General features: G+C 72.4%; 52 protein-coding genes (2 of these 52 running past the window's edge). 11 read left to right on the forward strand and 41 right to left on the reverse strand.

Annotation, left to right across the window (positions count from 1 at the left end; translation table 11 throughout):
* The 3 genes in view from ureC to AB5G72_RS14310 are tightly spaced (at most 57 nt apart) and all read right to left on the reverse strand, a layout consistent with a single transcriptional unit that may run on beyond the window.
* On the reverse strand, window positions 1-1,052 hold the start of the coding sequence (gene ureC, locus AB5G72_RS14300; protein ID WP_440220184.1) for an urease subunit alpha. It extends 1,177 nt beyond the left edge of the window; the window shows 1,052 of its 2,229 coding nt (coding positions 1-1,052); the start codon lies at window positions 1,050-1,052; its stop codon lies beyond the left edge, outside the window.
* 57 nt (window positions 1,053-1,109) lie between these two features.
* Window positions 1,110-1,949, reverse strand: coding sequence for a hypothetical protein (locus tag AB5G72_RS14305; protein ID WP_440220185.1), 840 nt, complete (start codon window positions 1,947-1,949; stop codon window positions 1,110-1,112).
* The gene (locus AB5G72_RS14310) at window positions 1,946-2,266 is read right to left on the reverse strand and encodes an urease subunit gamma (RefSeq protein WP_404850541.1); all 321 of its coding nucleotides are present in this window, start codon (window positions 2,264-2,266) and stop codon (window positions 1,946-1,948) included. Before AB5G72_RS14310 ends, AB5G72_RS14305 begins: the two co-directional genes overlap by 4 nt.
* A 335-nt stretch (window positions 2,267-2,601) precedes the next feature.
* Here AB5G72_RS14310 and AB5G72_RS14315 point away from each other — a divergent pair, with 335 nt between their 5' ends.
* Entirely contained in the window at window positions 2,602-3,129 is a 528-nt protein-coding gene (locus AB5G72_RS14315) for a 2-oxo-4-hydroxy-4-carboxy-5-ureidoimidazoline decarboxylase (RefSeq protein ID WP_440220186.1), read from the forward strand.
* The gene (uraH, locus tag AB5G72_RS14320) at window positions 3,129-3,452 is read left to right on the forward strand and encodes a hydroxyisourate hydrolase (protein WP_440220187.1); all 324 of its coding nucleotides are present in this window, start codon (window positions 3,129-3,131) and stop codon (window positions 3,450-3,452) included. Before AB5G72_RS14315 ends, uraH begins: the two co-directional genes overlap by 1 nt.
* A gap of 74 nt (window positions 3,453-3,526) precedes the next feature.
* Here uraH and AB5G72_RS14325 read toward each other — a convergent pair whose 3' ends face one another.
* The 12 genes from AB5G72_RS14325 to AB5G72_RS14380 form a co-directional block, all read right to left on the reverse strand.
* Complete coding sequence (locus tag AB5G72_RS14325; protein ID WP_440220188.1) at window positions 3,527-4,873, reverse strand: amidohydrolase family protein; 1,347 nt, start codon at window positions 4,871-4,873, stop codon at window positions 3,527-3,529.
* The gene (locus AB5G72_RS14330) at window positions 4,870-7,512 is read right to left on the reverse strand and encodes a molybdopterin-dependent oxidoreductase (protein WP_440220189.1); all 2,643 of its coding nucleotides are present in this window, start codon (window positions 7,510-7,512) and stop codon (window positions 4,870-4,872) included. Before AB5G72_RS14330 ends, AB5G72_RS14325 begins: the two co-directional genes overlap by 4 nt.
* Entirely contained in the window at window positions 7,506-8,375 is an 870-nt protein-coding gene (locus AB5G72_RS14335) for an FAD binding domain-containing protein (protein WP_067713669.1), read from the reverse strand. Before AB5G72_RS14335 ends, AB5G72_RS14330 begins: the two co-directional genes overlap by 7 nt.
* 5 nt (window positions 8,376-8,380) lie before the next feature.
* Window positions 8,381-9,769, reverse strand: a complete 1,389-nt coding sequence (locus AB5G72_RS14340) for an 8-oxoguanine deaminase (protein ID WP_440220190.1) — start codon at window positions 9,767-9,769, stop codon at window positions 8,381-8,383.
* Window positions 9,766-11,163, reverse strand: a complete 1,398-nt coding sequence (locus AB5G72_RS14345; RefSeq protein WP_440220191.1) for an amidohydrolase family protein — start codon at window positions 11,161-11,163, stop codon at window positions 9,766-9,768. The genes AB5G72_RS14340 and AB5G72_RS14345 overlap by 4 nt, the downstream gene beginning before the upstream one ends.
* Window positions 11,164-11,186: 23 nt before the next feature.
* A complete protein-coding gene (locus AB5G72_RS14350; protein WP_440220192.1) occupies window positions 11,187-11,792 on the reverse strand; it encodes a pyridoxamine 5'-phosphate oxidase family protein in 606 nt (201 codons plus the stop codon).
* A complete protein-coding gene (locus tag AB5G72_RS14355) occupies window positions 11,789-12,619 on the reverse strand; it encodes a creatininase family protein (RefSeq protein WP_440220193.1) in 831 nt (276 codons plus the stop codon). The genes AB5G72_RS14350 and AB5G72_RS14355 overlap by 4 nt, the downstream gene beginning before the upstream one ends.
* Window positions 12,607-13,950 carry an FAD-binding oxidoreductase gene (locus AB5G72_RS14360; protein ID WP_440220194.1) on the reverse strand — a complete coding sequence of 448 codons (1,344 nt, stop codon included), beginning with the start codon at window positions 13,948-13,950 and terminating at the stop codon, window positions 12,607-12,609. Before AB5G72_RS14360 ends, AB5G72_RS14355 begins: the two co-directional genes overlap by 13 nt.
* A gap of 65 nt (window positions 13,951-14,015) precedes the next feature.
* Window positions 14,016-15,191 carry an ABC transporter substrate-binding protein gene (locus AB5G72_RS14365; RefSeq protein WP_440220195.1) on the reverse strand — a complete coding sequence of 392 codons (1,176 nt, stop codon included), beginning with the start codon at window positions 15,189-15,191 and terminating at the stop codon, window positions 14,016-14,018.
* Between the two features lie 149 nt (window positions 15,192-15,340).
* Window positions 15,341-16,270, reverse strand: a complete 930-nt coding sequence (locus AB5G72_RS14370) for an ABC transporter permease (protein ID WP_182635548.1) — start codon at window positions 16,268-16,270, stop codon at window positions 15,341-15,343.
* Between the two features lie 14 nt (window positions 16,271-16,284).
* Complete coding sequence (locus AB5G72_RS14375; protein ID WP_317176616.1) at window positions 16,285-17,061, reverse strand: ABC transporter ATP-binding protein; 777 nt, start codon at window positions 17,059-17,061, stop codon at window positions 16,285-16,287.
* Entirely contained in the window at window positions 17,058-18,413 is a 1,356-nt protein-coding gene (locus tag AB5G72_RS14380) for an amidohydrolase family protein (RefSeq protein ID WP_440220196.1), read from the reverse strand. Before AB5G72_RS14380 ends, AB5G72_RS14375 begins: the two co-directional genes overlap by 4 nt.
* A 325-nt stretch (window positions 18,414-18,738) precedes the next feature.
* Here AB5G72_RS14380 and AB5G72_RS14385 point away from each other — a divergent pair, with 325 nt between their 5' ends.
* Together AB5G72_RS14385 and AB5G72_RS14390 are read left to right on the forward strand one after the other, a co-directional pair.
* A complete protein-coding gene (locus tag AB5G72_RS14385) occupies window positions 18,739-19,353 on the forward strand; it encodes a helix-turn-helix domain-containing protein (protein ID WP_440220197.1) in 615 nt (204 codons plus the stop codon).
* A 426-nt stretch (window positions 19,354-19,779) separates the two neighbouring features.
* Complete coding sequence (locus AB5G72_RS14390; RefSeq protein WP_440220198.1) at window positions 19,780-21,414, forward strand: DUF222 domain-containing protein; 1,635 nt, start codon at window positions 19,780-19,782, stop codon at window positions 21,412-21,414.
* Window positions 21,415-21,425: 11 nt separating this feature from the next.
* On the opposite strand, the gene AB5G72_RS14395 is transcribed toward AB5G72_RS14390, so the two are convergent.
* The 8 genes from AB5G72_RS14395 to AB5G72_RS14430 all read right to left on the reverse strand — a co-directional run bounded on the left by AB5G72_RS14395 (window position 21,426) and on the right by AB5G72_RS14430 (window position 30,576).
* Entirely contained in the window at window positions 21,426-22,955 is a 1,530-nt protein-coding gene (locus AB5G72_RS14395) for a SidA/IucD/PvdA family monooxygenase (protein ID WP_440220199.1), read from the reverse strand.
* A gap of 173 nt (window positions 22,956-23,128) precedes the next feature.
* Window positions 23,129-23,905 carry an alpha/beta fold hydrolase gene (locus AB5G72_RS14400; RefSeq protein WP_440221507.1) on the reverse strand — a complete coding sequence of 259 codons (777 nt, stop codon included), beginning with the start codon at window positions 23,903-23,905 and terminating at the stop codon, window positions 23,129-23,131.
* A gap of 17 nt (window positions 23,906-23,922) precedes the next feature.
* Window positions 23,923-24,987, reverse strand: a complete 1,065-nt coding sequence (locus AB5G72_RS14405) for an isopenicillin N synthase family dioxygenase (protein WP_440220200.1) — start codon at window positions 24,985-24,987, stop codon at window positions 23,923-23,925.
* Between the two features lie 154 nt (window positions 24,988-25,141).
* The gene (gene alc / locus AB5G72_RS14410; RefSeq protein ID WP_061228883.1) at window positions 25,142-26,197 is read right to left on the reverse strand and encodes an allantoicase; all 1,056 of its coding nucleotides are present in this window, start codon (window positions 26,195-26,197) and stop codon (window positions 25,142-25,144) included.
* Window positions 26,194-27,579, reverse strand: coding sequence for an allantoinase AllB (gene allB / locus AB5G72_RS14415; protein ID WP_440220201.1), 1,386 nt, complete (start codon window positions 27,577-27,579; stop codon window positions 26,194-26,196). The genes alc and allB overlap by 4 nt, the downstream gene beginning before the upstream one ends.
* The gene (locus tag AB5G72_RS14420) at window positions 27,576-28,967 is read right to left on the reverse strand and encodes a DUF6986 family protein (protein ID WP_440220202.1); all 1,392 of its coding nucleotides are present in this window, start codon (window positions 28,965-28,967) and stop codon (window positions 27,576-27,578) included. The genes allB and AB5G72_RS14420 overlap by 4 nt, the downstream gene beginning before the upstream one ends.
* A 128-nt stretch (window positions 28,968-29,095) precedes the next feature.
* Entirely contained in the window at window positions 29,096-30,241 is a 1,146-nt protein-coding gene (locus AB5G72_RS14425) for an XdhC family protein (protein ID WP_440220203.1), read from the reverse strand.
* Window positions 30,242-30,288: 47 nt separating this feature from the next.
* Window positions 30,289-30,576 carry an ArsR/SmtB family transcription factor gene (locus AB5G72_RS14430; RefSeq protein WP_061228888.1) on the reverse strand — a complete coding sequence of 96 codons (288 nt, stop codon included), beginning with the start codon at window positions 30,574-30,576 and terminating at the stop codon, window positions 30,289-30,291.
* Window positions 30,577-30,686: 110 nt separating this feature from the next.
* Here AB5G72_RS14430 and AB5G72_RS14435 point away from each other — a divergent pair, with 110 nt between their 5' ends.
* The 4 genes from AB5G72_RS14435 to AB5G72_RS14450 are packed head-to-tail and all read left to right on the forward strand — an operon-like array spanning window position 30,687 to window position 35,620.
* Complete coding sequence (locus AB5G72_RS14435; protein ID WP_440220204.1) at window positions 30,687-32,354, forward strand: ABC transporter substrate-binding protein; 1,668 nt, start codon at window positions 30,687-30,689, stop codon at window positions 32,352-32,354.
* Window positions 32,351-33,361 (forward strand): ABC transporter permease, encoded by a 1,011-nt coding sequence (locus tag AB5G72_RS14440; protein WP_440220205.1) that lies wholly within the window; start codon window positions 32,351-32,353, stop codon window positions 33,359-33,361. The genes AB5G72_RS14435 and AB5G72_RS14440 overlap by 4 nt, the downstream gene beginning before the upstream one ends.
* Entirely contained in the window at window positions 33,354-34,952 is a 1,599-nt protein-coding gene (locus AB5G72_RS14445) for an ATP-binding cassette domain-containing protein (RefSeq protein WP_440220206.1), read from the forward strand. The genes AB5G72_RS14440 and AB5G72_RS14445 overlap by 8 nt, the downstream gene beginning before the upstream one ends.
* Window positions 34,949-35,620, forward strand: a complete 672-nt coding sequence (locus AB5G72_RS14450; protein ID WP_440220207.1) for an ATP-binding cassette domain-containing protein — start codon at window positions 34,949-34,951, stop codon at window positions 35,618-35,620. The genes AB5G72_RS14445 and AB5G72_RS14450 overlap by 4 nt, the downstream gene beginning before the upstream one ends.
* Here AB5G72_RS14450 and ccsB read toward each other — a convergent pair.
* The 6 genes from ccsB to AB5G72_RS14480 all read right to left on the reverse strand — a co-directional run bounded on the left by ccsB (window position 35,617) and on the right by AB5G72_RS14480 (window position 42,626).
* Window positions 35,617-36,615: a c-type cytochrome biogenesis protein CcsB gene (gene ccsB, locus AB5G72_RS14455; RefSeq protein ID WP_159148586.1), complete on the reverse strand. Its 999-nt coding sequence runs from the start codon at window positions 36,613-36,615 to the stop codon at window positions 35,617-35,619. The two genes, AB5G72_RS14450 and ccsB, sit on opposite strands and share 4 nt — an antisense overlap.
* Complete coding sequence (resB, locus tag AB5G72_RS14460; protein WP_440220208.1) at window positions 36,612-38,273, reverse strand: cytochrome c biogenesis protein ResB; 1,662 nt, start codon at window positions 38,271-38,273, stop codon at window positions 36,612-36,614. The genes ccsB and resB overlap by 4 nt, the downstream gene beginning before the upstream one ends.
* A gap of 210 nt (window positions 38,274-38,483) precedes the next feature.
* Window positions 38,484-38,933 carry a cyanase gene (gene cynS / locus AB5G72_RS14465; RefSeq protein ID WP_440220209.1) on the reverse strand — a complete coding sequence of 150 codons (450 nt, stop codon included), beginning with the start codon at window positions 38,931-38,933 and terminating at the stop codon, window positions 38,484-38,486.
* A gap of 75 nt (window positions 38,934-39,008) precedes the next feature.
* Window positions 39,009-39,956, reverse strand: a complete 948-nt coding sequence (locus AB5G72_RS14470) for a formate/nitrite transporter family protein (RefSeq protein ID WP_440220210.1) — start codon at window positions 39,954-39,956, stop codon at window positions 39,009-39,011.
* A 220-nt stretch (window positions 39,957-40,176) separates the two neighbouring features.
* Complete coding sequence (locus AB5G72_RS14475) at window positions 40,177-41,841, reverse strand: hypothetical protein (RefSeq protein WP_440220211.1); 1,665 nt, start codon at window positions 41,839-41,841, stop codon at window positions 40,177-40,179.
* A 218-nt stretch (window positions 41,842-42,059) separates the two neighbouring features.
* Complete coding sequence (locus tag AB5G72_RS14480; protein WP_440220212.1) at window positions 42,060-42,626, reverse strand: DUF3558 family protein; 567 nt, start codon at window positions 42,624-42,626, stop codon at window positions 42,060-42,062.
* 287 nt (window positions 42,627-42,913) lie between these two features.
* Here AB5G72_RS14480 and AB5G72_RS14485 point away from each other — a divergent pair, with 287 nt between their 5' ends.
* Window positions 42,914-43,879 (forward strand): WXG100 family type VII secretion target, encoded by a 966-nt coding sequence (locus AB5G72_RS14485; protein WP_440220213.1) that lies wholly within the window; start codon window positions 42,914-42,916, stop codon window positions 43,877-43,879.
* 14 nt (window positions 43,880-43,893) lie between these two features.
* Window positions 43,894-44,079, forward strand: a complete 186-nt coding sequence (locus AB5G72_RS14490; RefSeq protein ID WP_069388623.1) for a hypothetical protein — start codon at window positions 43,894-43,896, stop codon at window positions 44,077-44,079.
* Here AB5G72_RS14490 and AB5G72_RS14495 read toward each other — a convergent pair.
* Complete coding sequence (locus AB5G72_RS14495; RefSeq protein WP_440220214.1) at window positions 44,054-44,788, reverse strand: hypothetical protein; 735 nt, start codon at window positions 44,786-44,788, stop codon at window positions 44,054-44,056. The genes AB5G72_RS14490 and AB5G72_RS14495 overlap by 26 nt on opposite strands.
* A gap of 204 nt (window positions 44,789-44,992) precedes the next feature.
* Here AB5G72_RS14495 and AB5G72_RS14500 point away from each other — a divergent pair, with 204 nt between their 5' ends.
* Complete coding sequence (locus AB5G72_RS14500; protein WP_440220215.1) at window positions 44,993-46,357, forward strand: DUF222 domain-containing protein; 1,365 nt, start codon at window positions 44,993-44,995, stop codon at window positions 46,355-46,357.
* Window positions 46,358-46,377: 20 nt separating this feature from the next.
* On the opposite strand, the gene AB5G72_RS14505 is transcribed toward AB5G72_RS14500, so the two are convergent.
* From AB5G72_RS14505 to hemC, 11 genes are all read right to left on the reverse strand, one after another.
* Complete coding sequence (locus tag AB5G72_RS14505) at window positions 46,378-47,238, reverse strand: cytochrome c biogenesis CcdA family protein (protein WP_440220216.1); 861 nt, start codon at window positions 47,236-47,238, stop codon at window positions 46,378-46,380.
* Complete coding sequence (locus AB5G72_RS14510; RefSeq protein WP_120286037.1) at window positions 47,235-47,843, reverse strand: TlpA disulfide reductase family protein; 609 nt, start codon at window positions 47,841-47,843, stop codon at window positions 47,235-47,237. The genes AB5G72_RS14505 and AB5G72_RS14510 overlap by 4 nt, the downstream gene beginning before the upstream one ends.
* Window positions 47,844-47,846: 3 nt before the next feature.
* Window positions 47,847-48,755: a histidine phosphatase family protein gene (locus AB5G72_RS14515; protein WP_259821741.1), complete on the reverse strand. Its 909-nt coding sequence runs from the start codon at window positions 48,753-48,755 to the stop codon at window positions 47,847-47,849.
* A complete protein-coding gene (gene hemL, locus AB5G72_RS14520; protein WP_440221508.1) occupies window positions 48,752-50,062 on the reverse strand; it encodes a glutamate-1-semialdehyde 2,1-aminomutase in 1,311 nt (436 codons plus the stop codon). The genes AB5G72_RS14515 and hemL overlap by 4 nt, the downstream gene beginning before the upstream one ends.
* 84 nt (window positions 50,063-50,146) lie before the next feature.
* Window positions 50,147-52,069 (reverse strand): alpha/beta fold hydrolase, encoded by a 1,923-nt coding sequence (locus tag AB5G72_RS14525; RefSeq protein WP_440220217.1) that lies wholly within the window; start codon window positions 52,067-52,069, stop codon window positions 50,147-50,149.
* Window positions 52,070-52,321: 252 nt separating this feature from the next.
* Window positions 52,322-52,564 carry a hypothetical protein gene (locus AB5G72_RS14530; RefSeq protein ID WP_440220218.1) on the reverse strand — a complete coding sequence of 81 codons (243 nt, stop codon included), beginning with the start codon at window positions 52,562-52,564 and terminating at the stop codon, window positions 52,322-52,324.
* A complete protein-coding gene (locus AB5G72_RS14535) occupies window positions 52,561-53,082 on the reverse strand; it encodes a hypothetical protein (RefSeq protein ID WP_120286040.1) in 522 nt (173 codons plus the stop codon). The genes AB5G72_RS14530 and AB5G72_RS14535 overlap by 4 nt, the downstream gene beginning before the upstream one ends.
* A complete protein-coding gene (locus tag AB5G72_RS14540) occupies window positions 53,069-53,725 on the reverse strand; it encodes a hypothetical protein (protein WP_244294215.1) in 657 nt (218 codons plus the stop codon). The genes AB5G72_RS14535 and AB5G72_RS14540 overlap by 14 nt, the downstream gene beginning before the upstream one ends.
* On the reverse strand, window positions 53,722-54,762 hold the full coding sequence (gene hemB / locus AB5G72_RS14545; protein WP_206472722.1) for a porphobilinogen synthase: 1,041 nt from the start codon (window positions 54,760-54,762) through the stop codon (window positions 53,722-53,724). The genes AB5G72_RS14540 and hemB overlap by 4 nt, the downstream gene beginning before the upstream one ends.
* A 159-nt stretch (window positions 54,763-54,921) precedes the next feature.
* Window positions 54,922-56,565 carry a uroporphyrinogen-III synthase gene (locus AB5G72_RS14550; protein ID WP_120286041.1) on the reverse strand — a complete coding sequence of 548 codons (1,644 nt, stop codon included), beginning with the start codon at window positions 56,563-56,565 and terminating at the stop codon, window positions 54,922-54,924.
* 62 nt (window positions 56,566-56,627) lie between these two features.
* On the reverse strand, window positions 56,628-57,401 hold the 3' portion of the coding sequence (gene hemC, locus AB5G72_RS14555) for a hydroxymethylbilane synthase (RefSeq protein ID WP_317469063.1). 243 nt of this gene lie beyond the right edge of the window; 774 of the gene's 1,017 nt are visible here — the last part of the coding sequence; its start codon lies beyond the right edge, outside the window; the stop codon is at window positions 56,628-56,630.

Here is a 57,401-nt window from a genome sequence, read left to right on the forward strand (position 1 = left end):
TCGGCGGCCTGCAGCATCCGCCCGATGTTCCACGCGCCGGGCGTGCAGGTGGTGCCCTTGGTGCCCTCGGCCGGGCCGGTGCCGCCGCCGAAGAGCGTGGTCACGCCATTGCTCAGCGCCTCGGCGACCTGCTGCGGCGCGATGTAGTGGATGTGGGTGTCCACGCCGCCGGCGGTGACGATCTTGTGCTCACCCGCCACCACCTCGGTGCCGGGCCCGATCACCAGCTCCGGATGCACCCCGTCCTGCAGGTGCGGGTTGCCTGCCTTGCCCACGGCCACGATCCGCCCGTCGCGCACACCGATGTCGCCCTTGACCACACCGAGCACCGCGTCGACGATGATCGCGCCCGTGATCACCATGTCCAGCGCGCCCGAGGCGCGGGTGCCCGCCGGGTCCTGGGCCATGCCGTCGCGGATCGCCTTGCCGCCGCCGTAGACGGCCTCGTCGCCGTAGCCGCTGCTGCCGTCGGTGGTCACCGCGTTGTGATCGGTGGCGATCTCGATCACCAGGTCGGTGTCGGCCAACTGAAGTCGGTCGCCGACCGTGGGTCCGTAGATATCGGTATAAGTGGCGCGCGGGAGCACGGTCGGCGGGCCCTCGGCTGCGGGCACAGCGTCCGGGGCGGGCGCGACCTCGTCGTTGTCGTCGTCGTTGTTGTCGGGGCTGTCGTCGTCACCGCCGCTGTGCAGGAACCCCCCGGCGACCATCCGCTCCAGCGCTTGTTCGCGCACGGCCGGGTCGTCGAGCGGGCCGTCGACCAGCCCGGAGAACCCGTGGCACACGCGCTCGCCGGCGAAGTCGACCAGCCGCACCGTCCGCGTCTGGCCGGGCTCGAAGCGCACCGCCAGTCCCGCGCCGATCGCCAGGTGCCGCCCGTACGCCGCGAGCCGGTTGAACCGCAGCTCCCGGTTGGCCTCGAAGAAGTGATAGTGCGAACCCACCTGGACGGCGCGGTCGCCGGTGTTGGTCACGCGCACCTCGATGGTCGCGCGACCGGCGCCCAGCTCGATGTCCCCGTCGCCGTAGAGGTAGTGCACCGAACCGGACATGTGTGGCTCCTGGGGTCGTCGGGGTGGGGTGAGGTCGGGGTGTAGTGGCTGGGGTGGCTAGTGGGAGTGGGTGTAGACGGTGCCGTCGGCGGCGACGTGCGAGTGGGCGTAGCCGTGGCCGTCCTCGGCGTCGAGGGCGGCGTCGATGCCGTCGTCGCCGTGGTCGAGCCGGTGCACGGCCTCGCGGACGCGGGTGTCGATCACGCTGCGCAGCACGGCCGGGCCGAACAGGTACTCGCCCTCGCCGGGCAGGTCGAGACCGGTGACCGGCGCGGGGGCGAGGGTCGCCGAGACCACCACCGGCCGTCGGCCACCGAGGGCGCGGACGCGCTCGAGCCCCTCGGGGAGATCGGGGTCGGGTTCGTCGCCACCGTGGAACGCCACCTCGACCAGCCCGGGCTGCCCGTACTGCCGCGCGAGCCGGGCGAGGCGGTACAGCTCGGCGTCGGCGAACGGGTCGATCGCGCGGCTCACCACGAGCGCCGAGCACACCGCCCCGTGCCGCCGGATCACCGCGCGCAACCGGGTGATGAGCATCGTCGCGTCGCCGAGCGGTGCGGCCAACGCCACGCTGCCCGGGGCGAGCCGCACGCGGTCGGTGCTGCCCCGGACGTCGCGTAACGTCCGGGAGCAGTCGGCGACCATCGCGGGCGCGCGGCCGAACGTCATGGGGACGACGACGACACCGGCACCCTCCCCCGCCGCATCCGGTCCCCCGGGCCTTCGCGCCTGCGCTTCCACCAGGTCGGCGAGATCGCGGCCCGGCCGAGCAGCGGGGATGCCCAGGTCCGGCATCTGCTCGGACTCCGGGCCCAACGCGAGGACGACCCGGGCGGTCGCCGGGTCGGTGTGCCCGTGGCCGTGCGCGTGAGCGTGCCCGTTCGCGTGGCCGCTCACGCGCTCTGCTCCACCGGCCCGATGGGGTCGTGCACGGTGACGAGCTTGGTCCCGTCGGGGAACGTGGCCTCGACCTGGATCATCGCCAGCCGCTCGACCACCCCGTCCATCACCTCGCCGGCGTCGAGCACCTGCCGGCCCAGGTGCATGCACTCGGCGACGGTGCGGCCGTCGCGGGCGTGCTCGACGATCTCCCACGAGATGAGCGCGGTGGCCTCGGGGACGTTGAGCAGCACCCCGCGCTCGAGCCTGCGGCGCGCGACCTCGGCCGCGGTGAACAGGGTGAGCTTGTCCAACTCGCGGGGGGTGAGCTTCATCCTGGGGTCCTCTCGTGCTCGGGCGGCGGCGCTACGTGCGCGTCGACGTTTCTGAACGCTAGCGACGTTGTGTGTCGGCAGTGTTACTTACCTCCGGTCCGGACCTTCCTCTCGCCACGCCCTCTCTGCGCGAGGCCCTGACCTGCGGTGCCCTGCGGGCGGCGTGCAGGGCACCGCAGGTCAGGGGGCCGGGGCCGATTGTTACGCCGTGTTACGACTGCCGCGTCGGCGGTGTTCCGGGCCCCTGCCGCTGCGATGATGAGCGCGTGCCCGAGACCACCACACCCCCCGTTTCCTCTGGTTCCTCTGGTTCCTCCGAGACCGTCGATCCCGCCGTGGGCGGATTCGATGCCGCGCGCGCAGAGGAACTGATGCCGGTCCTGACCGAACTCTCCGGGTCGCAGGCCTGGGCCCGCGCGGTGCTGGAGGGGCGGCCGTACCGTTCCCGCGACGCGCTGCACGCACGGGCCCGGCGAGTGCTCGCCGAGCAGAGCGACGCCGAGGTACTGGCCGCGGTCGACGCGCACCCGCCGATCGGCGCGGGCTCGGGCGGCGCGGGCGGCGGCGCAGACACGGGCGCGCCCCGGGAGGTCGGTCAGGCCTCGGCGCGGGAGCAGAGCGCAGCCGCCACCGCGGACGCCGAGCTCGCGCGCCGACTCGCCGAGGGGCAACGTCGGCACGCCGAGCACTTCGGCCACGCGTTCCTCGTGTGCGCGACCGGGTTGACCGCCCAGGACATCGTGGCCGAACTCGACCGGCGGATCGACCTCACCGCCGCGGAGGAACTCGCGACCACCCGCGAGAACCTGGCCGGCATCAACGCCCTGCGGCTGGAGCGACTGCTCGAGACCGGAACCCTCTGATGTCGCTGAGCACCCACGCCCTGGACACCGCCACCGGCACCCCGGCGGTCGGCCTGGGCTACCGGCTCACCGACTCCGCCGGCGCGGAACTGGCGTCCGGGGTCACCGACGCCGACGGCCGGGGCCCCGATCTGGCTCGGGTCGAGGTCGTGGCCGGGGTGTACCGACTGGCCTTCGACACCGGCGGCTACCACCGGGCCGCCGGAGTGCCCGGCTTCTACCCGGAGGCGGTGGTGTGCTTCGAGGTGACGGACCCGGCCGCGCACCACCACGTGCCGCTGATCCTGTCGCCGTTCGGGTACAGCACCTACCGCGGATCCTGAACCGCGGGCCTTCCCGACGCTCTGACCTGGGGTGCCCTGCACCGGCCCAGCAGGGCACCCCAGGTCAGCGCCGGTCAGCGTCCGATGCCCCGCCGGGCGCACTGCTCGCGCAACTCCGCGGCCAGGGTCTGCTCGTCGGCGGTGACGAGTTCGAAGTCCCGCACCACCACGCGGCCGCCCACCACCACGTGGCGGGGCCGGCGCCCGGGTGCGGCCCACAACAGTCCTCGGATCGGATCCGCGACGCCGGCGTCCGCGACCCCGCTGACGTCCCACACCACCAGATCCGCCCCCGACCCCGGCGTGAGCCGACCCAGTTCGGGGCGGCCCAGCCCGTCGGCGCCGCCGGCGGTGATCATCTCCAGCACCTCGAGCGCGTCCAGTGGCCGCCCGGCGAGCGGGGCGACCTGCATCGCCAGTCGCGCGTCGGCCAGGAGGTGTCCGGCGTCGTTGCTGCCACCGCCCGAGGTCCCGAGTCCCACTGTCACCCCGGCGTCGCGTAGTCGGGCCACCGGCGCCACGCCCCACCCCATCGGAAGATCGCAGGCCGGGGCATGGGTCGCGGTGACCCCGCTCCCGGCGATCGACGCGATCTCGGGGTCGGTGATGTCGCAGAGGTGGGCGAGGGTGACGTCGGGGGCGAGCCAACCCCACTCCTCCAGCAGGTCCAGGGGGCGACGTCCGTACAGTTCGGCGGCCCGGGCCACGTCGACCTGCTCATTGGCCTGGGTGCGCCGCCGCAGACCGAGCCGGCGCGCGACCTCCCCCATGGCGGCGAAGGTGGCGGGCCCGTCCGCGTGCACTCCCGACGGCCCCACGGCCAACTGGCGCATACCGTCGCCGGTGACCCCGCCGGTCGCGCCGGGCAGGTGCGCAGCGTGGATCGCCTCGACCGACGCCACTGCGGCATCCGGGTCGTCCCCGGCGGTGCCGCGAACGAAGGCCAGTCGCGATCCCAGCGCCTGCGCACCGGCGTACGCAGCACCGGCGATCTGCACGGGATCCGGGCCCGCCGGCCAGGTGAGGTGGTGATCGGCCACGGTCGTGACGCCGGACAGCAGTGACTCGGCCAGCGCCACGCGGGCGGACAGTTCGACCAGCTCATCGTCGACCCGCGCGGCGACGTAGGCCTCGCGCATCCGGGCCAGCCACACGGCCATCTCCACCCCGCGGGTCCCGGGCAGGGTGCGGAACGCGCTCTGCAGCAGGTGATGGTGGGCGTTGACCAGGCCCGGGGTGACGACGCCGCCGTCGGCGTCGAGGGTCTCGACCACGGCAGCGCCGTCGGGCGCGGCGGCAGCATCGTCCGGCGCGGCGGCGATCCGCCCGTCCACGCACTCCACCGTGGAGACGTCCGCCGACTCGAGCCCCGGCGACCAGACCGCCGAGGCACCGGTCACCCGCAACACCCGCGCGCTCACGCCCGGCCCGTCGCCGCGGGAGACCCGCCGTCGCGCGGCGCGAACGACCTCATCCACACCAGGTCCGGGGTCAGAGGGATGAGGTCCTGCCGGACTCCGGTGGCCCGCCGGACCGCGATCCCCACGGCCGCGGCGACCGGGCAGTACGGGGCCTCGGACATGGACTTGGCGCCCAGGACGCCCTCTGGCTCGACGGTGTCGGCGAAGAACACCTCGGTGCGCGGGACGTCGCCCATGCGGGGTGGGTGGTAGTGCCGCAGGGTCGCGTTGGTGACCGCGCCGGTCTCGTCGAGCATCACCTGCTCGTACAGCGCCGCCCCGAGGGCCTGGGCGACGCCGCCCTCCACCTGTCCCCGCAGTTGCTGCGGGTTGAGGACCCGCCCGGCGTCGACGGCGTGGACGCTGTGCAGGACCTTCACCGTCCCGGTGTCGGGGCACACGGCCACCCGCACGCCCTGCACGGTGAACGCGGCCTGCCGACCCAGCCCGTCGGCGCACCCCTCGGCGGACGCCGGCAGGTGGGCTCCGGCGCGGAGCAGCTCGGCGACCCGGGTCGCCGCGCGGTGCAGGGCGCGCCCACCGACCACGGTGCCGGCGGAGCCGAACGCACCCGTGTCGTGGGTGAGCAGGGCGGTGTCGGACGCGTGCAGGACCACCGAGTCGGACGGCACGCCCAGCGCCTCGGCGACGATCTGGGTGTGCACGGTCGCTGTGCCGTTGCCGAATTCGGCCGTGCCCACGTAGGCGTGCACGGTGCCGTCGGCGGTGATCTCGACGCGGGCCGAACCGTGGTGCCCCCCGGGCGGATTGGTGGCGATCATGCACAGCGCGATCCCGGTCCCCTCCGCCCACCCGGGCGGCGCGGTCTCCCCGCGACCGGAGGCCAGGGCACCTGCCACCAGGTCCAGGCAGTGGTCGAGTCCGTAGGAGGACAGGGCCAGCTCGTCGTCGTCGCCCGCGGAGCTCACCAACGCGTCACCCGGGCGCACCACGTTGCGCCGCCGCAGCTCCACGGGGTCCAGCCCGGCGGCGTCGGCGAGTTCGTCCAGCGCGCTCTCCAGGGCGAACCCCACCTCCCCCAGCCCGTACCCGCGGAAGGCCCCCGACGGCACGGTGGTCGTGTAGACGGCCTCGGCGGTCACCCGCTTGGCCGGGCAGCGGTACAGCTCCACGGACTCGGTGATGGAGTGGAACATCACGCCCGCGGAGTGGCCCCCGTAGGCGCCGGCGTCGGACAGCACGTCCAGCTCGAGAGCGGTGAGCCGGCCGTCGTCGTCGCAGGCCACGGTGACGGTGGTGCGGTACGGGTGGCGCACGGTGGCGGAGGTGAACTGCTCCGCGCGCGAGTACTCCCACACCACGTCGCGGCCGGTGCGCAGGGCCGCGAGCACGGCCAGGTCCTCGACGATCATCTCCTGCTTGGCGCCGAACCCGCCGCCCACCCGCGCGGCGTGGACGCGCAGCTCATCGCGGTCGAGGCCGAAGATCCACGCCAACTCGTCGCGCACGAGAAACGGCACCTGGGTGGAGGAGCGGATGTCGAGCGACCCGCCGACCCGGGGCCCGCCGTCGACGTGCCGCACGATCACCGCGTGGGTCTCCAGGTGCGTGTGCTGGACCCGCGAGGTGCTCCACGTGCCGGTCACCGTGTGCGCCGCGCGGGCGATCCCGGCGTCGACGTCGCCCACCTCGCCGAACCAGTCGGCCACCACGTTGCGCGCGGGGTCGGCGATCCGGGACTCCGGACCCTTGTCGCCGTGGATCGCTGGCGCTCCGGGGGCACGCGCGGCCTCGGGATCGAGGACCGACGGCAACACCTCGTAGCGCACCTCGATCAGCTGGCAGGCCCGCCGGGCGAGTGCCTCCGACTCGGCCACCACCGCCGCCACGCGCTGACCGTGGTAGCGCACGATCGGGTCGAGCACGCGGGTGTCGTCGGGATCGTCGGTACGCCGCTGGTGGCGGGCGGTGGAGAACAGGACGTCGGGGTCGTCGTGGTGGGTGAGCACGGCGACCACGCCGTCCATCGCGAGGGCGCGGGAGGCGTCGATCGACACGATGCGGGCGTGCGCGTGCGGGGAGCGGAGCACCGCGAGATGCGCGCAGCCCGTCAGGTCGGTGTCCAGGGTGAAGGGTTCGGCGCCGCGCACCACGCGCTCGGTGGCCGGGGCGGCGACCGGGCTCCCGATCCCCCCGGCGGCGCACGCATTCCGGGCGCCGTCGAGGGCGTCCTCGACCGCCCGGTAGCCCGTGCAACGGCACAGGTTGCCCTTCATGGCGGCGATCCTCGGCGCCGGCCCGCCGTCCCGGGCGCACGGCGCGTGCCCCAGCCCGGTGACCGTGGTGACCATCCCCGCCGTGCAGAACCCGCACTGGAACCCGGCGGCGCGGGCGAACGCGGCCGGCACCTCGTCGGGCACCCCGGCGGCGGTGCGGACGTCGGCGCCCTCGGCGCGGTGCGCGGGCAGCACACAGGAATGGGTGGGCACGCCGTCGACCAGCACGGAACACGCACCGCAGTCGCCGGTGTCGCAGCCCTTCTTCACCGCGTGCACCCCCGACTCGCGCAGCAGCGTCCGCAGGCACTGCCCGGGGCGCGGGTCGGTCTCCAGCGCGCGTCCGTCGACGGTGATCAGCATGGTGCCTCCCGGTAGATGGGGTGGGTGAGTTCGGCGACGACGGCGAGGGCCGCGATTCCCGCCACGTGACGCCGCCAGCCCGGGTCGCCCTGGGGGTCGTCGTGCCAGCGGGGCAGGTCGCGCACGGCGGCCTCGGCCTCGTCGGGCGTGGGGGGCCGGTCCCAGGTGAGCACCTCCGGGGCGGGCACGGCGGCGGTCACGACGAGCGTGCAACGGCCGCCGGGGTCCAGTCGCCCGGTGACCAGCGAGCCGGAGCGGCCGCTGGGCACCAGCGAGTGCCGCCGGACCGCGTAGCGCGCCCGGCTCGCCGCCGCGGGGATGACGAGCGCGCGCAGGATCTCGCCCGGGGCCAGGCAGGTGCGACCCGGACCCACCACCACCTCGGCGGCGGGGACGGTGCGGGTGCCGCCGTCGGGGGTCCAGATCTCGGTGGTCGCGTCGAGCGTGCAGGCCGCGGCCGTCCCGGCGCCGGCCGGCAGGGCTGCGCAGAGGTTGCCTCCCCAGGTGCCGCGGCCCCAGATCTTCCACGAGGCGAGCAGGCAGGAGAACGCGTCGTGGAGGAACGGGCGCAGGGGCGCGGTGAGCGGGTGGTCGAGCACGGTCCGCAGCGTGGCGGTAGCGGCGACCCGCAGTCCGCCGTCGGGCAGCGGTTCGACGTCGGGCCAGCGCAGGTCGAGCAGGTCCACGAGCGCGGTGAGCGGGGTGGTCTCCCCCGGCGGGGCCGCGGCGCCGGCCGGGTGCAGGTGCGCCTCCCCGTGCAGGGCGGTCCCGCCGGCCAGGGCCGTGGCGCCGGCGAGCAGGGCCGCGTGCGCCTCGCCCCGGCTGCGCGGTCGGTGGAGTGCGGTGACGCTGACCAGGTCCACCGCCCTCACCCCGCCCGGGCCAGCAGCCGCCGGCGGGCGGCCACCACGTCGCGGGCCACGGCGTCGGTGTCGACGGTGAGCACGCGCCCGTTTGCCACCACCCGGCGGCCCTGCACCCACACCCCGGCCATCGGCGGGCGGGACCCCAGGACGAGCGCGGCCACCGGGTCGTCGATCCCCGCGTGGGCCGGGGTGTCCAGGCGCCACAGTGCGACATCGGCCTGGTATCCGACGGCCAGCCGCCCGATCTCACCCTCCCGCCCGAGCGCGCGGGCACCGTCCACGGTGGCCATCCGCAGCGCCGTCCGCACGTCCATCGCCCGGGGCCCGCGGGTGGCGCGGGCGAGCAGGAGCGCGGTGTGCATCTCTTCCCACAGCACGCCCGACTCGTTGCTCGCCGAGCCGTCCACGCCCAGCCCCACCGGGATCCCCGCGGCGAGCATGTCCGGGACGCGGGCGATGCCGGCGCCCAGGCGGCCGTTGGAGACGGGGCAGTGCGCGGCCGCCATCCCGCCGGCGGCCATCGCGGCGATCGCCGGGTCGTCGAGGTGCACGGTGTGGGCGAACCATACGTCCGGGCCCACCCAGCCCACCGACTCCATGTACTCCATCGGCGTGCTGCCGAAGCGTTCGCGGCAGAATTCCTCTTCGTCGTCGGTCTCGGCCAGATGGGTGTGCAGGCGCACGCCCCGCTCGCGGGCGAGCTCGGCGCTGGTGCGCAGCAGGTCGCCGGTCACGGAGAACGGTGAGCACGGTGCCACGGCGATGCGGCACATCGAGTCGGGGCCCGCGTCGTGGAAGCGGTCGATCACGTCGGCGGTGCCGGCGAGGATCGCGTCGATGCCCTCGACCACCGAGTCCGGCGGCAGCCCGCCCGAGCTGCGGCCCAGATCCATCGACCCGCGGCTGGGGTGGAAGCGCAGCCCCACCGTCGCGGCCGCGTCGATCTCGGCGGCGAACACGTCCCCGGCGTCGGCGGGCACCACGTAGTGGTGGTCCGTGGTGGTGGTGCAGCCGCCGAGGGCCAGGTGCGCGAGCCCACCGAGGGCGGCGGTGCGGACGTCGTCGGCGTCGATGCCCGCCCACACCGGGTACGAGGCGGTGAGCCACTCGAAGAGCGTCGCGTCGGCCGCGAGCCCCCGGGTGAGCCACTGGTACAGGTGGTGATGGGTGTTGATCAGGCCCGGGGTGGCCAGACAACCCGTGCCGTCGACACGTTCCGCGCCGTCCGGAACGAGCGCCGGATCGCACGGCCCCTCCCCCACCGCGGTGATCCGGCCGCCTTCGAGCAGCACGTGGCCGGCGGTGTACTCGGCGCCGTTCCCGGCCCCGGCCCCGCCCATGGTCGCGACCGCGCAGTTCTCGATGAGCACCGCCGCGGCTCCGGAGGTCATGCCCGCACCAGGCCCGGCGTGAACGCCGGGGTGAACCCCCGCGCCCGGGCCGAGCGGATCATGCGCTCGGTGAGCTGGGCGTCGGCCTCGTCGGCGAGCGGGTGCAGGCTGCGCGCGCCCTCCGCGACAAGGCGTCCGCCCACGTAGACGTGGGTGAGATTGCGCAGCGAGCACGCCAGGACGTACGTGGCGACGGGGTCCCAGATCGGTCCGGTCGCAGGCCTGGTGGGGTCGACGACGACGAGGTCCGCGTGCTTTCCCACCTCCACGCTGCCCACCCGGTCGGACAGGCCGAGGGCTTCCGCGGCCCCCAGGGTGTGCATGTGCAGGACCTCGCGGGCGGCCAGCACCGCGGCGTCGGAGTGGACGGCGCGCTGGGTGTACAGGCCGATCCGCATGTTCTGGAACGGGTCGGACACGTCGGTGCAGGACTGGTCGTCCAGGCCCATCCCCACGCGGATGCCCGCGTCCCGGTACCGGGTGATGTCGGCGATGCCCGAGCCCAGCCGGCCGTTGGAGGTGGCCTGCCAGATCACGGCGGAGTCGGTCTCCGCGACCCGGCGGACCATGTGGTCGGTGGGGTGGACGAAGTGGCCGAACGCGAAGTCGGGGCCCAGGACCCCGGCGCGGTCGTACCAGTCGAACTTGGCCCGCTGTACCTCGAGGTGCTCGGCGGTCTCCACGAAGTGGGCCTGGTTGCCCACGCCGTGGGTGTGCATGGCGTGGCGCTCGCGCTCGGCCGTGGCCGGCGAGGACGACCACTGCACGGATCCGAACACCGACCCGCCCAGGTCCAGCTCGCGGGGAACGGTGCGCAGTCGGTGCTCGGTGACGTGGGCGAACGCGTCGAAGCACTCGGCCTCGGGGAGCTGCTCGTCGTCGAGGCGGGTGGAGGTGACGCAGCGGAGCCCGGAGTCGGCCTGGGCGTCGATCTGCCGGGTGAGGAAGTCGATGTCGTGGACCCGCTCGGCGACCAGGGTCGAGGAGGCGTGGTCGAACACCGCCACGACCCGGCTCTGGGTGAAGTTGTAGGCGCTGGTCACACCGTTGCGCAGGAAGTCCAGGCAGCCGGCGAGGGTGAACCAGTACAGATCCTCGGCCTCCGCCCCGACTATCATCTCGCCCAGCGTCGACACCCAGCCGTAGAGCGTGTCGTCGGGGGCGGTGCCGCGCATCCCGGCGGTGAACAGGTGGCTGTGCGCGGAGACGAACCCGGGGGCGAGGATGGCGCCGCCGAGGTCGTGGACTTCGCCCGGCAGGCCGAGCGGCGGGTCGCCGGGCCCGAGTCCGGCGATGATGCCGGCCTCGTCCACGTGGACCCAGCCGTGGAACCAGGCGGGCGCGGCCGGGTCCGCGGACACTGGCAGGACCAGCGCGTCGGTGAAGGTGATCATGGGTTCTCTCGTTCTCTCGTGTGTCAGCCCGGAAGTTCCTCGGCCCGCCACCGCTGCCCGTCCGTCACGAAGCGGCGCCGATGGGAGGGCTCGTCGCGTCCGGCGGCCCAGAAGGTCACGGACCCGGGCCGCAGTCGCATGCCCAGCCACGTCTCGGGCGGCTGCGCCGGCGACGGGCCGAACCGCTCCACCGCCGCGGCCCACACCCGGCGTCTGCCCGGCGGGGCGAGTTCCGCCGTCGCTTGGTCGTTGGTCCAGGCCAGGAGCTTGAGGTACTCGCTGCGGGAGTGATAGCTCGTCAGGTGCTCGTCCCGATCGGTCGGCTCGGCCACCCCGGTGACCGTGAGTTGCCGCGTCCGGTCGGCGGACACCACGACCAGCGTCGCGCGCGGGTCGGTGGCCAGGTCCAGGGCCTTCTGGGACCGCGAATCCGTGTGGAACGTGGGCCCGTCGGTGGTGGCCCCGGAGACCAGCAGGTGCCGACAGTGCGGGGTCCCGTCCGGGCCGACCGTCGCCAGGACCCCCAGCGGCGGATCCGCCGGGTCGATCGCCAACCACGCGACCATCGCCTCCAGTGGATCGTCGGTGGAGCCGGGCATGGTGACCACGGGCATCTCGACGGCGGTCACAGTGCACCTCCCGTCACGGTGGCCGCGGCGGTGACGGTGGCCGCGGCGGACACCCCGCGCGCCGGGTCGAACTCGGCGATCTCGGCCAGCGCCCCGGCCACGGCGTCCGCGTGATCGGCCACCAACCGCCGCCCGGTCTCGGGGTCGGCCCCGGTGGGGTCTCCGATCACCCCGGTGTCGGACAGGTCGTCGGCCAGCCAGCCGAACCTCACGGGGCCGGTGAACCCGATGTGCTGACACTCCGCGATCCCGGCCGGGACCCTCGCCTCGGCCGCCGACATGTCGACGAGCTCGGGGTGCAGGTGCAGCATCATTGACGTCTCCGCCCACCCGGCGTGGATTCCCATGCCCAGCTCGGTGGGACCCGGGACCGCACGCCCGGCGTAGAGGAAAGTGCGCAGCCCGAAGCGGCGGCGCAGTTCGCGCAGCGCCACCTCGAGCAGCGCCGAGTTGCCGCCGTGGCAGTTGACGAACAGCACCCGGGTGAACCCGCTGGCCCGCAGTGCCGAGCCGAGCTCGACCACCTCGCGCATCAGCGTCTCCCCGGAGATCCACAGCGCCCCGGTGAGGTTGGCGTGTTCGTCGCTCTTCGTATATCCCAGCGCCGGCATGAGCCAGGCGTCGACGCCCGCTTCCGCCGCGGCGGCCACCGCGTGGGCGGCCACGTGCTCGGCCACGAGGAGGTCGGTGGCCAGCGGCAGATGCGGACCGTGGGGTTCGATCGCCCCGGCCGGGATGACGGCGACGGGGTCACCGGATCCGACCCGGCCCGCCTCGACGGTCGTGAGTTCGGCGTAGCGCCGCTGCGGCCCGATCACGCCTCCCACCGCCCGGGGTTGAGCAGGCCGAACGGGTCGGTGCGGGCCGCCAGCGCGCGGACGGCCTCGGTGCCGTGGTCCACGCGGTACTGATGCGGCGAGTGCACGCGCACCCCCAGCTCCTCCAGCACCGGCACACCCGCGTACGCGGCCTCGGGCGAGGTGTAGTGACCGTTGAGCATCCCGAACATCCGCCCGTGTCCCGCCTCCAGGTGCAGGGTCCCGCCCGGGTAGACGGCCTCCACCTCGTCGAGGCGTTCCACCAGGGCGTCACCCTGGCACTCCATGTGGAACCAGGTGTCCGGCTCGGCCTTCTGCAGCCAGTGGGTGGGGTGGTTGTAGGACAGGGTCGAGACCTTGATCGTCTCGTTGACGCCCGTGCGGACCGCCTCGACCACTCCCCCCGCACCATCGATGATCGCCCGGACCTCGTCCACCGCGGCGGCGTCGACGATCGCCCGCAGGCTCGCCCGGCCGGCGGGGATGGCCTCGTCGGCGGGCAGGCACGAGGAGACGTGGGCGCCGTCCGCCGAGCACAGGCGCGGCGCGGGCTCGACGAGGTGGACCCGCCGTACCGCGGCGAACGCGTCGTGGTGGTCGTCGAAACTGGCGTACACGCACCGCCAGTCCTGCAGCGGTTCGATCCGCACCGTGGCGCGCACGATGATCCCGGCGACCCCGTAGGTGTGGACGAACGGCTGGGCGTCGGCACCCTCCAGGTGCACGATCTCGGCGTCCTCGTGGGCGAAGACCACGTCGAGCGCCTCGACGAACCCCTGGTGGTTGCGGCCGTGCACGATCGTGCCGGTGCCCGCCGACCCGCCGGCGAGGAACCCGCCGAGGGTCGACTGCACGGTGGACGGGTACATCCACAGCTGGCTGCCGTGGTGGGAGGCCAGCCGCTTCTCGAGGGTCAGCATGCGGACCCCGGCCTCGGCGGTGACCACGCCCGCCTCCGTGTCCACGTGGTCGACGCCTCGCAGCGCGGTCAGGTCCAGGACCAGCCCGCCGTGCAGCGGGACCACCTGGCCGTAGTTGCCGGTGCCCTTGCCCCGGGAGGTGATGGGCACCCGTCGGCGGACGGCCGCGCGGACCACGGCGGGCACCTGCTCCACGTCCGTCGGCCGGCACACCACCTCGGGCCGGCCGATCGGCCACTGCGCCCGCAGGATCGGGCTGAGGTAGGACCCGTCCACCGATGCCTTGTCCAGGGAGCGGTCGTCGGTGTGCACGGCATCGGGACCGAGCAGGTCGAGCAGGTCGTCGACCAGGCCGGCGACGTCTGCGGCCGAGTCTGTCGAGCCGGTGGGAGTGGCGGGTGCGGTGGAGGTCGCGGTCACGAGGGGCTCCGATCGGGTGCGGGGGCGGCGGGAACTGAAGGGGTGAACCGGGCAGAGGAGCCGGATCAGTTCATCCCGATGGCCGGGTCGATGAACTGGTTGGTGGCGACGGTCCCGGGCGAGACGTCCTCGGCGATCGCGACGTCGGCGGCCTCGTAGACACCCTTGACTTTGGCCACCATGTCGGCGAGGCGCTCGTCGTCGAAGTCACCGATCGTGGCGTTGGGTCCGTTGCCCACCAGTTCGCGCTCGAGCATGGCCTCGACGGCGAAGTCGGCCAGCTCAGCGCTGTAGACCCAGCCGGTGTTGAACTGCTCGACGGCGTCCACGATCACGGCGTTGGTGCGGGCCGGATCCTCGAAGTACTCGACCTCGGCCTGCTGCAGTACGGGCACCAGCTTCTCCAGGCACGCCGCGCTGTCCTCGAGCTCGGCGCTGCGCACGGCCATCATCGACTTGTAGATCGGGTAGCCCAGGTCGTGGAGCAGCTGGTACTTCACCGGCTTGCCCCATTCGGCGACCTCGTTCTCGTAGATGAACGGCTCGGCGCTGGCGAAGCCCTGCTGGGCGACCGCACCGCCGGAGGCGACGAAGTTCGAGGGCGAACCGTCGTAGCTGCCGTCGACCTGGGCGGGGTCGAGGATGCCCTCGCCGAGGAGGTAGTCCATGTAGGCGTTGCCCTCGAAGTACAGGACCCGCGTGTTCTCGTCCTTGAGGTCGCTGACGGTCTCGACGTCCGGGTAGGTCTCGGGGTCCCACATGATCATCTGCGGGTTGATGTCCAGCGGTGCGAAGACGCCGATGGTGGGGTTGTTCAGCGAGTTCTGGACCGCCTGGTCGGCGTCCACGTAGCCGAGCATGATGTCGGTGTCCTGGTACATCTGCGCCGTGACCTGCTGGAAGCCGATCGCGGGGCCGCCGGCCCGGACCTCCACGTCCACACCGGTGTACTCACCGGAGGCGAACAGCGGCCCGGAGACCGACTTGGCGCCGGCGTCGATGGTCGGCTCCGGTCCGAGGAGTTCGTAGAGGTGGCCGTGCTCGGCCTCGGGGTTCCAGTCCGTCTGGACCACGACCTTCTCGGGGCACACCTCGCTGAGGTCGACCGCGCCGATCTCGCCGGTGTACCCGGAGGAGGCCTCCGCGGACTCGGAGCCGCCGCAGGCGGTGAGCGTGACGGCGCCGAGCGTGCAGAGCGCGGCCACGGAGACGGCGGTACGGGGGGCGGTGGTGCGTCGCATGGGAACTCCTGGGTGTGGGTGACGGAACGACGAGATGGAAGCGAGTGCTGTATTGATGTGATCAATAAAGAAGAGTGAACCGCTGCCGTGTTTCAGTGGTGTTGCGGGTTCGGTCGGGAGTCGTTACGGCTGGTCGCCGGGGGTTACGACTAGCGGTCGGCGTCCGGGTTGTACCAGCGCCCCACGACCCGACGGGACAGCAAGCCGAAGAACAGGAACACGGCCACGCCGAGCAGGGAGGCCAGGATGATGGAGGCGAACAGTTCCGGCGACTGCAGGCGGGCGCGGAAGGTGTCGATGAGGATGCCGATGCCCGGGTCGCCCTGCTTGAAGAAGAAGTCGCCGACGATCGCACCGACCACCGACAGGCCGGCCGCCACGCGCAGGCCCTCGAACAGCGCCGGCAGGGCGGCAGGGGCCTCGAGCTTGCGCAGCACTGTGAGCCGCCCGGCGTGGTGCAGCGTAAAGAGCCGGCGCAGGCCCGGGTCGACGGACTTCAGCCCGAACAGGGTGTTGGAGACGATCGGGAACAGTGCGATCAGCACGCACACGAACACGCGGGCGGTGAACCCGAAGCCGAACCAGAAGCCGATCAGCGGCACCAGCGCGAGGATCGGGATGCACTGCAGTACCACCGCGTAGGGGAACAGCGAGCGCTCGGCCCACTTCTCCTGGCTCATGATGATCGCCCACACGACGCCGATCACGAACGCGATCGCCAACCCCGTCAGCGCGACGGTCGCGGTCCGGCCGAGCGCCTCGAGCATGCCCGAGACGCTGGGCCCGAACAGCCCGTCGGTGACCACCACGTGCGGCGCCGGAAGCAGGAACCGCCGCGACGGCTCGAGCACCCCGTAGCTCACGAAGTACCACAGGCCCAGCACTGCGGCCAGGACTGCCAACGGGCCGCCGTAGCGGACCACGGGCCCGTCGGCCGAGAGGCGGAACCGGGGGCGGGCGGGTCCGGCGGCGGGGGCTCCCCCGGCCGGTTCGGCCACGGGGCCGGGGCCCACGTCGGCGGCGGTGACCTCGTCGTCGTCGTCGTTCTTCACGGTCGCGCGGGCGGTGATTCCGTTCATCAGTGTGCCTCTCATCAGTGCGCCTCCTCGAGTGCCTGGGATACCTCGCCGACGAGGTTCATGTAGTCCGCCGTGTAGCGGATCTCGGGGTCGCGCTCCGGCCCGAACGGCACGTCCACCGAATGGGTGATCCGCCCCGGCCGACCGGACATCACCACCACGCGCGTGGACAGGTACACCGCCTCCGCGACCGAGTGCGTGATGAACAGACCTGCGAACCGCTTGGCCGCGAACAGCCCCAGCAGCTCGTCGCCGAGGCGCTGCCGGGTGATCTCGTCGAGCGCGCCGAACGGCTCGTCGAACAGGAACAACTCCGGGTCGAGGGTCAGCGAGCGGGCCAGCGAGACACGCATCTTCATGCCGCCCGATAGCTCCCGCGGCAGCGACGTCTCGAACCCGGCCAGGCCCACCAGTTCGATCGCCGCCGCCGCGCGGTCACGGCGTTCGGTGCGGCCGATGCCGTCGAGCTCGGCGAGCATCTCCACGTTCTGCTCGACCGTCCGCCACGGCAGCAGGGTCGCGTCCTGGAAGACGTAGCCGATGCGGTCGGTGCCGGTCTGCATGTAGCCGTCGGTGTGGGTGGCGAGCCCGGACGCGAGGCTGAGTAGCGTGGACTTGCCGCAGCCGGACGGGCCCACGACGCTGACGAACTCTCCGGCGCGGATCCGCAGGTCCACGCCGTCGAGCGCGCGGGTGCCGTTGGGGTAGGTCACTCCGACGCCGTCGAATCCGAGGATCTCGCTGCCGGGCCGGGCGGCCTGCGCCGCCCGCATGTCGGTGGGTGTGGTCATCGGGTCTCCTCGTAGGTGGGTGTCCGTGGGTGGGAGGTGGCGGCTTGGTCGTCGAGCAGCGCGACACCGGGGTCGACGACGACGAGGACCTCCCTCGCCGCCACCACGCAGCCCGCCCGCAACACGATCCGGTCGGGTGGCGCGTCGGCGATCACGTCATCGAGCCCGCCCGCCCGGACCAGCAGCAGGTCGGCCCGCAGGCCGGGTGAGGGGCCGGCGGGCGGCAGACCCATGACCTCGCGGGCGCCGCCCGTGACGAGTTGCCAGGCGGTGTCCATGTCGAGGTGGGCGGCCACGATCAGCAACATCGCCGTCTCGGTGGCGTCGGAGCGGCCGACCGGGTTGAACGGGTCGCGCACGTTGTCGGCGCCGGCGGCGACGGTCACGTCGGTCTCGAGCAGGGCCCGGACCGGGGGCAGGCCGCGCGGGACCGAGGTGCAGCCGGCTCGGCCCTGCAGGTACAGGTTGGTGATCGGCAGGGTCACCACCCCGACGTCCGCCCTGCTCAGCGCGCCGGCGGCGCGGGATTGGCCCGCCCCGTCGAGCGAGCCGATGCGGCAGCAGTGCCCGGCAGTGCGGATCTGCCCCGCCGGCCAGGTCGCGACGCGGTCGGTGAACACCTCGAGCATGGCGTGGTCGCCGTCGAGGAACTCGTCCACGTGCAGGTCTATGCCGGTGCCCAGCTCCTCGGCGAGGTCCACCAGTCGGTTTGTCTCGGCGACCGGGTCGGTCGAGATGTGTGGGGCCCCGCCGATGAGGTCGGCACCGGCCGCGATCGCGGCGCGGGCCCGGTCCGACGGGTCGACCTCGTTGACCATCACCGAGATCTGCAGGTCCATCACGCCGGCGAGCTCGTCGCGGACGCGGACGAGAGCGCGGACGCCGCGCAGCGGGTCGTGGTCGTCGTGCAGGTCCACGTGGCTGCGCACCGCGGTCGTCCCGTTGGCCACGAGCTTGCGCGCTGCGGCGAGGGCGCGGGCGTGGATCTCGTCCTCGTCGACCGTCGCGGCGTAGGCCCGCCACGCGTCGATCGCCGCCCCCAGGTCGCAGCCCGGCGGCCGCGTGGCGCCCCAGCTCAGGGCCTTGTCGAGGTGGGCGTGCGGCTCCGCGGGCGCGGTGAGCACCATGTAGCCGCGGGCGTCGATCACCGATTCGCCCCCGGTAGGACCACCGCGCGTCGGGGTGGTCCCCGCATCCGTCACGGCCACGACCACCCCGTCGACGATGTCCACGTCGACCACCCGGCCGCCCTGCAGCCGGGCCCCCGCGATCCGGTCCACGTGCCGCGGCGCGACTCGCTCGGCCCCGGCTCCGCGCTGTGCATCGCGCTGTGCCGCTCGTCGTGGTTCCATCGTTCCCCTCCTCTTCCCTCACGCCCGGCGCTTGCTCTCTGACCCGGCGCTGGCAGGCCCGGCCCACCGGTCTGGTCGCGCCCGGCGCGGCACTTGTGCTTCCGACCCCGGAGCGGGATAGTTGCCGGGTATTGATCGGATCAATACTGATCAGTGTGGTGGCCCCGTGTTTCGGCGGCATTACCCCGCTGTTCCGGCGCGGTTCCGGTGTCCGCCGATTCCGCGCCAACGCGACTACCTGCACGAATACCGACCCCGGCAGACCGCGTCCCACCAGATCCCGCCCCGCCAGACCCCGACCCGCCCCGACCGCAAGGGAGGCCCCATGACCACCGCACGAGGCGACTCGCTGGACCGTCTCGGCGCGCGCATCCGGCACCACCGCCGCCAACTCGGACTGACGCTCGTCGAGGTGGCCGACCAGGCCGGGATCTCGCAGCCCTTCCTCAGTCAGATCGAGCGTGGCAAGGCGGCGCCCAGCATGTCCACGCTCGAGGGTCTCGCCCACGCCCTCGGCACCACCCAGGCCCACCTCCTCGACGCGGTCACCGCCGGCGGGGCCTCCGACACCGGCGGACCCGGAGACTCCGGCCGGGACCGGGCCCATTCCGACCGGGTCGACGTCCAGCGCTCCACCGAGGGCGCCACCCTGACCCGGGCGGAGCGCACGGTCGGCGGTCACACCCGACTCCTGCCCGGAGGCCCGGGGGGCACGCAGTTCCTCGAGTTCGTGGAGACCAATCACGTCCCGGGCCGGTTCTTCGAACACCCCGGCCAGGAATGGCTCTACATCACCCGGGGCACCGTCCTGCTCGAGGTCGGCGATTCGCTCACCCGACTCGAGGCGGGCGACGTCGCGAGGTACAACGGCACCCTCCCCCACCGGTGGTACGTCCCCGACGGCGGCGAGGCGTGCCTCATCGTCGCCCGACCGGGTTGACCGCGACCGGGCCGCCCGACCTGCGCCTGACCAGCACGACCACCACGACCACCCACCTCAGCTACCCTGGGACATCCCCGCCCCGGCCCCCTCCCTCGCGCGCCGACCCGGGGCGCCCTGCGGGGGCCGAGCAGGGCACCCCAGGTCAGAACGCCCAAGACCGTGCACCGCCCACAGCGCCACACCCTTCACCGAACCAAGACCCGGACCCGGACCCACCACTCCCCCGAGACCGCCCGCACCACGCATGCCCTCTACCTGCAGTGCCCTGCGGAGGGTGCGCAGGGCACCCCAGGTCAGCGGGCGCCGCGGTGATCAGCGACGACGACGAGGCCGGGCATCTCCCCGTAATGAGATGGCACTCGCTCGCGTGTTCGATCCAGTCTCCCTGCCCACGATGTCAGACCTAGAACATATGGTCGAACCATGACGAGCACCTCCAAGTCCGACGCCCATGATTCCGCCTCCCATGCGGCGATCGTCCCCGATGCCCCCGACCCGTTCGTGCCGCCTAAGGGGTTCACTACAGCGACCGGTCCCGCCGTCGACGTGATCGTCCCGGAGGCCTACGCCCGGTGGGATCCACATCAACAGCGCGGATATCTCGCCCAACGCCTGATCAACGCGGCCGAGGGACGCACCGTCGCCTTCGCCTACGATTGCGTCCGGGTCGCGGGGCAGCGCGACCGCCACCGGGACCCGTGGGAGACCGCCGCCTCGATCGTCAGCGCCTCGATGGCGTTGTCCCGGCACGGCGCCTCGCGTCTGGTCACCACCGCGGTCGAGTTGACCGAGCGGCTCCCCCGTACCGCGGCCCTGCTCGCGACCGGATGGATCGGCATCCTCGCCGCCCACACGATCGCCGAGGAGACCGCGATGGTCTCCGATGAGCTCATGCCCCAACTCGACAGGCGGATCAGTGAGGCACTGGCTCCCACCAGGCGCCGCACACACCCGCCGAGACTCGGCCCGCTACGAAAGATGCTCACCAAGACCGTCTCGGCGTGCGACCCGGTCGGGGCCGACGCCAGGGCGAGGGAGGCGCGGCGGGACCAGGACGTCGAGAGGGTGCCGCTGGCCGACGACAGGGCCCTGATCACAGCGCACCTCACCGCGGAGACCGCCGTGGAGATCGCCGACCGTATCGAGGCCCTCGCGAGCACCGCCTCCGAGGACGACCCGCGTTCTCTCGGTGAGTTGCGTGCCGCGGGCCTACTGGCGCTGAGTCGCGGGTGGGCCTGCCTGCCCGACGTCGACGGCGAACACCCCGGTGACCCGGACGGACAGGCGGCCGCTCGGCGGGTGACCATCTACGCCTACGACGACGGCAGTCCGGACAACCGTGGCCTCACGCTGGCCGGCTACGGGCCGATCACCGGTCACACCGCCGACCAGCTGGAGCGCAGCGCTCGTCGCCGGATCGACTCACTGGCAGATCTCGCGGACCCCGACTGCTACGCGGCCCGGCGGTACACGCCCTCCGAGGCGTTGGCACGCTTCTGCAAGGGCCGCGACGGCACCTGTGTCTTCCCCGGGTGCCAGACGCCAGCCGAGAAGACCGACCTCGACCACATCATCCCGTTCGACCATGACAACCCGGAGTGCGGCGGGCACACCACGTCCGATGATCTCGGCTCCCTCTGCCGCTTCCACCACCGACTCAAGACCGAGGGAATCTGGGCCTACTACCGGGACATCGACGGAACCTACGTCTGGCTCCACGGCCCCAATCACCCGGAGGCCGATCCGGGAACGCGCATCACGACGGCCCCCGGTGGACCGCTGGCCGCGCTCGCCCCGCCGCGGCATCCGGAGTCCAACCGACGGCAGCAGGACGCGGCCGAAGCCGGCAGGACCGGCAGCGGCTCACCGGCGTCGAGGAGGCGCCCCCACCTGCGTCACCGCCGCGCGGCGGAGCGCAGCAGGCTGCGGGCCCAGGCGCACCATCGTCAACAGGAACCCCGGTCAGGGCGCCCGCCGCGCTCGGCTCCCCCGCAGGATGACCGGCCCCAGCAGGACCAGCCGCGGTCCTCGGCGTTCGATGATGAGCCGCCGTTCTGATGGCGGGGCCGTCAGTAGCGGGGTCTCGTCGGGTACCAGCCGTCGTCGGGGCGGTGCGGGCCGATCGACCGGACCTCGCGGAACTCGAAGCCCGCGAAGTCGTCCGCGAGGCGGTCCCAGTTCTCGCGAGTGATCGCGGTGGTGACCGCCCCCGCGATGCGACCGACACCTCCGTAGATGCCGGACAGCTGGTTTCCGGTGACGCCCATGGACGTACGCGCGCCGGTCGAGAAGTGGTGCAGCCTGGTCACCCAGGGCGCGGAGCCCGGTCGGCGTTCGGTGAACTCGAAACCCGGTCCGAGGTAGGGGTTGCGTCCTGCCGGGTGGCCGGCGGCGAAGTCGTGCACGTCGGCCCACAGGGCGATGTCGTCGACGAACTCCGCGAGCTCCGGGCGCAGTCGCAGGTCGACCTCGTACCCGGTCGCGGCGATCACCACATCGGCGTGGAACCGGTCGGCGGGGGTGACGATGGCGAGCTCGGTCCCGCCCGCGCCGTCGTCGACCACCGCGACCGAGTCCCAGGCACAGCCTGTGCGCAGTGCGAAGTCGGGATGGGCGAAGCACCGCCACACCGTGTGCTGGGTCGGCGGCTGCGGCAAGCCCCCGCTGAGGAGGGTGAAGTCCCACTTCGCGCGATCGTCGAGGTCGTAGAAGCGTTCCTGCATGCCGGGGAACTCCATCCACCGCAGCGGGTTGGAGTCCGGGACGGTGTCCCGCCGCATGAACACCTCCGCTCGCGCGGCGCCGTGGTCGAGCGCGGTGGCGGCGTTGTCGAACCCGGAGGCTCCGCCGCCCAGGACGGCGACCCGCCGGCCGCGCAGGGCCTCGAAGTCGATCGGGTCCTCGGTGTGGAACCAGCGCTCGCGCGGCAGCGCACGGACCATCTCCGGCACCCGCTGTCCGCCGCCGCCGCTGAGGCCGAGGGCGAACACGATCCGCCGGGCGGTCACGGTCTGGGTGGCACCGCCGGCGGCGGCCACCTCCACGACGAACGGGCCATCCGCCGTGGCGGGGCGGTGCACGGCGGTCACCTGCGTCTCGTGGCGGACCTCGATCCCCGCTGCCTCGCGATACCAGCGCAGGTAGTCGTTCCAGTCCAGGCGCGGAACGAGGTCGATCTCCTGCCACGCCTGCTCGCCGTAGACCGCCTCGAACCAGCGGCGCACGTGCAGCGACGGGACGTCGAACTCGATGCCGCGCATGTGTTTGGGGCTGCGCAGGGTGTGCATGCGTGCGTAGCGGTCCCAGCAGCCCACCCGGTCGGCGGGCCCGTCATCCACCACCAGGACCCGGTCGATCCGTTGACGTCCGAGGGCGAAGGCGGCGCCGAGTCCGGCCTGACCGCCTCCGATGACCAGCACATCGAGTTGCGCGAATCCGGGTTCGCGCGGGATCCAGTCGCGAGCATGGCTCGTGGTGGCGATGTCCTCGCGGACGCGCGCGGTCAGCGCGGCCAGCCTGGCGTCGGCGTCTGCCAGGCGGCGGGGGCTGGTCTCGCCCGGGGTGGGGAGCGTGGGCGCGTCGGGCATCACGGAGGTCATGGACGTCTCCTGCGGCATCGGGACCCGGGTCCTGTGCCCGGGCGGACACCGCGCCGCTGCCTGACTGATGACTCGGCCGCCGGGGCGTCGGTCGCCCGGCGGCCGGGTCGGCTGGGCCGACCGCACCGTCGCGGTGTCGCCTCCGAGTCTGACACCAGCGCTTTTCCGCCGTGTTACGCCGACGTGAGAGCGGTGTGGCGCGCCGCCGGGTCCGCGCCGCCGGCGGCGATGTCCCGCGTGAAGCTCGCCAGTGCCGCGCACAGTGGGCCCGGTGCGGACAGCTGCGGGACGTGGCCCGTGTGGAGCGTGACCACCCGGGCACCAGGGGTGAGCTGCTGCATGCGTCGCTGCGCGATGATCGGCACGGTGCGATCCCCGGTGGCTTCGACGTACAACCGCGGCAGGGCGCCGAAGCGCGCAGGGGTCCAGGCGGCGGAGATCAGCCGGGCGCTCTCCCGCTGCGGCCGCAACCGGCGCGCAGCGGCGATCGCCTCCCCCGCCGGGGCGTCGTGGAAGAACACCGCCGCCGCGGCCTCCGGCGGGACCGACGTCTCGCGGCCGTCCGCACTCGACTCGAGCCACCGGGAGATCCCCACCTCCGGAGGCAGGCCGATCCTCGCGCAGAGCTGCGCGAAGTCCACCCCCGAGGGCAGCATCATCCCGGCGACGAAGGCGACCGCGGCGACACGGTCCGGGATCAGCTCGGCAACCCTGGTCACCACGACCCCGCCACCGGAGTGGCCCACGAGCACGGCAGGTCGTTCGAGGAGCTGCACGAGTGCTGAGACATGGTCGGCCAGGGTGTCGAGGTCGACCACCTCGTCGTCGTCGCCACCCACACCCGGTAGCTCGACCACGTGGGGGCGCAGGCCGGCCGCACGCAGCGGACCGGTCACGGTGTCCCACACCCAGCCGCCGGCCCACGCACCGTGGACCAACACCACGTCCATCACGGTGTCGCCCTCCGTCACTGCGCCGACGCCGCCAGGACGCGGGCCGCCTCGCGAACCGCCGCGGTGTTGGCCTTGCCGTGCCGGGACCCGGCGAGCTTGGCGGCGATGTGTTCGCGGACCGTGACGGGCTCGTAGGCGTCGCCGTCGGTGCCGACGAACTCGGGCAGGGTGGCCACCACGGCGTCGACGTTCCCGTCGTGGAAGAACGCGGCCGAGCGGCGGCGGACGATGCGGCCGTCGACGATCGGGGGCGCGACCCGGTGCAGGGTCGACATCCACCGGTCGTTGGTCAGCCGCGCGGTGAGGTCGCCCAGGTTGACCAGCAGGCCGCCCTCCACGGGTTGTACGTCGTGCCAGACGCCGTCGGTGCCGAGCACCTGCAGGCCGGCGACCCGGTCGGCCCACAGGACCGTGACCAGACCGAAGTCGGTGTGCTCGCCCATGCCCCTGAGTTCGCCGTCGAGCGAGACGGGCCCCTCGTCGAGGGCGTAGTTGACCATCCGGAGAACGTCGATCGAGTGGTCGGTGAGCTGCTCGAAGTACCCCGCGGGCTGGCCGAGGGCGTCGGCGAAGACGCGGGTGAGCGTGCGCGCGACACGGGATGCCTCGGCGAAGTAGGCGTCGACGCGCTCGCGGAAACCGGGCCGCCGGCCACCGGGGAGATCGGGCCACACGTTGATCCCGTAGTCGTCCTCCGACAGGTCCAGACCGACGAACGAGCGTGCCTCGACCCCCACGTTGAACGCCTCGAAGAAGTCGTTCATCCGCCCGGCGGACTCCACCCCGAGGCTCAGACTGAGCGACTCACTCTTGGGCGGGCTGTACCCGCGGTTCGCATCGGCCACGCGGTAGGCCTTCTTGGCCTCGAGGGGCAGTGCGAAGAAGTCGTCGATCGCGCCGGCCAGACCGTCGATGACCGCGGGTGCCACGCCGTGTCCGACGATCTGCATGAACCCGACGGTCGAGCAGGCCTCGTCGATCTCGCGGGCGACCCGCACGCGGTCGTCGGAGGACCCGCCGACGACGTAGGGAGACAGGTCCACCGTGGGGACGTGGAAACCGGGGTGATCAGTGGTCATGAGCTTCTCCTGTGGCGGAGTGGCCGGCCGAGGTGACGGGGGCCGGTGTGCCGGGCCGCGGCGCCCACCACGCGGGGTGGGGGCCGGTGCACGACCATGTCTACCGAGGGCGGGTTCCGCCGCTGTCACCCGCGTGTGACCACCGCATTAACGGTCAGCTCCGCGGGAGCCGGGCGGCCATCGCCTCGAGCGCGTCCGCCGTGAGCCGCCCGTGCACCCGGAGTCGCGCGATGCCGCCGTCGGGGAAGACGTCGATGCGGACGAACCGGACGGGGTCGGGGTCTGTGCCGGGAGTGTCGGGGCCGGCGGGGGCCCCGACGAGGAACCGGTGGCGGCAATCGGGCTGCAGCGGGGTGCGGGGCACCAACTCGACCCAGGTCTCGGGGCGGTCGAGGTCCTCGGCCCTGCGGATGCCGTGCAGGGACGCCGATCCGGGGGCGTTGCCGACGTAATAGGAGGTGTCGATCTCCACGTGATCGACCGTGCCCGGGCCGGCCAGGGCAATGGTGACGTGGTCGTTGCCGTCGTCGCGGCGGCGGGCGTTCTCCCAGCCCTCGCCCATGTGGCGGGAGCGGCCGGGGGCGATGATGTTGGCCGGTGACGAGTAGAACAGGTCGGAGCAGTCGACGATCCGCCCGCCGTTCTCCGCCGCCGCCAGGTCGACTGTGCCCGCCAGGAACCGGGGGTCCGGCGCGGGTTCGCCGTGCACCCGCAGCCTGGCGATGCCCCCGTCGGGGATCATCCGCAGCCGCACGTGGGTCACGGGCGTCTCGTCGGCCACCGCGTAGGCGTTGCGGGTGTCGCCCTGCGCGGGGGACGGCGGGACCAGCGGCCGCCACGATGCCGCGGCGAGCTGCTCGGCGTCCGGGTAGCCCTCGACCCACGCACCGTCGAGGGCGACCTGCGGCGGGTAGTTGCCGCGGAAGAAGGCGGTGTCCACCACGACGCCGCGGACCACGCCCGGCACCCCGAGCCGGATGATCGCCGCGTCCTCGCCCGGCGTTCGACGGCGACGGCTCTCCCAACCGTCGTAGACCTTGCCCTTGTGCCCGAACAGGGTCGGGTCGAAGACCGGCTCGCCGGGCAGGAGCAGATTCTCCTTCTCGGCGAAGAACTCGTCGTCGGCGTGGACGACCGCGCCCGCGAGGGTGCGGGAGGCCAGATCCGGCAGTGTGAGGAAGTCAGGCGTGGTGGACGGGGTCGCGGTCATGCGGGGGTCTCCATTCTGGACGAGGCCAGGGAAGGGATGGGGCGGAGCACCGGGTGGCCCGCAGCCGGGCGGTCCAGGTCCACGCGGTGGCCGGCGAGGTAGACCTCGCGCACGACGCCGGCCAGGGCCCGTTCGGCGTAGGCGGTCACGGGGTTCTTGTGCTCCAGCCGCTCGGGCAGGACCACGAAGGCGTCGTCGGGGGCCAGGACCACCAGGTCCGCGCGGGCGCCGGGACGGATAGCCCCCCGGTCGGGAAGGCCGACGAACGCGGCGGGCCCGGAGGCCATCCACCGCACCACGTCGGGCAGCCCCATCCCCCGGCGCCGGGCCTCGGACCACATGACCGGCAGGCCCAGTTGGACGGAGGCGATCCCACCCCACGCCTCTCCGAAGTCGCCGGTGTCGAACCGCTTGAGCTCGGGCACGCACGGGGAGTGGTCGGAGACCACCAGGTCGATCGTCCCGTCGCGCAGCCCCTCCCACAGTCCCTCGCGGTTGCCGGCCTCCCGGATCGGCGGGCAACACTTGTAGTGGGTTGCACCGGGTTGGATCTCCTCGGCGAAGAGCGACAGGTAGTGCGGGCACGTCTCCACGGTGATCGGCAACCCCTCGGCCTTGGCGGCGCGGATCAGCGGCAGTGCGTCGGCGGCGGACAGGTGCAGGATGTGCGCGCGGCACCCGGTGCGCCGGACGCCGTCGATCACCTGCGCCACCGCGCGGACCTCCGCCGTCACGGGCCGCGAGTCGAGGAACCCGGTGTATGCCGGCCCGTCGGGCGGGGTCTGGGCGTCGATGGTCCCGGCGTCCTCGGCGTGGACGATCAACAGGCCGTCGAACGACGCGATCTCCGCCATGGCCGCGAGCATCTGCGCCGGGTCCAGCGGCGGGAACTCGTCGATCCCGGAGTGCAGCAGGAAGCACTTGAACCCGAACACGCCGCCGTCCCACAGTTCACGCAGGCGGCCGAGGTTCTCCGGCACCGCGCCGCCCCAGAAGCCGGTGTCGACGTGCAGTTTGCCCACCGTGCTGGCGAGTTTGGCGTCGAGCGCGGCGGGGCTGGTGGTGACGGGACTGGAGTTGAGGGGCATGTCGAGCAGGGTCGTCACGCCGCCGCGGGCCGCGGCACGGGTGGCGCTGGCGAAGCCCTCCCAGTCGGTGCGTCCGGGTTCGTTGACGTGCACGTGGGTGTCGACCAGGCCGGGCAGCAGGACCACGTCGCGGGCCAGGGTCACCGTGTGGGCGCCGGTGGGTGCCCGGTCGAGTGCGCCCGGGGCCACGTCGACGGTGGTGATGGTGCCGTCGGCGACGACGACGAGGGCCTCCCGCTCGGCACCGTCGACGATCGCCCGGTGGGCCCGGATCACCAGGTCGGGGTGGGTCATCTGCTCTCCTCATGGTCGGTTCCCGGGCGTGTCAGCGCGGCCAGGTCGGCGCGATCGACGCCGGCGCGGGTGGTGATCTCGTCCGCGGTGACGGCCCCGCAGTCCAGTGCGCGGACGCAGAAGTCGGCCAGGGCGCGGGCGGTGGCGGGTTCGTCGAGGTATCCGGCGTCCGGGCCCGTGCCGAGGTAGGCGGCGATCCTCGCGCACGCGGCCGGCACCGAACGCCGGTAGAAGGCGTAGGTGGCCACGTACCGGGACACCAGCTGCGCGGGATGCAGGTCCCAGCCCTGGTAGAAGCCCCTGCGCAGTGATCGGTCGATCAGCCGCGCGTGTAGACGCCACCCCGCACGCACCGCCTCCGCGTCGCCGACGGGTAGCCGGTTGGTGGAGCCGTCGGACAGCGCCACCCCGGTGCCGGCGGCGGCGACCTGCATGACGGCTTTGGCGTGGTCGGCCGCCGGGTGGTCCATGGCCTGGTACTCGGCGGCGATCCCGCAGGCGGCCGAGTAATCGTAGGTGCCGTAGTGCACACCGATGCAGCGCCCGTCGGCGGCGTGGATCAGCCGGGCGACCAGTGCCGAACCGTCGGGGGCGCAGATCGACTGCGGGGTCTCGATCTGGATCTCGAACCGCAAGGCGCGCTCCGGCAGGCTGCACGCCGCTTCGAGGTCGCGGCAGATCCCGACCATCGCGCGCACCTGGTCGACGGACGTCACCTTGGGCAGGGTGGGCCGGAACCCCGCCAACAGCGCGTCGCGATCCGGTGCGGCGGCCAGCCCGGCGACCACGCGGGTGAACGTGAGGACACCCCGGCGGCGGGTGGCCGGGTCGAGGGACCCGAACCGCACGCCCCAGAACGGCGGCGACGACGACCGCCCTGACCAGCGGGTGATCACCTCGGCCAGCACCCGGTCCACGTGCCCGTCCTCGTCGTGGTCCCGCCTCCCGGGGGGCACATCCCGCTGGGTGAAGCCGTCCTCGAAGTCGATGCGCAGGTCCTCGACCGGTTCAACCTCCAGCTTGGCCCGGACCAACGCGTGGATCGCGGGGGCGTCCGCCGGGGCCACCAGATCGCCGCCGCCGGAATCACCGCTGACCTGGGCTGCCCTGAACACCCTCTGCAGGGCGGCGGGGTCCGGCAGGTGTTCGTCGAACGCGGCGAGAGCGACCGCGCCCACTTCGCTGACAATCCCGGCGTGCACGCGATCCGCGGGCAGGTACAGGGTGTGGACGGGTTGGCGACCGGTGGGCGGCCCGGGGAACAGCTCGGCTTGCTCGGCGTCGTGGGCCGCGAGGCGGGCGTCGACGCCGGCGAGGACGACGTCCGGGTCCGGGCCGACGACCGGGTCCGGGCCGACGACCGGGTCCGGTGTGGGGAGTGGGTTCACGCGTACTCCTGGGAACGAGGGGGTGGGCGCGACCCGCCCGCTACACCTGTCTATCGACGCACGGTTCCGCCATGGTCACCCACGCGTGTCCCCCGTGTTACGCCGCGAATGGATGCACGAGACCGCGCTCACCGGTGGATCGCGGCGTCCATCCCCACCAGCGGCGCCCCGGTCCCGCCCCGGCGATGGGCGACGAGTTCGGCCGCGATCGACAGCGCGGTCTCCGCGGCCGTCCGCGCGCCGAGGTCCAGCCCGATCGGCGAGTGCAGGCGCTGCAGCCCCGACTCGGGGACCCCCTCCGCGCGCAGGTCGGTCATCCGCTGGGTGTGGGTGCGCCGGCTGCCCATCGCGCCGATGTACCCGGCGCGGGTCCGCAGCGCCTCGACCAGCAGCGGGATGTCGAACCTGGGATCGTGGGTGAGGACGCAGATCGCGGTGGAGGCGTCGACGCGGGTCCCGGCGAGGTACTGGTGCGGCCACCGCCGCACCACCTCGGCGGCCGCCGGGAAGCGCTCGGCGGCGGCGAACACCGGTCGGGCATCGCACACCGTCACCCGGTACCCGAGCTGCGCACCCATCGGTACGAGGGCCTCGGCGAACGCGGTCGCGCCGAACACCAGCAACCGCGGCGGGTCGAGCCGGTGCAGGAAGACGCGGGCCGGCAGGGCGGCGCCGTCTGCAGCGCTGTCGGCGGCAGGGGCGGCGAAGACGACGCCGGTTCCGCGCCCCTCGGCGATCGCCGCGGCCACCGGCCCGCCGGCCCAGGGCGGGGCCTCGTCGTCGTCGACCCCTGTGCCGCCGTCTCCCCCCGCCACCATCCACTGCCCGGCGCACCGGCCGTCCAGAACGGTGGCCGCGACCACGGCGTGGCCCTCGCGCGCGGCGGCGAGCAGTCGGTCAACGGGGTGCGCGGGGCCCGGCGGTGGCGCGGGGCCCGGCGGTGCCGCGGGGGCGAGGGGTTCGACGAACACCTCGAGCGATCCGCCGCAGGTCGGGCCCACGTCGAGGAGCTGGTCGGGGAGTTCGTCGCCGTCGGGGCCGAAGCGCGCGAGGGCGGGGTGGCCGTCGGCGATGACCTGCTCGCACAGGGTGTACACCGCCGCGTCCACGCAACCGCCGGAGACGCCGCCGACCACCTCGCCGGTCGCGGAGACCGCCATCGCGGTGCCCGGGGCCAGCGGCGCCGACCCGCCCGTCGCGACGACCCGGGCCAGCGCACACGCGACGCCGGCGGCGCGCCAGCGGGCCAGGGTCTCGGCGACGGGGATGTCCATGCGCTCAGGATGGCGAGGTCACATTGCCGAGGTGTTACCGCCGGGATTCAGTCGTGGCGCGCGCCCATGAGGTGCAGGATCCGGTGCACGGTGTCGTCGACGAGGGTGTAGCGCACGATGCGGCCGTCGGCGTCGTCGCGCGTCGCGCTGACCCAGCCCTGGTCGCGCAGGATCCGCAGCGCCTGGGACGCCGCGTTGCGGGTGATGCCGACGGCGTCGGCCAGGTCGGAGACCGTCGCGACGCCCGGCCCGGCGTGGTGCATGTGCGCCAGGAGACCGAGGCGGGTGGGGTCGGCGAGCAGGTCGAAGCGCGCGGCCCAGTCGTTCACGTCCATCCGTTCACGTCCATCGGTTCCTCCGTAACAGCCGCGACACATTCCGCCTCTACGCTCGGGCGCACTAGGTGTCCGACCGGACACGTATCTCCCGTGGGTAGGGGACGCACTTGAGACCGTTCTACGCCGTGGCCAGCGTGGGCCTCGCAGTGGCCCTGGCCGCGTCGGGATGCGCGATGCCGTCCGCCGCTGGTGACGGCGGGGAGGGTGGTGGCAGCGGCGGCGGGAACGTCGGCAGCCGGGTCGTGCTGGCCGACTCCGCGCCGTTGGGCGAGTTCAACCCGGTCGCCGGGTACGGGTCCACCGGCGTCTCGCCGCTGTACGAGGGGCTGCTGCGCCCGGCGGCCGAGGACGACAAGACGCTGCCCGACCTGGTGCCCGCCCTGGCCGCGGCCGACCCGGTGGTCAGCGACGACGGGCTCACGTGGACCGTCCGGCTGCGCGAGGGCGTGCGGTTCCACGACGGCACCGCGCTCGATTCCGGGGACGTCGCGGCGACCTACCGGGCGGTGGCCGATCCGGTGTCGGGCTCGCCGATCGCGTCGGACTACACGTCGATCGCCCGGATCGGCACGCCGGACCCGCTCACCGTGGAGTTCGGACTCGACGCACCGGACCCGGGGATGCCCGCGCGACTGCTGCTCGGCATCGCCCCGTCCGAACTGCTCGCGCCGGGGCCGGCCGCGGAGTCCCCGCTCAACACCGCGCCCGTCGGCACCGGCCCCTACCGGCTCCAGCGCCTCTCCCCCGGCGAGGCCGTGCTGGTGGGCGATCCCGACCACCGCGACGGCGCCCCCGACGTCGACACCCTCGTCTTGCGATCGGTGCCCGACGAGAACGCCCGCGCCCAGATGATCGTCACCGGCGAGGTCGACGGCACCGTCCTGCCACCCGCACTGGCTGCCGGGCTGGCCGACCGCGACGGGCTGGAGCTGGTGTCGGTGGGCAGCGCGGACTGGCGGGCCGTGGCCTTGCCCACCGCGCACCCGTTCACCGGCGACCCGGCGGTCCGGCGCGCGTTGTCGCTGGCTGTGGACCGCGAGTCGCTGGTCGAGCACGTCCTGGCCGGGCACGGTCGGCCCGCCACCTCGCCGATCACCGACGCCTACCCGGAGTTCGAACCGGTGGGCGTAGCCGGCGAGCAGCCCGATGCGGACCCGGCCGCGCGCCGGGCCGTCGCGCGGGGACGGCTCGCCGAGGCCGGGTGGCGGCCCGGGCCGGACGGGGTGCTGGTCCGCGGGGGCTCCGCCGACAGGGCCGAGTTCGTGCTGGCCTATCCCGTCGCCGACTCGCTGCGCCGCGAACTCGCCTCGGCGGTGGCCGACCAGCTGCGCGAGGTGGGCGTGGCCGTGGAACTGTGGGGCGGGACGTGGGACGAGATCGAGGCCCGCGCCGGGGAGGTGGCGGTCCTGCTCGGCGGCGGCGACAACCCGTACACCGTCGACACCCAGGCCTACCGCACCCTGCATTCGCGGACCCCGCTGTCCGGACCGCTGGACAACCCCGGCGGCTACGGCGACGCGGACGTCGACCGCGCCCTCGACGCCGCCCGCCGCGCCGCCGACCCGGCCGAACGGACCCGCCTCTACCGGCAGGCCCAGCAGGCCTACTACCGCGACCCCGGGCACCTGTTCCTCGTGACGCTCAAACACACCTATCTCGTCCGCGACACAGGCCACACCGGCCCCGCCCCGATCCTCGAACCGCACTCCCACGGCGCGACCTGGGGACCGTGGTGGGCGATCGCGCGCTGGTCGTCGGAGCGGACGGCAGAGTGACCGGCCCGCCCGTGATCCGGCGACTGCGTGAACGGCGGGCCGACCTCGCACGCGTCACGGTCCGCCGGGCGCTCGCCGCGCCGATCGTCGTACTCGCCGTGACGCTGGCGGCGTTCGTCATGGCCGACGCCTCACCACTCGACCCGCTGGCCGCCCACCTCGGCGACGGCTACGAACGCCTGACCGACGCCGAACGCTCGGCCGCCGCCACCGCCCTCGGCACCGATCGGCCCTGGTGGCAGGCCTGGACACAGTGGATCGCGGGACTGGCGACCGGCGACGCCGGCTACTCCCCCACCTACCGCCAACCGGTGCTCGACGTACTCACCGAGCGACTTCCGTGGACCGTGGGACTGTCTGCGGTGGGGCTGGGGATCGCCCTCGTCGTCGTCGTCCTCTCCGGCCTCATCGCGGCAGCGCGCCCCTACGGCGCGATCGACCGGGCGCTCGCCGGGGCGGCGGTCACGCTGAGTTCGATCCCGACGTTCGCGCTGGCCCTGGGCTCGGTGGCGGTGTTCTCGGTGGCGCTGGGGTGGATGCCCGTCTCCGGCGCGGCCCCGCCCGGCCAGGCGGCCACGGTGGGCGGCGTAGTGCGCTACGGCATGCTGCCCGCGCTCGTGCTGGCCGCCGGGCAGGTGCCGTGGATGCTGCTCGCGTTCCGGCGGGCGGTGCTCGACGCGGAGGCGTCGCCGGCCGTCGCCGAGGCGCGGGCCCGTGGACTGGGCGAATGGACCGTTCTGAGCAGGCACGTCGCACCCGTCGCGTGGGCGCCGCTCATCGCGCTGCTGGGCTCGCGGGTGCCCGAGGTGATGGTCGGATCGCTGGTCGTGGAGACCGTCTTCGCGTGGCCCGGGGTGGCGGCTGCGACCGTCGACGCCGCGCTCGGGGCCGACTTCGCGCTGCTCGCCGCGGTGACGGTGGCGGCGTCGCTCACCGTCCTGGTCGGCACGTGGCTCGCCGACTGCCTGCTGCTCGTCGCCGACCCGAGGGTGCGGATCGATGCGTGATCGGGCGGGGGGGCGGGTGGCTGGCCTGCGGGCGGCGGGCGGGGTGATGCTCGTGGCCGTGGTGGCGTTCGCCCTGGTGTGGCCCGCGATCGCGCCCGCCGATATGGCGTCGTCCGGGTACCTGTCAGCCGACCTGCCGCCGACGTGGGCGCACCCGATGGGCACCGACGGGCTGGGGCACGACCTGTCCGTCCGGGTGGCGCAGGCGCTGCGGGTGTCGCTCGCGGTCGCCGCGGGCGCCGCGGTGCTCGCCGGAGTGCTCGGGGTGGCGGTGGGCGCCGGAGCGGCGGCGTGCGGTGGCCGGGTCGACGCGGCACTCATGCGGTGCGCCGACGCCGTCGCCGCCGTGCCGCACCTGCTCGCCACGGTCGTGGTGGTGGCGCTGTTCCGGGGCTCGCTCGCCGCCATCGTGGTGGCCCTGGCGCTGACGCACTGGCCGGCCGTCGCGCGGGTGGTGCGGGCCGAGGCGCAGCAGATCATGGCGTCGCAGTACGTCGCCGCCTCCCGCGTCGCCGGGGCGTCCCCGCTGCAGCTCGCGCGGTGGCACGTCCTGCCGGCCGTGGTCGGACAGGCCGGCCTCGCGATGGTGCTCATGATCCCGCACGCCGTGTGGCACGAGTCGACCCTGTCGTTCCTCGGCATCGGGATGCCGCCCGAACGGCCCAGCCTCGGCACACTGGTCGCGCTGTCCCAGTCCGGACTCCTGCTCGGCCGGTGGTGGCCGTTGGCCTTCCCCACCGTCGCGCTCATCGCGGTGACCGTGGCGGTGGCGCTGCTGGGGCCCGGGACGCCGGGGCGCGGGTGGGTGCGGCGCGGATCGGTGCGATGCAGGGCCCCCGTGGGTGACCACAACCCCGGCGACCACCACCGCGACGACGACGACGAGGTGGGCTCCAGCCGGGCGAGCCTGACGGTGGACGATCTCGTGGTGGCGCACCGGGGCCCGGGCTCGGTGCGGGCGGTCGACGGGGCATCCCTGCGGATCGAGACGGGCCGGGTCGTGGCGATCATCGGGCCGTCGGGCGCCGGCAAGTCCAGCCTGCTCGACGCCTGCGCCGGGATGACCCCTGCGGGCGCGATCACCGCAGGCCGGGTGGCGCTGGGCTCCGGCGGGTCGACCGGTCACGTCCCCCAGTCCGCCGCGGCCGCGTTCACCCCGACCCGGCACCTGCGGGGGCAGCTCGAGGAAGGACTCGCCGTTGGGCGCCGGGGCCGTGGCGCCCGCGGTGGCCCGGGCGACCGCGAGGGCCTCGATGCCGACGCCCTCTGTCGGCTCGTGGGGATCGATCCCGCCCTGGCCGACCGGTACCCGCACCAGCTCTCCGGCGGGCAACTGCGCCGGATGGCGATCGCGGCCGCGCTGAGTACCAACCCCACCGTCCTGCTCGCCGACGAACCCACCACCGGCCTGGACGCCGACCTGGCCCGGACCGTCCTGACGACGCTGCGCCGACTGGCCGACGACGCAGGACTCGCGATTCTCCTCACGACCCACGACCATGCCGCGCTCGCGGCGAGCGGCGTCGCCGATGAGGTCCTCGAGATGCGAGGCGGGCGGCTCCGGTCGGTCGCGGAGGTGGTCTCGGCATGACGCTGGCCGCGCGCGGGGTCGCCTTCCGGCACGCCGGACCCGACGGATTCGCGTTGCCCCCGACCGACCTGACCGTGCGCGGGGGCCGGATCACCGCGCTGGTGGGTCCCTCCGGAAGCGGAAAGACCACCCTCGCGCACCTGCTCGCCGGGCTGCTGGCCCCCACCGCCGGGACGGTGACGGTGACGGACGAACCCGGGACGCCGACCGACGGCCCGGGTGTGCGGGAGGTGCGGCGCCGGCGCGGCCGACTGCCCGGGCACACGGCGCTGCTGGACCAGGACCCGATGGCGTCGGCGGACCCCCGGATGACGCTCCGCCGGATGATCGCGCTCCCCGGACGGCTGCGCGGGAACCCGGTGGACGTGGACGCGCTCGCCCGGGAGGTCGGACTGGACCCCGGCCTACTCGACCGACGGCCCGAACAGGTCTCCGGCGGACAACTCCACCGCGCCTGCCTCGCCCGGGCGCTGGCCCAGCGGCCGCGTTACCTGATCGCCGACGAGGCCACCGCGCATCTGGACCCCGAAAGCACGAACGCGATCGCGGGCGTCCTGCGGGCCCGCGCCGACGGGGGGCTCGGCGTCCTCGCGATCACCCATGATCAGCAGCTCGCGGCCGACTGGGCCGACGTCGTCCACACGATGGGCGACGCCGCCGGGAGCTAGTTCAGCCCGGCGTAGGAGTGCAGGCCCGAGACCACGATGTTGATGAAGAACAGGTTGAACACCAGCACAGCGAAGCCGGCGATGTTGATCCACGCCGCCTTCTTGGGGCCCCAGCCGCTGGTCGCACGGGCGTGCAGGTAGCCCGCGTAGAGCACCCACGAGATGAACGACACCGTCTCCTTGGGGTCCCAGCCCCAGAAGCGGCCCCACGCGCTCTCGGCCCACACGGCGCCGAGCAGGATGCCCACGCCGAAGACCGGGAAGCCGATGACCGTGGTGCGGTACGCGAGGCGGTCGAGGGTCTCGGCTGCCGGCAGTGGACGGGCCAGGCGGGCGCCCCACCCGTGCTCCTGCCCCTGCGGCTGCCACACGCGGATGAGGTACATGATCGACACGACACCGGGGATGAGCAGGATGCCCGAGCCCAACGCGATGATCGACACGTGGATCGGCAGCCAGTACGAGCGCAGCGCCGGGACCACGGGAGCGGCATCCGAGTACAGGTGGGTCCCGCCGAAGAACAGCAGCACCAGGATCGGCACCAGCAGATACGGCCACACCACCTGCAGCGCGGGCTTGCGCAGCCAGATCAGCCCCGCCGCCACCGCCAACAGGGTGCTACCCAGGATGAACTCGTACATGTTGCCCCACGGGAACCGCTCCGTGGACAGCCCCCGCAGGACGAGGGACGCGGCGTGGAACACGAACCCGAGCACCACGAACAGCTGCGCGATCCGCGCCCAGCGCACGTTGCCGGCCGAGGCCCGCTCCTCGTCGCCGGTGTCGGTGAGGGACCGCGACTCCGTCAGCCCGGTCCCACCGGCCGTGACCAGTTCCTTCTCCGAGACCTTGGCCACGCGGAAGCCCGCGTAGTAGATCAGCGACGCGATCAGCGCCAGTGCATAGATCCCGAAGGCCGTCCGGAACGCCAGGTCCGAGTAGGTGGCCAGCGTCTCGTCGATGGGCAGGCCCTGTGCGAGGGTCGAAGTGATCACCGGGTGTCGTCCTTCCGCGCAGCGTCGGCGGCGGTACCGCGACTAGTTGAAGTGTGGCCCGTGTCGGCCTCACCCGGCAACACGGGTGTGACAGCCGCCGCCGAGACCAGCCGGTCCCGGAGCTCGTCGAACTCGCTCCCCCAGCCCGATCGGTCCGTCTTGGCCAGGCCACCCAGATCGACACGGGTGACCTCGTCGTCGTCGACACTCACTCGCGCCCAGATCCTCCGGCGCCGCACCATCAGGCTGAGCACCAACCCCGCCATCATCACGGCGGCCGACACCCCCACCCAGATCTGCGTGGGGTCGGAGGAGACCTGGATGTTGACGAACTCCTCGGCGCCGTCGAAGCGGACCTCGGTGCCGTCGGGGAGGGTCGTGGATTCGCCGGGCTTGAGGTTGACGCGGGCCTCGCGGTTGAGCGCGCCGGACTCGATGAGGTCCGGCTCGAGCGAGAAGACCGACTGCGGGCGGCCCGTGTCCAGGCCGGCGTCCCCGCGGTAGACGTCGATCGCCACCGCCGGGTCGTCCATGCGCGGGAACCGCGAGCTCAGCAGGGTGCCGTCGAACTGCGCGGTCGGCGCGAACAGGCCCTGGATGGCGATCTGCTGCGTGCGCCGCTCGGCCAGATCAGGGTACATGCCAGCGGGCGGGTCGAAGCGCATGATGCCCGAGGACAGGAACGTCTGCAGCTCGGTCGGTGACCAGTGCTGGGTGTCGGTGCGGGTCTCGCCGTTGGGGTACGTCACCGTGAACGTCGGCGCGAAGCCGTGTCCCTGCAGGTAGACGCGGGTGGAGCCGATGCGCAGCGGGTGGTTGACCCGCATCTCGTACGGCTGCCACGTGTCGGGGTCGGTGGTGGTGACCTCTTCCGTGTAGCGCACGTTGGAGGTGAACATCTCGGCCTGACCGTTGGGCAGGTAGTCGGCGCGGAAGTCCTCGATCTTGATGCAGAACTGTTCGAGGTCCGTGCCGTCCACCAGCAGGCCGGCGCGGAACGAGTCGTACGCGCTGGGCGTGGTGTTGCAGAACGCCGGGGACTCCTCATTGGCGACGATGACGCGCATGCCCTCGGCGTAGACGAACTTGCCGGCCGCGAACATGACGAGCAGCGCGAGCAGGCCGAAGTGGAAGACGATGTTGCCGACCTCCCGCGAGTAGCCGCGCTCGGTGGACAGTTCGATGGTGCCGGGGACGCGGCCGTCGCCGTCGTTGCGGCGGACCCGGCCCTTGAGCTCGCGACGGATCTGGTCCGCGGCCTGCTCCGGCGTGGCCGTGGTCCGGTATGCGGCGTGGTGCGGCAGGCGGGACAGGTTGCGCGGGGTCAGCGGCGGGGGCGTGCGCAGCTGGCGGACCAGCTCGAAGCAGCGCGGGGTGAGGCAGCCGACCAGCGAGACGAACAGCAGGACGTAGATGGCGGTGAACCACCAGCTGCTGAAGACGTCGAACAGTTGGAGCTTGTCGTAGGTCTCGCCCAGCCACCCGTTCTCGGCGATGTACTCGTTGACGTTGCCCTCGTTGAGGCTGCGCTGTGGCAGGAGCGCGCCCGGGATGGCGGCGACGGCCAACAGGAACAGCAGGATCAGCGCCGTGCGCATGGCGGTGAGGGTGCGCCACGCGTTGCGGAGGAACGCGGTGACGGCAGCGGTTCTGGGCATGGGGTCCATCTGCGGGTCGCGGCGCGCCGAGGCGGCTCGGGGCGTGGCTCGGCGCCGGTCGCACCCAGGCTAGTGGGGCGAACCTGAGCGAATCCTGGCAGGGTGTGGACGTCCGGCACAGGTGTGGCGGGGATCTCCGCCCCACCGCGGCCAGCACCACCGATACCCGGACGCGGCCGTCACCGACTGCGCCCTCAACGACTGCGGCCGTCACCACCGATAGTCGAGGAATTTCCCGTCCAACGTGATCACCACCCGGTCGCCGTCCGGGTCGGCGCGACGGTTGATGTCGACAGTGAAGTTGATCGCGCTCATGATCCCGTCTCCGAACTCCTCGTGGATCAGTGCCTTGAGCGCCGGCCCGTACACCGACACCGCCTCGGTCAACCGATAGATCGTCGGATCGGCCATCACCTCCGCCGGTGTGCCGCGGCTCGGCTGCAGGGCGAGGCTCTCCGCCACGGTGTCGTCGAGGCCGAGGAGGTCGCACACCGACCGCGCCTGCTCGGTCGACAGCGGGTGCTGGCCGAGTAGCGCCGCGGTGGTCCACACCAGCGGGGTCGCCAGATGTTCGGCCAGGTCGGCCCAGGTGCGGCCCTGTCGGATGCGGGCGGAGTCCACGAGCGCCGCGGCCTCGTGCCTGGACATGATGGGGGTCATCGAACGGATCCTCTCGGTGGGCGGGTGGGCTGGCGGGTGGGCGAATCGGCAGGTGGGCTCGCGCGCGTGCGGGGGTCAGACTGCGGCGGGCTCGGTGGTCGCGCGCTCTGTGGTGGCTCTCGCGGTGGCGGCTCGCTCGGTCGTCGCGCGCTCGGTGGCGGCTCGCTCGGTGGCGGCGGGCTCGGTTGTGGCGGGCTCGCTGTCCGTGTCAGGGGACGACGTCCGCCGGGCCTTGGTGCGCGCGTGGGTGACGTAGAGGGTCAGTCCCACGAACAGCAGCCCGCCCACGAGGTTGCCGGCGACGGTCGGGATCTCGTTCCACACGAGGTAGTCGCCGAGGGAGAAGTCGCCGCCCAGCATCAGTCCGGTCGGGAACAGGAACATGTTGACCACGGAGTGCTCGAAGCCCATGTAGAAGAACAGCATCACCGGCATCCACATGGTCAGTGCCTTGCCGCTGACGCTGGTGGACATCATGGCGGCGACCACGCCGGTGGAGACCATCCAGTTGCACAGCACGCCGCGGAAGAACAGTGTCAGCATCCCGGCTGCACCGTGTTCGGCGTAGCCCAGCGTCCGGGATTCACCGATCTCGCCGAGCCGCTGGCCCACCTCGTCCGGGGCGACGTTGAACCCGTAGGTGGTGATGAACGCGATGAGGAACGCCACGGTCAGCGCGCCGGCGAAGTTGCCGACGAAGACCAGTCCCCAGTTGCGCAGCATGCCCCCGACCGTGACGCCGCGGCGCTTGTCGAGCAGGGCCAGTGGCACGAGGGTGAACACGCCTGTGAGCAGGTCGAAGCCCAGCAGGTACAGGAGGATGAAGCCGACCGGGAACAGCACTGCTCCGAGGAGTGCACTGCCGGTCTGGACGGTGACGGTGACGGCGAATGCCGCCGCGAGCGCGAGGATCGCGCCGGCCATGAATCCGCGGATGAGTGTGTCGCGGGTGGACATGTGGACCTTCTTCGCCCCGGCGTCGATCATCGCGCGGGTGAAGTCCTGGGGTTGGACGTAGGACACGGGTGCCTCCAGCTGTGCGGCGGTGGTGGTCGTACCGCGCCAAGTCTGGGAGGTCTGTGTGTCTGGTTGGTGACCCCACTGTGCGGGCTGGTTACCCTTTGCTCACCGCGCGGGGGATCGCCCGTGAGGCCGGCGCCGCTCGGGCGGACACGCGGGCCGGCAGCGCCGGTGTTCCCAGGTCGGCGCCTTGGGTCGCATCCTCGCCTGCCGCTCGCGTTGCTTAGTGCCGGTCCGCACCCCCGCCGGTGTAGTCGCGGCCGATCACGCGCCCCCGGAACGGTTCGGGCTGGTCCGACTGCCCGGCAGCAGTGGGGTCTTCCACGAGTGCGCGGCCCAGCACCGCGGGCGCGACCTTGACCGGATCGCCGATGATCGCCGTGGTGTTGGTGGCGTTGGTCAGGTAGCTCGCGGGGGTGTGGCCGCGGCGGTCGTTGTTCTGCCCGGCCCCTGCCGCGCCCATCACTCCACCCATCGGCATTGCCCCAGCTCGCCCGGCGTGTGCCGCACTTGGTGACGACGACGAAAACGCCCCTGCACCCGGTCCCGCGGCACCTGCGCCTGCCGAACCGGCCCCGGGAGCTCCTGCGGCCGGGCCGCCGCCACCGAATCCGGCCAGGGTGCCGGCGCCACCCATGCGTGAGGCTCCTGCACCTGCGGCCGCAGCCCCGCCGCCGCCGACCAGCCCGGCTGTCGAGCCGAACCCGCGATCCCGATTGCGGTTGCTGTCGCCGACGGTTCCGCCTCGGATCCCACGGATCCCGGCCGCGCCGCCGGCTCCGGCGCCAGCGCCGGTCTGCTGACCGTGTGCGCCCGGTATCGGCGCGAACGGCGCCCCCGCTGCGGTCGTCGTGGCGTTGACACCACTTCCCGCCCCTGCCTGTCCCGCTGACGGCGCTGCCGCTCCTCCCCCGTCGGCGGCGCCTGCCCTCGCAGCCAGGAGAGCTTGCTCAGTGGCGGCATCCACGGCTGCGGTGGGAGTGCTCGTCGTCGTCATCCCCGGCGCTGCGCCGCCCGCGGTCCCGGCGGCCACCTGCGCCTCGTTGCCCGCTCCGCTCGCACCACCCGCGAGGGCGGCGATTGCGGCAGCATTCGGCGCCGCCGGCTGGGCGGGCCGCGGTATGCCCTCGGTGTTCCAGACGCGCGCCATGTCGATGCCGTTGGGCCCGCCCAGCGCCGAGGTCGACACCACCCGGTACGCGGCGGTGAAGTCGAGGTCGTCCAGGTTGGCGTCCATGACCGCGGGGCTGTACTCGGTGTTGACGATCGCCCTGGCCTGCTCCTCCGCCGCCGCCATTCGGGCCCGCGACTCCGCAGCGGCAGTCAGCCCCGCAGGTCCGTGCTCCCGACCGGAGAGCTGCGCGATTTTGGCCTGCGCTGCCTGATCGGCGACGTTGGTGCGGGTGGTGACGAACCCGTCGTGCGCGCGCCTGGCCTTGGCTGCGACCTGCTCCAACTCCCCCGACAGGGCGAGCGCCGAGTTCACCAGGCCCGTCACCGAATCCTGCGCACTCGACGCGAACTCCCCCTGCCAGCTGCTACCGAGGATGTTGTTGAGGTCGCTGTTGAGCTGTTCCGCAGCTGAGTTCAGCGCCTCCGAGACTCTGGTGGCCCGCTCATCGATGTCGCTGAACTGGCTCGGCTGCAGCTCTTCGGCACATTGTGCGATGCGCTCCAGCGGCGAATCCGACACATCCTCCGGCCCCACTCGCCCGTAGGCGCCCATGACGCACATGTCCTGGAGTGCGAAGACGTCCGATTCGCTTGCATGTATCAAGCCGAGGCTCTGCAACCCTGCCGGCTCCTCAGCCGCCTTCGACAACGCCCCCGCCAACGCCTCATCCTGCGCCTCGATGAGCCCCCCGGCGGCGGCGAACAAGAGCGACATTGCTCGGGCTTGGTCTGTAAACCCATTAAGCAATGTCGACAAGTCGTCAACGGCAAACAGCGAGTACACGGTTCCGATCTGGCGGGCAGTATCAAAAGAATCGGTTCCGATGGATTGCGACTGCCACCAGCGGAACCTAGATGCCGACGAGACCTGCTCGATGAACCGCCCGCACGCACTGACGCAAGCGTCAGCAACACTTGGATCAAGGTGAACCATTACTGGAAGTCCCCTTCTGACAGATATGGCATGACTGAAAGAATCGACTCATCCAAAACTGAACATGGATCCGCGAAGTTCTCGCCCCTGAACGCAAATAGACCGTGAATGAGGTCCACACTTACTATAAGGGTGCCCTCCGGTGTGAAAAATGATTGCTGGCAACCGTTTTCCCCCATATCCGCCTTACTGAGGAGTCGTAAACTCGGGCGACCTGAAACTTTCGACTCGCTAGCGACCAAGGAATCATCTCCCAGATAATCTCCTCGCGACTTCCACGTCGACAGCACTCCGAAAATGACTTCGCCGTTCTTCCAACCGCAGGCAAGCAAATCTCCGGGCTCATTAATCCGCAACTGTTCGTCCTGGCGAACTGGCGAGCCAACCCCTTCCTCGATGGCCTCGATCGGGATCTCGGCACACGGGTCGAACAGGGCGGGCCGCTGCTCGATCGGCAGATCCCAGGGATTGCCCGGCTCCTCGGCAGCGGCTGGGCTCGTCGTCGTCGACGTCTCCTCTCCCCCGTCAGCCGACGCGCACCCGGACAGCACCACAACGGCGGCCACCAACGCGGCTACGAACGCTCTACTTTTCCCCACAACCTGTACGACGGGCCTAGCCGCCGAACGGTTCCCCCGACCTGAGGTCCGCGGCGCCAAATCGCGTCGGCGCAGGTCGGAAGGGGCGTCGTCAGGTCGGTAGGCGCTCACGATCAGAGATCATCCCAGTCGTCACCGGCCGACGGGTGGGTCATCAAGTTCCGGGCCCACAGATTTCTGTGCCGGGTGTGGAACCGGACGGTGGGCTCGCGACGTCGTACCTGGTGACGGACAAGGTGCAGGAAGGGCGAGGCGTGAGCTACACGATCGGGCCGATCAGTCGCTGGGACACCACCGCGCTGACCGCCGCCGGGGACGCCATTGCCACCCGTCGTGCCACCGCACCAGGGTTACGGACATCCTTGGCCGACGGGCGGGACACACTCGCCGAGGACTGGTCCGGCGTCGCCGCAGACGCGGTCATCGACGCCGCCGAAACCGAGAAGTCGCACGTCACCAAGCTCGCAGACGGGCTCGAAGACCTCACCGATGCCCTGGCCCGAGCCGAAGCGGCGCTGCAACCCGCAGTCCAATCGGTACGCGACCGAGTCCGGGACGCCGTCAGTGCCGGACTGGTCGTCGGCCAAGACTCCATCGGCCCCGGGCCCGGCCGCGACGACATCACCCAGGACACCGTGAACGTTCACGCCGAGGCGATCCGCATGGCCCTGGACACCGTGCGGTCGCTCGACGAGCACTACGGCCGCGAGATCGACCTCGTGGCCACCCAGCTCCACGATGCGATCCCGCCAGAAGTCGACCGGCGACCGATACCGGGAGGGTCACGAAACGGTTGGTTTGGCGCAGTCGACGCCGTGACCGGCGCGGCCGGCTACGGGTTCCCCATAGCGGCCGACGAGCTGGACCCCGAAACTCGTGGAAAACACAAGCTCAACCCTGTTGCGGACGCCCCCGGAAAGGCGTGGGCTGGCGTCCTACGCGGCCTCGGCAGAGCGGCCGGCCCTGCCGGCGCAGCCGTCACCATCTACGACGGCGTCGAGGGATACGCAAGGGGCGAGACCTCGGCTGCTGAAGCGTCACTGGAGACAGTAAGCGCTCTCGCCGGTGGCGCCACAAGCGGTGCGGCGCTCGGGGCCATGACGGGCAGTGCTGTCGGCCCACTTGGCGCGATCCTCGGCGCTGGCGTCGGCGCAGCGGTCGGCAGCTACTTGGGAAAGAAGGGGGGAAGTGCGGTGTTCGACCGATACTTCACCCCGTGACTAGGAGGAACCGAATGGACGACGACAAACCTTCCCTCAACCACAAAATTCGCTGGATATGGCTAAGGCCGCCGACCTGGGTTGCATTCACTCACAACATCCGCCTAATAGTGGCTAACGACCCCTCGGTCGTCGTTCGAATTTTCGGAGGTCTGGCGGTTATCGGCGGGGTGATCATCTGGGGCGAGTTCTTCGCCTGACTGGGGGCCAGCGGCGCAGGCTCGTATCACTCGTCGAGAAGATCTCTGCATTCCTCTTCGGTCGATTGCTCGAGGCACTCCATCCACCGAACCTGGTCGTCAACCCAGGGATGCCGCGAGCTTCGGTCGATTGCTCGAGGCACTCCATCCACCGAACCTGGTCGTCAACCCAGGGATGCCGCGGTTCCTGTCCGACATCCTGACGCCACACGTAGTTGTCGCACAGGATCGCAACGCCACTGGCGTCGACCGCCCTGCGGCCGATATCCGCTCCCATGCACTCCGCACCGAGGCGTGGCCCCGCCTGCCGCATCGCCTCCTCGACTGCCGGATTCGGCGCCAACTGCGGGTCACGCGACCACGCGGCACCGTCGGTGTACTGCAAACGGGCGCAGAAGGCGGTCACGCCGTCAGCGAAGACGGCCAACGCACCGCGGGGCCCGCACTCAGCACCCTCGGCCACGATCGCCGGGGTCGGCGCGGCAGGACTGTGGGGTGTCTCGTAGAGCGTTGTGGAGGTCGGTGTTGCGATCTCCTGCGAAGTGGCCTTTTCGGCTGTGGTCACAGTAAATGCCGACGAAGTGGCGGAGGTGGGCGCCGGCCCCGGCGCATCATCAGCACCTCTTCCGAAGTCGCCGCACCCGGACACGACGATGAGCACTGCCGTCAGCACACCGGTCACACTCACTCGCTCCGCGGCCACGTTCATGTGATCAGTATTGACACCGTCATCGTGGTGGGAGGCCTATTACACAAACCAGTTCGCGCAGTCCCCCGCAAGGCCAGCTGAGTCTGGGCGCAATCGGGCGAGTAGTCCGCGAGCACGCGGCGGTGATGGCACCGGCGTTCCTCTTTCACTGACCCGAACTGGGACGACCCGTTCGTGTCGTACCTAGGTGATCTAATCGAACACATGAGCGACACCGAGATGCGAGCCACGGCCAGCAGGGAGCTGACCGCCGCGCTGTCCGCGCTCGATGCCCACCTTGAGCGCGACTGGGCGGATGTGTCACCGGCCGAACTGCACGCCGAACTGGTCGCCCTCGAACAGGCCCAACGCCGCATCCGCGCCTCCCAGGCCCGCGTCTTGGCCACCGCCCGCACCTCGGGTACCGCACGGCAGATGGGATTCGTCAACGAGCGACAGATGCTCACCGGCGGCCTGGGCCTGGCCCCCGGGGAGGCGCGCGGCCGACTCGACGACTCCGCCATCGCCGACTCCGCCCGCATGCGCGCCACTGCCGAGGGCACCCTGTCCGCCGGGCACCTCAAGATCATCAACGCCGCCCTGGCAGCCCTGCCCGACGACTACGACGACGAGGCGCGCGCACACCTGGAAGCGCAGCTGATCGCCCTGGCCGCCGACCAATGCACGACCCGCCGCCTCCAGGAACACGCGCACCGACTCCTGGACGCTGTCGATCCGGGGCGCACCGAGCGCGGCGCAGCAGAGCGGGCCCGCCGCCGCTCGGTCACGTGCGGCGGCCAGGGACTGGACCTGATGGCCCGCGCGGCGATGACCATGGACCCGCAACTGGCCGCGCTGATGCGCGAAGTCCACGCCCGATGGGGCCAGCCCGGCCGCCTGTGGCCCGACCCCGAGGAGAAGGACACCCGCACCGACGGTCAACGCATGCACGACGCGATGGTCCACGCCCTTCAACTGGCCCTGTCCGCAGATGCCGCCAAGACCGGGGCACCGGCGGCGATCGTGGTCCGCGTGGACCTCGACCAGCTGGCCACGCTCGCCGGCTGCGGCGAGACCGACGGCGGGATCCGCGTACCCGTGCCCCAGGCGCTGGCCATGGCCCGCGGCAACCACTGGTTCCTGGCCCTGTGCGACAAGGAGATCGACCTGCGACTGTTCCGCAGTCGCCGCACCGCCTCCCGCTACCAACGCCTGGCCCTGTTCGCCGCCTACGGAGGCTGCACACACCCCGACTGCGACCAGGACGCCCGACACTGCGAAGCCCACCACGCGGGCAGACCCTGGGCCGCCGGAGGCCTCACCAATATCGACGAACTCGCCCTGGCCAGCGGCGACTGCCACGCGATGATCCACGACACCGGCTGGTCCACCATCCCCGACCCGCGCGCGCCCCAGGGCGTCAGGTGGATCCCACCCGCTGGAACCCCCCGCGCGGCCGACCCGCCACGGCCCAAACCCGGACCACCACCACCGTCACCACTCGAAGCGCCGATACTTCCGTTCGCGCTCCTCCACGACTTCGACGCCGCAATCACGCAACGCCACGACGCAGTCCGGGAGGCGGCGTGATGACGCCCGGCGTGGGTGGGTCAGATGGGCAGCGTGGTGTCCGAGATGGCGAAGTCGCGCAGCCAGTCGATGAACAGCGCCCACCCGCCGGACAACAGCAGCAGACCCACGATGATGAGCATGACTCCGCCGAACACCTGGATGGTCCGGGTGTGCTTCTGCAGCCAGCCGACGGTCCGCATCGCCCAGGTGGAACCGAACGCCACGACGACGAAAGGCAGACCCAGACCGAGACAGTAAGCCACGATCAGCAGCACTCCACGCGCCGCGTCGACCCCGGTGCCCGCGGCGACCGAGAGCGCGGCAGCCAGGGTCGGCCCCAGACACGGGGTCCAGCCCAGGGCGAACACGGCGCCGAGCATCGGGGCGCCGATCCAGGTGGACAGCGACTTGGGTTGCATGCGGGTGTCCCGCTGCAGGGTGGGGACGAGGCCGATGAAGACGAGCCCCATGAGGATCGTCACCACGCCCCCGAGACGCTGCAGCAGCTCTTGCTGGGGTGCCAGGTACTGCACGGTGCCCAGCACCATGGCGCTGAGCATCACGAAGACCACGGTGAATCCGCCAACGAACAGCAGCGACGCGCCCACCACACGGGCGCGCGAGGACCGTCGGGTGCGGCGCTCCTCCATCGTCAACGTGGCGGTGGCGGCCCGCTGGCGTTCGGCGGCGGCAGCGGTAGCCGGCGGACGAGCGGCGCCCACGACGCTGGCGAGGTACGCCAGATAACCGGGCACCAGCGGGATGACGCACGGCGAGGCGAACGACACGAGGCCTGCCAGGATGCACGCGCCCAATGCGAGCAGGATCGGGCCGCTGGCCACGGTCTGCTGGAACGTCTCCCCCACACTCTGTGCGAGCAGGATCGTCTCCGGGTTCACGTCTGGTCGACCTCCTCGGCGAGGAGCTCGCTGACGGTCTCGCGCAGCTCGTCGTCGGTGATCTCGGCCAGGTACACGGCGGCCACCCGGTGCTGCTTGTCGAGGATGATCGTCGCCGGCACCACGGACGTCGGGAAGCCCCGCAGCGCGGCGACCGCGGCGTTACTGGGATCCCAGATCGAGGGGAACGTGATGCCGTTGTCCTTGACGAAGTCCACCGGCTTCTGCCGGTTGGGGTCGCGCAGGTTGATGCCGAACACGGTGGCACCCTGGGGCTCGAATTCCTCCTGCAGGCGCTGCAGGTCGTCGGACTCGGCCCGGCACGGTCCACACCACTGGCCCCACAAGTTGAGGATCACCACCTCGCCGGCGAAGTCCTCCTGCACGGTGAGTGTGCGGTCCGGGTCGAGCAGGTCGGGACCGGTGAGCGTCGCGACGGGCTTGCGCTCGGCCGGGGGGTCGTAGTGGATCTCGATCTGCCCGTCGGGGCTGACGAACTCGAACGTCTCCGGGCCCACCACCACGGCGTCGTCGCCGGTCGCACAGCCGCCGACGAGGGCGCCGGTCACCAGCAGCGCGCCGAGGGCGGCCTTGGGCTTGCGCATGATTCAGGCTCCAGTCTGCGACGGGTCGGATGCCCCCGCCGGTTCCGAATAGACGATGTCGCGCAGTGTCGTGCCCTCGAACACCAGCGAGGTGATCGAGGCCAGCGAGCACTGCCGCTTGCGCGGGTCGTGCCACAGGCGCCGCCCCTCGAGGAAGCGGCGTGTGGTGTAGACCGGCAGCTGGTGGCTCACCAGCACGGCTTCGTGCCCGCGGGCGGTGTCGAGGGTGGAGTACACGGCGCCGATCATGCGGTGCGCGATCTGCAGGTAGGGCTCACCCCACGACGGCCGCATCGGGTTGAGCAGGATCGGCCAGTACTGCGGGTCGCGCAGGGCGCCGCCGGGGCCGCCCACCTTGCGCCCCTCGAAGCGGTTGTCGGCTTCGATGATGTCGGCGTCGATCCCCACCGGGAGTCCCAGGGCCTCGGCGAGGGGGGCCGCAGTCTCCTGTGCACGCTGCAGCGGCGAGGCGACGATCGACACGATGTCGTGCCCCTGCCCCAGCACCCGGCCGACGGTCTCGGCCTGGCTCCGCCCCAGCTCGGACAGTCGGAACTCGGGCAGTCGCCCGTAGAGGATGCCCTCGGGATTGTGGACCTCACCGTGACGCACCAGGTGCACGATCGTCTGCGTCTCGCCGGCGCGAGCCGAGGTGTCACGAGGGGTCGACGACGACGAGACCGGCTGCCCCGGAGCGGCGATCGTCCCCGGCTCGGCCCCGTAGGCCGCGGACCCCTCCGGCTGCGACTCGAGGGGAGGCTCAGCCGGGGTCGCGGTGGCCCCGGACCCGCCCAGCGACGGCGGCGCCACGGCGGGGGCGGGATGATCTCCCCGGAGGGGGATCGGCAGTGAGGTGGGTCCCGTCGACGGGACGGCGAGCCGCCCGCGCAGTCCTCGTCCGCTGCTGCTCATCGGCCCGTCTCCGGGGCGGACGCCGCGGCGGCAGCTTCCGCGGCCACCGGCAGCGCGTCGGAGATGTGCTGGAAGTCGTCGTCGGTGAGCGCGGTGGAGACGAACCAGGTCTCGAACGCGCTGGGCGGAGCGTAGATGCCGCGGTCGAGCAGCGTGTTGAAGAACGGCGCGTAGCGGAAGGTCTCGGCGGCCTTGGCCCCGGCGTAGTCGGTGACCTGATCCTCGGAGAAGAACACGCTGAGCATGGTGCCCGCCCGCTGGATGGTGTGCGCGACACCCGCGGCCTGCAGAGCGTTGCTGATCAGCGCCTCGAGCCGGTCGGCGTTGGTCTGCAGCGTGTAGTAGCAGGAGTGGTCGGCCAGCCGCAGGGAGGTCAGTCCCGCCGCCACGGCGACGGGGTTCCCGGACAGGGTGCCGGCCTGGTAGACGGGGCCGGCGGGGGCGAGGGCGGCCATGACGTCGGCGCGACCTCCGAACGCGGCGGCGGGCAGCCCTCCGGACATGACCTTGCCGAATGTGGTCAGGTCGCCGGCGACACCGTCGATCCCCCACCAGCCGCGGTCCCCGGCACGGAATCCGGTCATGACCTCGTCCATCACGAGCAGTGCCCCGTTGTCGGAGCACAGGGTGCGCAGTTCCTCGTTGAAGCCGGGCAGCGGCGGGACGGTGCCCATGTTGCCGGCGGCGGCCTCAGTGATCACGCAGGCGATCTCGTCGCCGTGGTTGGCGAAGGCCACCCTGACGGCGTCGATGTCGTTGTACGGCAGCACGATCGTGTCGTGGGCGGTCGCGCCGGTGACGCCGGGCGAGTCCGGCAGCGCGAACGTGGCCAGGCCCGACCCGGCGTCGGCGAGCAGTGCGTCGACGTGTCCGTGGTAGCACCCGGAGAACTTGACGATCTTGGAGCGGCCGGTGAATCCGCGGGCCAGGCGCACGGCGCTCATGGTGGCCTCGGTGCCGGAGTTGACCAGGCGCACCTCGTCGACGGAGGTGCGGGCGACGATCTCGCGGGCGAGGTCGACCTCACCCTCGGTCGGGGTGCCGAAGCTCAGTCCGCGGGTGGCGGCGTCGCGGACGGCGTCGACGATCTCGGGGTGGGCGTGCCCGTGGATCATGGGGCCCCACGAGCAGACGAGGTCGATGTAGGTGTTGCCGTCGACGTCCGTCATGCGGGAACCCCGCGCTTCACGCATGAAACGCGGGGTTCCGCCGACGGAGTTGAAGGCGCGGACCGGGGAGTTGACTCCGCCGGGGATCAGCTCGCGGGCCTCGGCGAAGAGCTCGGCCGATCGGGTGGTGCCGGACATGCCGGACGGGGTCTTGAAGGCATCACTCGAAGAGGTCACCGGACCAGTGTCTCAAAGTCCGGCCGCGAGCACCCCCTCGCGGTCTCAGCCCTGCGGCGGAGCCGGCGGGGCGAGGGGGGCGAACAGCGACTTCGCGGCGGCGTCGACCTGTCCGGCGAGGTCGTGCACGGCCTTCTCCGCGTCGGCGACGGCCGTCTCCGCCTGCTGCTGCAGCTCCTGCGGCGTGGGCAGCGGCACGGATGCGGGCGTCGGCGTGGCGACGGACCCCGAGGCAGGGGCGGGCGCGGCCGCGGAGCCGACCGCCGGGGCGCCGACGGAACCGGTGCCGGCCGCGTTCACGGCGCCGGTACCGGCGTCGCGGTGGGTGCCGTACCAGTCGTCAGCACCGTCGACGGGAGCGGACATGCCCTGCTGGGCGGCGGCAGTGCGCTCGGCCTGGCCCCACTTCGGCAGGGGCTCCGGCGACGGCTTGCCCGCGACGTGGCCGGGCTCGGCGATCCCGGTCTCCAGGAACTCCATCACGAGCTTGTCGACGGCCTCGTTGCCCATGCGGAAGGTGCCGTGGTCGCCGCCACCGACGGTGACCAGTGCGCCACCCATGGCCTCGGCCACGCGGTGCGCGCCGGCGATGGGGGTGATGGCGTCGTCCTCGGAGTGCAGCACCAGCGGCTTCTCGTCGAGGGCGTCACCGTTGGGGCTGATGGTCTTGGCGACCGGCTGCCAGCCCACGCAGTCGTCGCCGGCGGCCTCGACGGCGGCGCGGGCGGTGAGGCGGTTGCCGCCGGTGTACTTGTCGGCCTTGGCCGCGATGACTCCCAGCTGGTCGGCCGGGGCAGCGGTCTCGTTGCAGGTGATGATCGAGTTCATCTCGATGTCGGTGCGGTACACCGGCGAGCGGTTCTCCTGCGCGGCCAGCATCAGGGCCACGGTCTCGTAGTCGGCACGCGCGATGGTGCCGCCGTCGTTGTAGTACTTGAGGATGTGGGCGAGCATCGGCCAGGCCTGCTCGGAGTAGGTGGCGCCGACCGTGGCGTCGTAGAGCCCGGTGGTGGCGTTGTTCGTCAGCCCCTGCAGCGCCGCGGCGCGGGCGAATCCCTCGACGCGTGCGCGGGCGGGGGCGGTCCCGTTGATCACGTCGAGCGCGGGCTTCTCGACGGCGCTGCCGCGGAGCTCCACGGGCAGGTCGCCGGTCTGCGCCGGCGGCGGGGTGAGGTTGGCGGGGCCGCCCACCTCCTGGTCGGTGACCCACTTCCAGGAGTGGAAGACCTTCAGCGGGGTGTCCCCGAGGCCGTAGTAGTCGTCGCGCTCGGCGATCCAGGCGAAGATGTCGTTGACCCGCTGCTCCTGGGCGAGCGCGCCCTGCTCTGCCTGTGTGTTCCAACGCCAGTCGGGGTGGGTGTTGGAGTCCAGCACCATACGGCCGGTGGCCTCGGGGAACAGGGTGGCGAAGTCGGTGCCGATCGCGGTGCCGTAGGACACGCCCACGTAGTCGACCTCTGCCAGCTCGAGCGCCTCGCGGACCGCGTTCATGTCGCGGGCGGCATTCTCGGTGGTCATGGACTTCATGTACTCGGGGTCGGTCCCGTAGCACGCGTCGTGGAGCGGGTTGACCGTGTTCGGGCCCACGTAGTCCACGTTGCAGACCATGGGGTTGGAGCCGTACAGCCCGCGGGGCTGGACGGCCACGAGGTCGTGGTTCTCGTACAGGCCGGCCGGGTTGGCGCCGTCGAGGGCCGGGCTCCAGAAGTTCAGGGCGTAGTTGCCGGGCCCGCCGGGGTTGCCGAACACGGTGGAGCGCGCCTGGCCGGACGAGGCCTTGATGCGGGTGAGCGCGATCTGGGTCTTGGCGGCGTCGGGCGCGGTGTAGTCCACGGGGACCTCGACGGTTCCGCACTCGAGACCGGCGGGGACGTACTCGGCCTCGATGCCGAGCATCTCGGTACAGTCCTGCCATTCGACCTGGGCGGCCGAGGCCACTCCCGATCCCAGAAGTGCGATCGCTCCCACGACCGCGGTGGTGCCAACGAAAGTGCTGGAAGGCTGCACCGATCCCCGTTTCCCTGTGCTGTAGGCGTCACTCCGGCGAATCGGACGCATCGACTACTCAATTTCACGAGCGTCACATGCGTCCGAACCGCCCCAAATGTAGCCTGTGGCCGACGCCACGACACACCGCCCCGGGCACACTCAGAAAACCGTCATCCGATCGTTACCGCGGCGTTCGCTGCGCCCGCAAAAGCCCTGGCAGAAGTAGATCTGTCAGGATTCGGCCCGGGGGGCGCGTCGGAGGACTGCGAGGGTGGTCAGGACCATCGTCAGCCCCGCCAGGACGGTCGCGGCCAGGAGCAGCCGGGGATCGGTGTGGATGCGTTCGATGCTGCCCTCGACGGGCGGGTCGATGACCGGCGGCGCGCCCGTCACGATGTCCCTGGCGAACCACCACAGCACCACGGCGAGTACAGCGCAGGCGACCGCGGCCACGCCGAAGCGACGCGAGTTCACTCGGGTCCCGGCTCGCGCGGGAGACCGTCGACAGCGCCGGCCAGGGCGGCGTGCAGGGCCGCGGGGTTGCGGGACCAGGCGCGGACCTCGCCCCCGGTGTCGAGTCGCAGACCCACAGCCGCCCGCCGGCGGGGCATCTCCCGCAGCTCGCCGAGGAGTCGGGCCGTCTCCCACGAAGCTTCGGAGTCGTCGGCGGCGGGGAGGGGCAGCACCTCCTCGATCCGGCGCAGTTCGAGCTCCTCGGTGCCCTGGAGGTACACGTCGGGGGTCAGGCGGACACGACCGTGGACGCGGGTGGCGGCGATCATCACGCCGTGGCAGAGGGCGGTCGCGATCGCGCAGACGGTGAGCATCAGCCAGTGCACCGGGGCGCCGGTGGCGAGCTCGAACCCTGCCGCGGCGGCGCAGAACGCGGGCGCCGCGAGGATCCAGGCCCAGCTCCAGCCGTCCTCGGCGTACAGGATCGGCCCCTCGGGTTCGATTCCCGGCCGGGCGGCGGTGGGTTCACTTGCCGGCACGCGCGCCGCCTCCCGGGGTCGTGTACTGGATGGCCTCGGCCTTGTGCTGGCGCCACACGGCGGCTGCGGCGCACAGTCCGGCGAGGATCTGGAGGGCGATGACGACGAAGCTGATGACGTCTCCCCGCTCCCCCGCAGTCGCGACTCCGCCGAACACACCGATCACCACGGACACGGCGTCGACGACGAGGAAGATGGCGACGATGTCGAGCATCGTGCGGGCCCACCCCTTGCCCGCTCGCAGCCGGAAGGCCAGCCACACGGTGACGGCGGCGACGATGAGCGCCAGCACCGCCCCGGCCGCGAGGGCGATGGAGAACATGCTCTCGACGGAGACGTCGGCGGACCCGGTGTTGGCGACCGCGTCGCGGAAGGCGTCCCGCGTGGCGGTGGGCAGGTCCCCGAAGCTGGCGGTCGCGGAGTTGATCAGCATGCCGAGCAGTCCGAACGCGGCGGCGGCCAGCCACAGCACCCACGCGGTGTGGATCTCCTCCGGCGGCGGACCGGCCGGCTCGGCGGGCGGGGCGATGCCGGGGTCGGTGGGCGGCTCGCCGGGCGCGGGGCTCCCCCCCGTGGCGCCTCCCGCATCGGGGCCCGGTCCGGTCCGGGCGGGCGGGCGCCACGGCCCGCTGCCGCGGGTCACCGGGACCCCCACCCGTCGGCGAGGAGACGCGCGGCGTGCAGGGCCCAGTAGGTCAGGACGATGTCCGCGCCCGCGCGGCGGATGGAGGTCAGCGATTCCATGACGGCCGGGTCGTGGTCGATCCAGCCTCGCTCGGCGGCGGCGGAGATCATCGCGTACTCGCCCGAGACCTGGTAGGCGGCCACCGGCACGTCAGAGATCTCGGCGGTCTGGCGCAGGACGTCGAGGTAGGACATGGCGGGCTTGACCATCACCATGTCGGCGCCCTCCTCGAGGTCGAGCTGCACCTCGCGCAGCGACTCGCGCAGGTTGGCCGGGTCCTGCTGGTAGGTGCGCCGGTCGCCGCGCAGGGACGAACCGACGGCCTCGCGGAACGGGCCGTAGAAGGCGCTGGCGTACTTGGCGCTGTAGGCCAACACCGCGACGTCCTGATAGCCCTCGCGGTCGAGGGCTTCGCGGATGGCGGCGATCTGGCCGTCCATCATCCCGCTGGGCCCCACGACGTGGGCTCCGGCGGCGGCCTGGGCGACGGCGAGGTCGTTGTAGGCGGCGAGCGTGGCGTCGTTGTCGACGATCTGCTCGCCGCGCGGGTCGGTGCCGAGCACACCGCAGTGGCCGTGGTCGGTGAACTCGTCGAGGCAGGTGTCGGCCATGATCACGAGGTCGTCGCCGACCTCGGCGCGGACGGCTGCCAGCGCGCGGTTGAGGATGCCGTCGGGGTCGGCGCCGCAGCTGCCGGTGGCGTCCTTGTCCGCGTCGAGGGGCACGCCGAACAGCATGATGCCGCCCAGGCCCGCCTCGGCGGCGGCGACGGCCTCGCGCCGCAGCGAATCGACGGTGTGCTGGACGACGCCGGGCAGCGACGAGATGTCGCGCGGTGTGTCGATCCCGTCGGCCACGAACGCCGGCAGCACCAGCTGTCGCGGGGCGAGCGTGGTCTCGGCGACGAGCCTGCGCATGGCCGGCGTCGAGCGGAGTCGACGCGGGCGCACCAGCGGCGCGGGAACGGACGTGGTCTCGTCAGGCGGTGTCGTCACGACCCCCACTGTACGAAAGTCGCCGGTGGTCGGGCGCGGCGCGCACCCGCGCTGCACCGGGACGCGGGCTCGTCGACCCCTGAACACGCGCCTGCCCCGCGCGGCTGGTCGGCCGGGCGGGGCAGGCGGTGCTGGCGGTGCGGGCGGCGGGGCTGCGGCTCAGCGGCGCCGGGCGCGGCGGCGCGGGGGCGGCAGTTCGCCGGCCGCGCGAAGGTGGTCGGCGTGCGCGGCGAGGGCGTCGACCAGGTCGAGGACGGACGCGTTCTCGGGCTGGACGTCCACGCGCAGGCCGAACTCGGCGGCGGTCTCCGCGGTGCGCGGCCCGATGCAGGCGATGAGCGTGCGCGCGTGCGGCTTACCGGCGATGCCGACCAGGTTGCGGACGGTCGAGGAGCTGGTGAAGCAGACCGCGTCGAACCCGCCGGTCTTGATCATCTCGCGGATCTCGGCGGCCGGCGGGGCGGCGCGGACGGTGCGGTACGCGGTGACGTCCTCGATCTCCCAGCCGCGGCCCGTGAGGCCCTCGGCGAGGGTCTCGGTGGCGATGTCGGCGCGCGGCAACAGGACCCGGTTGACGGGGTCGAGCACGTCGTCGTACGGCGGGAACACCTCGAGCAGGCCGAGGCTGGACTGCTCGCCGCTGGGCAGCAGCTCGGGCTGGATGCCCAGTTCGCGGACGCGGGCGGCGGTGCCCTCGCCGACGCAGGCGATCTTCACGCCGGAGAAGGCGCGGGCGTCGAGGCCGAACTCGACGAACTTCTCCCACACGGCGCGCACGGCGTTGGAGGAGGTGAACACGACCCACTGGTAGCGGCCGTCGACGAGGCCCTTGACGGCGCGCTCCATCTGGGCGGGGCTGCGGGGCGGCTCGACGGCGATGGTGGGCACCTCGACGGGCACGGCGCCGTGCTCGGCGATGCGGTCGCTCATCTCGGCGGACTGCGCCTTGGTGCGGGGCACGAGCACGTTCCAGCCGAACATGGCGCGCGATTCCCACCACTGGTGGCGGTGACGCTCACCGGCGGACTTGCCGATGGTGACCACCAGGTCCCCGTCCATGTCGCGACCGACCTCGGCCATGGTGGCCAGGGTACCGTCGGCGGACTTCTGGGCGCAGAGCGAACCGGAGCAGGTGACGGTCACCGGCGTGCCGGCGGCGAGTCCCTGCTCGGCGAGGCTGGAGGCGGCCTCGGCGAGGTGCCGGCCGGTGGTGCGCAGGACGATCGGGCCGGGCGAGCCGACGAGGGCGGCCCAGTCGACCTTGCCGCGGCCGTCGGCGAACACGTAGCCGGAACCGAGCGCGATGCCGGCGAAGGCGGGCACGGCGGTGGCCTCGGCGACGCCGGGGACGACCTCGAACGGCACGACGGTGCGGCCGACGGCGGCGATCTCGGTGACGGTGGCGTCGGTGGTCATGGGGTCGCCGGTGACGAGACGGACGACGTCGCGGCCCTTCTTGGCCTCGGCGACGAGCTGCTTGGCCACGGCGGCGGGCTCACCGAGCACGGGGCGGACGTCGGCGGCGGTGGGCGCGGGCAGGGCCTTGAGACGCTTGATCTCGGCCTTGTCCTCGGCGGCCACGGCGGCGTCCATCTCGGCGCGGCGCGCGTCGAGCAGTTCCTGCGGCACCGGGACCTCGGTGGCGACCAACGCCAGCACGTCGGCCGAGACGTCGGCGTCGGCGAACACCAGCGGGTTGCCGGTGAGGACCTCTTGGGCCCGGCAGGTGAGCATCCCCGCGTTGCCTGGACCGCCGCCGACGAAGCGGACGGTTCCGGGGCGGGTGGTGCGTGCTCGAGTCATTGTTCGTCTCTCCGTGGGGTGGGTGCCGCGCGCTGGCTGCGCGCGAGATGGGAGTTCGGGGATCAGGGATCGGTGACGGTCGGTGGCGCCGTCGTGGATTCCCTCGGTACGAGTGGGGCGCGTTGCTCGGGCGATTCCCCGGCCATGAGGTCACGGGCGCCGCGGTCGAGCAGTTCGGCCGCGAGTCGGCGGCCCAGCTCGTCGGCGGCGGCGATCGGTCCGTCCGGGTGGTCTGCGGTGGCGGTGGTGCCGTGGGTGCGCAGGACGGTGGAGCCGTCGTGGGCGGCCGCCACCGCGTGCAGCGTCAGTTCGCCACCGCTGTCGAGTCCGGCGCCGTCGAGTTCGGCGCGCGCGCCGACCGGGGCGGTGCAACCGGCCTCGAGGTCGCGCAGGAGCCTGCGCTCGGCGGTGATCCGGACCCGCGAGGGCAGGTGGTCGACGACGGTGAGGGCCTCGGCGGCCTCGGTGTCGTCGGCGCGACATTCGACGGCGAGGGCGCCCTGCGCGGGGGCGGGGAGCATCTCGTCGATGCCGAACCGGTGGGTGGCACGCTCTCCCACACCGGTGCGGTCGAGGCCGGCCGCCGCCAGGACGACCGCGTCGAGGTCGCCACTGGTGACGTATCCCATCCGCGTGTCGATGTTCCCGCGCAGGGGGTGCAGGTCGAGGTCGGGGCGCAGGGCCGCGAGCTGGGAGCGCCGGCGCGGGGCGGAGGTCCCGACCCGGGCGCCCTCGGGCAGCGTGGCCATGGTGAGCCCGTCGCGCGCGATGAGCACGTCGGACGGGTCGACGCGCGGCGGCACGGCGATGGGGGCGAACCGGTCGTCGGGCGCGGT

This window comes from Dietzia sp. MNB45, assembly GCF_051994785.1.
Classification (GTDB): Bacteria; Actinomycetota; Actinomycetes; order Mycobacteriales; family Mycobacteriaceae; genus Dietzia; species Dietzia kunjamensis.

Bases quoted from the DNA above. Each gene is read 5' to 3' on its own strand.
- AB5G72_RS14310 (WP_404850541.1), bottom strand. From the start codon at position 2,266: ATGAAGCTCACCCCCCGCGAGTTGGACAAGCTCACCCTGTTCACCGCG.
- uraH (WP_440220187.1), top strand. From the start codon at position 3,129: ATGTCGCTGAGCACCCACGCCCTGGACACCGCCACCGGCACCCCGGCG.
- AB5G72_RS14330 (WP_440220189.1), bottom strand. From the start codon at position 7,512: ATGCTGATCACCGTCGACGGACGCGCGCTGGAGACCGACCCGCGCCCC.
- AB5G72_RS14340 (WP_440220190.1), bottom strand. From the start codon at position 9,769: ATGACCTCCGGAGCCGCGGCGGTGCTCATCGAGAACTGCGCGGTCGCG.
- AB5G72_RS14345 (WP_440220191.1), bottom strand. From the start codon at position 11,163: ATGATCACCTTCACCGACGCGCTGGTCCTGCCAGTGTCCGCGGACCCG.
- AB5G72_RS14365 (WP_440220195.1), bottom strand. From the start codon at position 15,191: ATGCGACGCACCACCGCCCCCCGTACCGCCGTCTCCGTGGCCGCGCTC.
- AB5G72_RS14370 (WP_182635548.1), bottom strand. From the start codon at position 16,270: ATGAACGGAATCACCGCCCGCGCGACCGTGAAGAACGACGACGACGAC.
- AB5G72_RS14375 (WP_317176616.1), bottom strand. From the start codon at position 17,061: ATGACCACACCCACCGACATGCGGGCGGCGCAGGCCGCCCGGCCCGGC.
- AB5G72_RS14380 (WP_440220196.1), bottom strand. From the start codon at position 18,413: ATGGAACCACGACGAGCGGCACAGCGCGATGCACAGCGCGGAGCCGGG.
- AB5G72_RS14385 (WP_440220197.1), top strand. From the start codon at position 18,739: ATGACCACCGCACGAGGCGACTCGCTGGACCGTCTCGGCGCGCGCATC.
- AB5G72_RS14390 (WP_440220198.1), top strand. From the start codon at position 19,780: ATGACGAGCACCTCCAAGTCCGACGCCCATGATTCCGCCTCCCATGCG.
- AB5G72_RS14395 (WP_440220199.1), bottom strand. From the start codon at position 22,955: ATGACCTCCGTGATGCCCGACGCGCCCACGCTCCCCACCCCGGGCGAG.
- AB5G72_RS14400 (WP_440221507.1), bottom strand. From the start codon at position 23,905: ATGGACGTGGTGTTGGTCCACGGTGCGTGGGCCGGCGGCTGGGTGTGG.
- AB5G72_RS14405 (WP_440220200.1), bottom strand. From the start codon at position 24,987: ATGACCACTGATCACCCCGGTTTCCACGTCCCCACGGTGGACCTGTCT.
- alc (WP_061228883.1), bottom strand. From the start codon at position 26,197: ATGACCGCGACCCCGTCCACCACGCCTGACTTCCTCACACTGCCGGAT.
- allB (WP_440220201.1), bottom strand. From the start codon at position 27,579: ATGACCCACCCCGACCTGGTGATCCGGGCCCACCGGGCGATCGTCGAC.
- AB5G72_RS14425 (WP_440220203.1), bottom strand. From the start codon at position 30,241: ATGGACATCCCCGTCGCCGAGACCCTGGCCCGCTGGCGCGCCGCCGGC.
- AB5G72_RS14430 (WP_061228888.1), bottom strand. From the start codon at position 30,576: ATGGACGTGAACGACTGGGCCGCGCGCTTCGACCTGCTCGCCGACCCC.
- AB5G72_RS14445 (WP_440220206.1), top strand. From the start codon at position 33,354: ATGCGTGATCGGGCGGGGGGGCGGGTGGCTGGCCTGCGGGCGGCGGGC.
- AB5G72_RS14450 (WP_440220207.1), top strand. From the start codon at position 34,949: ATGACGCTGGCCGCGCGCGGGGTCGCCTTCCGGCACGCCGGACCCGAC.
- resB (WP_440220208.1), bottom strand. From the start codon at position 38,273: ATGCCCAGAACCGCTGCCGTCACCGCGTTCCTCCGCAACGCGTGGCGC.
- cynS (WP_440220209.1), bottom strand. From the start codon at position 38,933: ATGACCCCCATCATGTCCAGGCACGAGGCCGCGGCGCTCGTGGACTCC.
- AB5G72_RS14475 (WP_440220211.1), bottom strand. From the start codon at position 41,841: ATGTCGCTCTTGTTCGCCGCCGCCGGGGGGCTCATCGAGGCGCAGGAT.
- AB5G72_RS14490 (WP_069388623.1), top strand. From the start codon at position 43,894: ATGGACGACGACAAACCTTCCCTCAACCACAAAATTCGCTGGATATGG.
- AB5G72_RS14495 (WP_440220214.1), bottom strand. From the start codon at position 44,788: ATGAACGTGGCCGCGGAGCGAGTGAGTGTGACCGGTGTGCTGACGGCA.
- AB5G72_RS14500 (WP_440220215.1), top strand. From the start codon at position 44,993: ATGAGCGACACCGAGATGCGAGCCACGGCCAGCAGGGAGCTGACCGCC.
- AB5G72_RS14510 (WP_120286037.1), bottom strand. From the start codon at position 47,843: ATGCGCAAGCCCAAGGCCGCCCTCGGCGCGCTGCTGGTGACCGGCGCC.
- AB5G72_RS14515 (WP_259821741.1), bottom strand. From the start codon at position 48,755: ATGAGCAGCAGCGGACGAGGACTGCGCGGGCGGCTCGCCGTCCCGTCG.
- hemL (WP_440221508.1), bottom strand. From the start codon at position 50,062: ATGTCCGGCACCACCCGATCGGCCGAGCTCTTCGCCGAGGCCCGCGAG.
- AB5G72_RS14550 (WP_120286041.1), bottom strand. From the start codon at position 56,565: ATGACTCGAGCACGCACCACCCGCCCCGGAACCGTCCGCTTCGTCGGC.